Source organism: Micromonospora aridisoli (genome assembly GCF_056150025.1).
This window is the reverse complement of the sequence record NZ_JAXCFK010000012.1, coordinates 57,672-114,965: the sequence shown is the minus strand read 5'-3', so window position 1 is coordinate 114,965 and position 57,294 is coordinate 57,672. Positions and strand designations below refer to the sequence as shown.

Annotated in this window: 53 protein-coding genes, 1 pseudogene and 1 riboswitch (2 of these 55 running past the window's edge); of the genes and pseudogenes, 24 read left to right on the top strand and 30 right to left on the bottom strand. The window is 72.8% G+C overall.

Annotated features, from left to right (window positions below; all coding sequences use genetic code 11):
- The 6 genes from SM447_RS23595 to SM447_RS23570 all read right to left on the bottom strand — a co-directional run.
- Positions 1–742 carry the 5' portion of an urease accessory protein UreD gene (locus SM447_RS23595; RefSeq protein ID WP_474575031.1) on the bottom strand. 41 nt of this gene lie to the left of the window's left edge, so only the first 742 of its 783 coding nucleotides appear in the window; its start codon is at positions 740–742; its stop codon lies beyond the left edge, outside the window.
- Complete coding sequence (gene ureG, locus SM447_RS23590) at positions 742–1,500, bottom strand: urease accessory protein UreG (RefSeq protein ID WP_474575030.1); 759 nt, start codon at positions 1,498–1,500, stop codon at positions 742–744. The genes SM447_RS23595 and ureG overlap by 1 nt, the downstream gene beginning before the upstream one ends.
- Complete coding sequence (locus tag SM447_RS23585; protein ID WP_474575029.1) at positions 1,490–2,230, bottom strand: urease accessory protein UreF; 741 nt, start codon at positions 2,228–2,230, stop codon at positions 1,490–1,492. The genes ureG and SM447_RS23585 overlap by 11 nt, the downstream gene beginning before the upstream one ends.
- Entirely contained in the window at positions 2,230–3,933 is a 1,704-nt protein-coding gene (locus SM447_RS23580; RefSeq protein ID WP_474575028.1) for an urease subunit alpha, read from the bottom strand. Before SM447_RS23580 ends, SM447_RS23585 begins: the two co-directional genes overlap by 1 nt.
- A gap of 64 nt (positions 3,934–3,997) precedes the next feature.
- A complete protein-coding gene (locus tag SM447_RS23575; protein ID WP_474575027.1) occupies positions 3,998–4,321 on the bottom strand; it encodes an urease subunit beta in 324 nt (107 codons plus the stop codon).
- Positions 4,318–4,620 (bottom strand): urease subunit gamma, encoded by a 303-nt coding sequence (locus SM447_RS23570; protein WP_474575026.1) that lies wholly within the window; start codon positions 4,618–4,620, stop codon positions 4,318–4,320. Before SM447_RS23570 ends, SM447_RS23575 begins: the two co-directional genes overlap by 4 nt.
- Positions 4,621–5,009: 389 nt before the next feature.
- A riboswitch (SAM riboswitch) is annotated at positions 5,010–5,122 on the top strand.
- 282 nt (positions 5,123–5,404) lie between these two features.
- Here SM447_RS23570 and SM447_RS23565 point away from each other — a divergent pair.
- Genes SM447_RS23565 through SM447_RS23555 form a run of 3 tightly spaced genes read left to right on the top strand, consistent with a single transcriptional unit; the run spans position 5,405 to position 7,814 of the window.
- The gene (locus tag SM447_RS23565; protein WP_474575025.1) at positions 5,405–6,268 is read left to right on the top strand and encodes an ABC transporter substrate-binding protein; all 864 of its coding nucleotides are present in this window, start codon (positions 5,405–5,407) and stop codon (positions 6,266–6,268) included.
- Between the two features lie 35 nt (positions 6,269–6,303).
- On the top strand, positions 6,304–7,086 hold the full coding sequence (locus SM447_RS23560; RefSeq protein ID WP_474575024.1) for an amino acid ABC transporter permease: 783 nt from the start codon (positions 6,304–6,306) through the stop codon (positions 7,084–7,086).
- Positions 7,083–7,814 carry an amino acid ABC transporter ATP-binding protein gene (locus SM447_RS23555; protein WP_474575023.1) on the top strand — a complete coding sequence of 244 codons (732 nt, stop codon included), beginning with the start codon at positions 7,083–7,085 and terminating at the stop codon, positions 7,812–7,814. The genes SM447_RS23560 and SM447_RS23555 overlap by 4 nt, the downstream gene beginning before the upstream one ends.
- A 12-nt stretch (positions 7,815–7,826) precedes the next feature.
- On the opposite strand, the gene SM447_RS23550 is transcribed toward SM447_RS23555, so the two are convergent.
- The 3 genes from SM447_RS23550 to SM447_RS23540 all read right to left on the bottom strand — a co-directional run bounded on the left by SM447_RS23550 (position 7,827) and on the right by SM447_RS23540 (position 11,484).
- On the bottom strand, positions 7,827–8,762 hold the full coding sequence (locus tag SM447_RS23550) for a DUF559 domain-containing protein (protein WP_474575022.1): 936 nt from the start codon (positions 8,760–8,762) through the stop codon (positions 7,827–7,829).
- 179 nt (positions 8,763–8,941) lie between these two features.
- Complete coding sequence (locus tag SM447_RS23545; RefSeq protein ID WP_474575021.1) at positions 8,942–10,567, bottom strand: ABC transporter permease; 1,626 nt, start codon at positions 10,565–10,567, stop codon at positions 8,942–8,944.
- On the bottom strand, positions 10,564–11,484 hold the full coding sequence (locus SM447_RS23540; protein WP_474575020.1) for an ABC transporter ATP-binding protein: 921 nt from the start codon (positions 11,482–11,484) through the stop codon (positions 10,564–10,566). The genes SM447_RS23545 and SM447_RS23540 overlap by 4 nt, the downstream gene beginning before the upstream one ends.
- Positions 11,485–11,590: 106 nt before the next feature.
- Here SM447_RS23540 and SM447_RS23535 point away from each other — a divergent pair.
- Both SM447_RS23535 and SM447_RS23530 read left to right on the top strand, forming a co-directional pair.
- A pseudogene (locus tag SM447_RS23535) lies at positions 11,591–11,747 on the top strand (helix-turn-helix domain-containing protein); the annotation flags it as partial.
- Between the two features lie 122 nt (positions 11,748–11,869).
- Positions 11,870–12,424, top strand: coding sequence for a helix-turn-helix domain-containing protein (locus tag SM447_RS23530; RefSeq protein WP_474575151.1), 555 nt, complete (start codon positions 11,870–11,872; stop codon positions 12,422–12,424).
- 66 nt (positions 12,425–12,490) lie between these two features.
- On the opposite strand, the gene SM447_RS23525 is transcribed toward SM447_RS23530, so the two are convergent.
- The 3 genes from SM447_RS23525 to SM447_RS23515 form a co-directional block, all read right to left on the bottom strand.
- Positions 12,491–13,819: a metallophosphoesterase gene (locus SM447_RS23525; protein WP_474575019.1), complete on the bottom strand. Its 1,329-nt coding sequence runs from the start codon at positions 13,817–13,819 to the stop codon at positions 12,491–12,493.
- 142 nt (positions 13,820–13,961) lie between these two features.
- A complete protein-coding gene (gene glpK / locus SM447_RS23520) occupies positions 13,962–15,479 on the bottom strand; it encodes a glycerol kinase GlpK (RefSeq protein WP_474575018.1) in 1,518 nt (505 codons plus the stop codon).
- A 115-nt stretch (positions 15,480–15,594) separates the two neighbouring features.
- The gene (locus SM447_RS23515) at positions 15,595–16,491 is read right to left on the bottom strand and encodes an AurF N-oxygenase family protein (protein ID WP_474575017.1); all 897 of its coding nucleotides are present in this window, start codon (positions 16,489–16,491) and stop codon (positions 15,595–15,597) included.
- Between the two features lie 67 nt (positions 16,492–16,558).
- Here SM447_RS23515 and SM447_RS23510 point away from each other — a divergent pair, with 67 nt between their 5' ends.
- The 6 genes from SM447_RS23510 to SM447_RS23485 all read left to right on the top strand — a co-directional run bounded on the left by SM447_RS23510 (position 16,559) and on the right by SM447_RS23485 (position 21,331).
- Positions 16,559–17,272, top strand: a complete 714-nt coding sequence (locus tag SM447_RS23510) for a TetR family transcriptional regulator (RefSeq protein WP_474575016.1) — start codon at positions 16,559–16,561, stop codon at positions 17,270–17,272.
- Entirely contained in the window at positions 17,269–17,559 is a 291-nt protein-coding gene (locus tag SM447_RS23505) for a DUF4873 domain-containing protein (protein ID WP_474575015.1), read from the top strand. Before SM447_RS23510 ends, SM447_RS23505 begins: the two co-directional genes overlap by 4 nt.
- Positions 17,559–19,043: a flavin-containing monooxygenase gene (locus SM447_RS23500; RefSeq protein ID WP_474575014.1), complete on the top strand. Its 1,485-nt coding sequence runs from the start codon at positions 17,559–17,561 to the stop codon at positions 19,041–19,043. The genes SM447_RS23505 and SM447_RS23500 overlap by 1 nt, the downstream gene beginning before the upstream one ends.
- On the top strand, positions 19,033–19,911 hold the full coding sequence (locus SM447_RS23495; protein WP_474575013.1) for an SDR family oxidoreductase: 879 nt from the start codon (positions 19,033–19,035) through the stop codon (positions 19,909–19,911). Before SM447_RS23500 ends, SM447_RS23495 begins: the two co-directional genes overlap by 11 nt.
- Complete coding sequence (locus SM447_RS23490; protein ID WP_474575012.1) at positions 19,908–20,720, top strand: alpha/beta fold hydrolase; 813 nt, start codon at positions 19,908–19,910, stop codon at positions 20,718–20,720. Before SM447_RS23495 ends, SM447_RS23490 begins: the two co-directional genes overlap by 4 nt.
- A gap of 86 nt (positions 20,721–20,806) precedes the next feature.
- Positions 20,807–21,331, top strand: a complete 525-nt coding sequence (locus SM447_RS23485) for an ATP-binding protein (protein WP_474575011.1) — start codon at positions 20,807–20,809, stop codon at positions 21,329–21,331.
- A gap of 79 nt (positions 21,332–21,410) precedes the next feature.
- On the opposite strand, the gene SM447_RS23480 is transcribed toward SM447_RS23485, so the two are convergent.
- Positions 21,411–21,731: a TraR/DksA family transcriptional regulator gene (locus SM447_RS23480; RefSeq protein ID WP_474575010.1), complete on the bottom strand. Its 321-nt coding sequence runs from the start codon at positions 21,729–21,731 to the stop codon at positions 21,411–21,413.
- A 340-nt stretch (positions 21,732–22,071) separates the two neighbouring features.
- Here SM447_RS23480 and SM447_RS23475 point away from each other — a divergent pair, with 340 nt between their 5' ends.
- The 6 genes from SM447_RS23475 to smpB all read left to right on the top strand — a co-directional run bounded on the left by SM447_RS23475 (position 22,072) and on the right by smpB (position 29,688).
- Positions 22,072–23,457 (top strand): flavin monoamine oxidase family protein, encoded by a 1,386-nt coding sequence (locus SM447_RS23475; RefSeq protein ID WP_474575009.1) that lies wholly within the window; start codon positions 22,072–22,074, stop codon positions 23,455–23,457.
- A gap of 96 nt (positions 23,458–23,553) precedes the next feature.
- A complete protein-coding gene (locus SM447_RS23470; RefSeq protein ID WP_474575008.1) occupies positions 23,554–23,997 on the top strand; it encodes an SCP2 sterol-binding domain-containing protein in 444 nt (147 codons plus the stop codon).
- A complete protein-coding gene (locus tag SM447_RS23465) occupies positions 23,994–26,039 on the top strand; it encodes an amylo-alpha-1,6-glucosidase (RefSeq protein ID WP_474575007.1) in 2,046 nt (681 codons plus the stop codon). The genes SM447_RS23470 and SM447_RS23465 overlap by 4 nt, the downstream gene beginning before the upstream one ends.
- Positions 26,040–26,085: 46 nt before the next feature.
- Positions 26,086–26,598 (top strand): NUDIX domain-containing protein, encoded by a 513-nt coding sequence (locus SM447_RS23460; RefSeq protein ID WP_474575006.1) that lies wholly within the window; start codon positions 26,086–26,088, stop codon positions 26,596–26,598.
- A gap of 226 nt (positions 26,599–26,824) precedes the next feature.
- Positions 26,825–29,161, top strand: a complete 2,337-nt coding sequence (locus SM447_RS23455; RefSeq protein WP_474575005.1) for a hypothetical protein — start codon at positions 26,825–26,827, stop codon at positions 29,159–29,161.
- Between the two features lie 32 nt (positions 29,162–29,193).
- Positions 29,194–29,688 carry an SsrA-binding protein SmpB gene (gene smpB, locus SM447_RS23450; RefSeq protein WP_474575004.1) on the top strand — a complete coding sequence of 165 codons (495 nt, stop codon included), beginning with the start codon at positions 29,194–29,196 and terminating at the stop codon, positions 29,686–29,688.
- 18 nt (positions 29,689–29,706) lie between these two features.
- On the opposite strand, the gene SM447_RS23445 is transcribed toward smpB, so the two are convergent.
- The 5 genes from SM447_RS23445 to SM447_RS23425 form a co-directional block, all read right to left on the bottom strand.
- A complete protein-coding gene (locus tag SM447_RS23445; RefSeq protein ID WP_474575003.1) occupies positions 29,707–30,762 on the bottom strand; it encodes a hypothetical protein in 1,056 nt (351 codons plus the stop codon).
- Positions 30,660–31,772 carry a transporter substrate-binding domain-containing protein gene (locus SM447_RS23440; protein ID WP_474575002.1) on the bottom strand — a complete coding sequence of 371 codons (1,113 nt, stop codon included), beginning with the start codon at positions 31,770–31,772 and terminating at the stop codon, positions 30,660–30,662. Before SM447_RS23440 ends, SM447_RS23445 begins: the two co-directional genes overlap by 103 nt.
- Before the next feature lie 180 nt (positions 31,773–31,952).
- Positions 31,953–32,366 carry a type II toxin-antitoxin system Phd/YefM family antitoxin gene (locus tag SM447_RS23435; protein ID WP_474575001.1) on the bottom strand — a complete coding sequence of 138 codons (414 nt, stop codon included), beginning with the start codon at positions 32,364–32,366 and terminating at the stop codon, positions 31,953–31,955.
- Between the two features lie 41 nt (positions 32,367–32,407).
- Complete coding sequence (locus tag SM447_RS23430) at positions 32,408–33,298, bottom strand: MHYT domain-containing protein (protein WP_474575000.1); 891 nt, start codon at positions 33,296–33,298, stop codon at positions 32,408–32,410.
- 169 nt (positions 33,299–33,467) lie between these two features.
- A complete protein-coding gene (locus SM447_RS23425) occupies positions 33,468–36,248 on the bottom strand; it encodes a DEAD/DEAH box helicase (protein WP_474574999.1) in 2,781 nt (926 codons plus the stop codon).
- An 86-nt stretch (positions 36,249–36,334) separates the two neighbouring features.
- On the opposite strand from SM447_RS23425, the gene SM447_RS23420 reads away from it, so the two are divergent.
- Positions 36,335–37,090 carry an HAD family hydrolase gene (locus tag SM447_RS23420; protein ID WP_474574998.1) on the top strand — a complete coding sequence of 252 codons (756 nt, stop codon included), beginning with the start codon at positions 36,335–36,337 and terminating at the stop codon, positions 37,088–37,090.
- A 92-nt stretch (positions 37,091–37,182) separates the two neighbouring features.
- Here the strand turns inward: SM447_RS23420 and SM447_RS23415 are convergent, their stop codons facing one another.
- On the bottom strand, positions 37,183–38,115 hold the full coding sequence (locus SM447_RS23415) for a diacylglycerol kinase (RefSeq protein ID WP_474575150.1): 933 nt from the start codon (positions 38,113–38,115) through the stop codon (positions 37,183–37,185).
- Positions 38,116–38,354: 239 nt separating this feature from the next.
- Here SM447_RS23415 and lanKC point away from each other — a divergent pair, with 239 nt between their 5' ends.
- The 4 genes from lanKC to SM447_RS23395 all read left to right on the top strand — a co-directional run bounded on the left by lanKC (position 38,355) and on the right by SM447_RS23395 (position 44,665).
- Positions 38,355–40,952, top strand: a complete 2,598-nt coding sequence (gene lanKC, locus SM447_RS23410) for a class III lanthionine synthetase LanKC (RefSeq protein WP_474574997.1) — start codon at positions 38,355–38,357, stop codon at positions 40,950–40,952.
- A 6-nt stretch (positions 40,953–40,958) separates the two neighbouring features.
- A complete protein-coding gene (locus tag SM447_RS23405) occupies positions 40,959–41,078 on the top strand; it encodes a SapB/AmfS family lanthipeptide (RefSeq protein ID WP_093405935.1) in 120 nt (39 codons plus the stop codon).
- A gap of 72 nt (positions 41,079–41,150) precedes the next feature.
- Positions 41,151–42,881, top strand: a complete 1,731-nt coding sequence (locus tag SM447_RS23400) for an ABC transporter transmembrane domain-containing protein (RefSeq protein WP_474574996.1) — start codon at positions 41,151–41,153, stop codon at positions 42,879–42,881.
- The gene (locus SM447_RS23395; protein ID WP_474574995.1) at positions 42,878–44,665 is read left to right on the top strand and encodes an ATP-binding cassette domain-containing protein; all 1,788 of its coding nucleotides are present in this window, start codon (positions 42,878–42,880) and stop codon (positions 44,663–44,665) included. The genes SM447_RS23400 and SM447_RS23395 overlap by 4 nt, the downstream gene beginning before the upstream one ends.
- A 25-nt stretch (positions 44,666–44,690) precedes the next feature.
- Here SM447_RS23395 and SM447_RS23390 read toward each other — a convergent pair whose 3' ends face one another.
- The 7 genes from SM447_RS23390 to SM447_RS23360 all read right to left on the bottom strand — a co-directional run bounded on the left by SM447_RS23390 (position 44,691) and on the right by SM447_RS23360 (position 51,694).
- A complete protein-coding gene (locus SM447_RS23390; RefSeq protein ID WP_474574994.1) occupies positions 44,691–45,269 on the bottom strand; it encodes a response regulator transcription factor in 579 nt (192 codons plus the stop codon).
- A gap of 178 nt (positions 45,270–45,447) precedes the next feature.
- Positions 45,448–46,053, bottom strand: coding sequence for a response regulator transcription factor (locus tag SM447_RS23385; RefSeq protein ID WP_474574993.1), 606 nt, complete (start codon positions 46,051–46,053; stop codon positions 45,448–45,450).
- Positions 46,054–47,949: 1,896 nt separating this feature from the next.
- Complete coding sequence (tatC, locus tag SM447_RS23380) at positions 47,950–48,882, bottom strand: twin-arginine translocase subunit TatC (protein ID WP_474574992.1); 933 nt, start codon at positions 48,880–48,882, stop codon at positions 47,950–47,952.
- An 18-nt stretch (positions 48,883–48,900) separates the two neighbouring features.
- A complete protein-coding gene (tatA, locus tag SM447_RS23375; RefSeq protein ID WP_281604096.1) occupies positions 48,901–49,188 on the bottom strand; it encodes a Sec-independent protein translocase subunit TatA in 288 nt (95 codons plus the stop codon).
- 250 nt (positions 49,189–49,438) lie between these two features.
- Positions 49,439–49,687, bottom strand: coding sequence for a hypothetical protein (locus SM447_RS23370; RefSeq protein ID WP_474574991.1), 249 nt, complete (start codon positions 49,685–49,687; stop codon positions 49,439–49,441).
- A 10-nt stretch (positions 49,688–49,697) separates the two neighbouring features.
- Positions 49,698–50,708, bottom strand: a complete 1,011-nt coding sequence (locus tag SM447_RS23365) for a helix-turn-helix transcriptional regulator (protein ID WP_474574990.1) — start codon at positions 50,706–50,708, stop codon at positions 49,698–49,700.
- The gene (locus tag SM447_RS23360) at positions 50,705–51,694 is read right to left on the bottom strand and encodes a helix-turn-helix transcriptional regulator (protein WP_474574989.1); all 990 of its coding nucleotides are present in this window, start codon (positions 51,692–51,694) and stop codon (positions 50,705–50,707) included. The genes SM447_RS23365 and SM447_RS23360 overlap by 4 nt, the downstream gene beginning before the upstream one ends.
- Before the next feature lie 235 nt (positions 51,695–51,929).
- Here SM447_RS23360 and SM447_RS23355 point away from each other — a divergent pair, with 235 nt between their 5' ends.
- Positions 51,930–53,027: a DUF3866 family protein gene (locus SM447_RS23355; protein WP_474574988.1), complete on the top strand. Its 1,098-nt coding sequence runs from the start codon at positions 51,930–51,932 to the stop codon at positions 53,025–53,027.
- 66 nt (positions 53,028–53,093) lie between these two features.
- Here the strand turns inward: SM447_RS23355 and SM447_RS23350 are convergent, their stop codons facing one another.
- Genes SM447_RS23350 through rfbA form a run of 4 tightly spaced genes read right to left on the bottom strand, consistent with a single transcriptional unit; the run spans position 53,094 to position 56,275 of the window.
- Complete coding sequence (locus SM447_RS23350; protein ID WP_474574987.1) at positions 53,094–53,279, bottom strand: hypothetical protein; 186 nt, start codon at positions 53,277–53,279, stop codon at positions 53,094–53,096.
- 54 nt (positions 53,280–53,333) lie between these two features.
- Positions 53,334–54,692: a Pup--protein ligase gene (pafA, locus tag SM447_RS23345; RefSeq protein ID WP_474574986.1), complete on the bottom strand. Its 1,359-nt coding sequence runs from the start codon at positions 54,690–54,692 to the stop codon at positions 53,334–53,336.
- Positions 54,693–54,749: 57 nt separating this feature from the next.
- On the bottom strand, positions 54,750–55,367 hold the full coding sequence (locus SM447_RS23340) for a dTDP-4-dehydrorhamnose 3,5-epimerase family protein (protein WP_474574985.1): 618 nt from the start codon (positions 55,365–55,367) through the stop codon (positions 54,750–54,752).
- On the bottom strand, positions 55,364–56,275 hold the full coding sequence (gene rfbA, locus SM447_RS23335; protein WP_474574984.1) for a glucose-1-phosphate thymidylyltransferase RfbA: 912 nt from the start codon (positions 56,273–56,275) through the stop codon (positions 55,364–55,366). The genes SM447_RS23340 and rfbA overlap by 4 nt, the downstream gene beginning before the upstream one ends.
- A gap of 85 nt (positions 56,276–56,360) precedes the next feature.
- On the opposite strand from rfbA, the gene rfbB reads away from it, so the two are divergent.
- A protein-coding gene (gene rfbB / locus SM447_RS23330; RefSeq protein ID WP_474574983.1) for a dTDP-glucose 4,6-dehydratase crosses the window boundary here: on the top strand, positions 56,361–57,294 show its 5' portion. 65 nt of this gene lie beyond the right edge of the window; 934 of the gene's 999 nt are visible here — the first part of the coding sequence; the start codon lies at positions 56,361–56,363; the stop codon falls past the right edge of the window.

Here is a 57,294-nt window from a genome sequence, read left to right as displayed (position 1 = left end):
ACGCAGCGATGGTATCCAGCGCGGTGTCCGGCTCGAGGTACTCCCGCAGGGTGTGGGCGTCCGGTGCGGTGGCGCTCCACAGGGTCGCCGGACCACCGGCAAGCGGTAGCCGGGCCCGCGTACCGCACACCGCGGGCGGCTCCTCCGGTCGGGCCGGGTCCAGGATCAGCAGTGAGCCGGTGGCGGGCGCGCCGGCCAGCACCGCCGGTCCGGCCCAACCGGCGGCGTTCGGCCCGACCGTCAGGGACTGCCGCAGCAGCGGCCACCCGTCCAGGTCGACCCAGGTGTTGATCTCGACATTGCCGGGCTGCTCGCCGTGTCGGCCGCAGATCAGCTCGTCCCGCCAGTGCAGCGTACCGCCCGCCGCGACGTCCACCCGTGCGTCGGCGACGTGCGCGCACCCGGCCGCCGCGACCAGCTGCTCGGGCAGCCAGTACAGGGCCGCCCGTTCGGCGACGGTGGCCCGGACCAGCATCCGGGACACCGCGCCGGGACGCCCCGGCAGCGCCATCGAGGCGGCCACGGTGTGCACGCGTACCGCCGCACCGGGGCCGACCTCCACGTCCAGCCGCAGGTCGTCGCCGGCCAGCGGCCCGGCCGCCCCGCCGACGACGTACACCGTGACACCACCGCCCGGGGCCGGCACCTGGCGCAGCAGCAGCGGGCTCTCACCGCGCACGTCGGCCAGCACGGTACGGCCGTGCCGGTCGCGCCGGGCCACCAGCCGGGCGGTGGCCCGCATCAGGCCTGCCCCGCCGGGACCGCTCGCCCGGCCGGGATGGACTGCGCGTCCGGGATGAACTGCGCGGCCCGGTGGTGGGCCAGTTCGTGACGGATCCAGCCGGCGACCTGGGTCGCCAGCGGGTCCTCGCTGATCGACTGGAACACCGTGGGCAGTTCGCCCCGACGGGCACGCGCGTCGCGGTCCATCACCGACAGGTCGGCACCGACCATCGGTGCCAGGTCGGTCTTGTTGATGACCAGCAGGTCGGCCGCGGTCACCCCGGGACCGCCTTTGCGGGGCACCTTGTCCCCGCCGGCCACGTCGACCACGAAGATCTGCCGGTCGACCAACCCTCGGCTGAACGTGGCGGTCAGGTTGTCACCGCCGCTCTCCACCAGCACCAGGTCCAGCGGTCCCAACGCGTCGGCCAACTCGTCGACGGCATCCAGGTTGGCGCCGATGTCGTCGCGGATCGCGGTGTGCGGGCAGCACCCCGTCTCCACCGCCCGGATCCGGGAAGGATCGAGCACCCCGGCCCGCTTGAGGAAGTCCGCGTCCTCGGTGGTGTAGATGTCGTTGGTCACCACACCCAGGCGCAGCTCTCCGGCGAAGGCCCGGCACAGCGCGGCGACCAGAGCGGTCTTGCCGGATCCGACCGGCCCGCCGATGCCGACCCGCAACGCCCGGCCGCCGGTGGGCAGCGGGGCGTGCGGGTCGACCCCGGGCTCGGGATGGGTGTGGGGAACGGACTCGTCGTGGTCGATTTCAGGACGCAAAGAGACGCACCTCCCAGGTGGCATGAGCTTCGGCGTGGATGTCGGCGAGCGGAGCGGCGGCGGCGGGCAGCCGCTCCGGTGGTTCCTCGGCGGCCCGCGCCGCCCGCGACGCGGTGGCGTCGCAGGCACCGGCGAGCCGCACCAGCAGAGCCTGCACCTGGTACGGGTCCAGACCGAGCAGGCGTACGGCGGCACTGGCCGAACCGGTCACCGTCGCGTGGACGGCGACCACGGCGACCTGTGCGGGATCGAGCCCGGCGGCGGCACCGACCAGCCCCAGCACGAGCGGCTGGTGTGGACCGTCCGGGGTGGCCGGCAGGTCGTCGAAGTCCGCCTGCGGCCAGATTTCCCGGCCCGCCCGCCGCAGCGCCCGGCCCTGCCGGCGGGAGACCGCCCGCTGGGCCGGCGAGGCGGTCCGGGCGTCCAGCTCGGCGTCGAGCCGGATGAGCGTGGGGCGGCGCTCCGACGGGACACCGGAGGGGATTGGATCCGCCGGGTGGTCGCCTGCCGAGCGTTCCGGCGTGCCGCGCGCCGCCCGACAGGAGGCCGCGGCGAAGGCCGCCGCGACCAACCCGGCGGTGGCGAGTCGTCCGCGCAGGTACTCCCCCAGCGTGGTCAGACCGGTCACCCGCCCGGCCGCGACGGCCGCCTCCAGACCGGCGGAGTGGGCGTGCGCGCCGGCCGGGAACCGCCCGTCGGACAGGAGCAGCAGCATGGTCGGGATGGCCATCAGAACAGGAAGTACCGCTGGGTCATGGGCAGTTCGGCCACCGGATCGGGCTCCACCACCACGCCGTCGATCCGCACGGTGAAGGTGTCCGGCTCGACCTCGATACGCGGCAGCGCCCCGTTCTCGGGCAGGTCGGTCTTGCCCCGGGACCGCACGTCGGTCACCGGCACCACCCGACGACGTACGTCCAGGCGCAGTCCGGCCTCCAGCGCCGCCGGTGCGACGAACGCCAGGCTGGTGGCGGCGGCCGCACCGCCGTACGCGCCGAACATCGGCCGGGGCAGCATCGGCTGCGGGGTGGGAATCGAGGCGTTCGCGTCACCCATCTGGGCGTACGCGATCATGCCGCCCTTGATGACCAGGTGCGGGCGTACGCCGAAGAACGCCGGCTCCCACAGCACCAGGTCGGCGAGCTTGCCCGGCTCCACCGACCCGATCTCGTGGTCGAGACCGTTGGCCATGGCCGCGCAGATGGTGTACTTCGCGACGTACCGACGGGCCCGGTGGTTGTCGGCGGCGCCGTCGCCGGGCAGCGCGCCCACCCTGGCCTTCATCACGTGCGCGCTCTGCCAGGTACGCAGCACGATCTCCCCGATCCGACCCATCGCCTGCGAGTCGGAGCCGATGATGGAGATCGCGCCGAGGTCGTGCAGCAGATCCTCGGCGGCCATGGTGGAGGGCCGGATGCGGCTCTCCGCGAAGGCCAGATCCTCCGGCACCGTCGGGTTGAGGTGGTGGCAGACCATCAGCATGTCGAGGTGCTCGGCCAGGGTGTTGCGGGTGTACGGGCGGGTCGGGTTGGTCGACGAGGGCAGCACGTTCGGCTCGCCGGCGACGGTGATGATGTCCGGCGCGTGCCCGCCCCCGGCCCCCTCGGTGTGGTACGAGTGGATCGCCCGACCGCCGATCGCACGCAGCGTGTCGGCGACGAACCCGGCCTCGTTGAGGGTGTCGGTGTGGATGGAGACCTGCACGCCGGAGGCGTCGGCGACGCGCAGGCAGGCGTCGATCGCCGCCGGGGTGGTGCCCCAGTCCTCGTGCAGCTTGAATCCGCCGGCCCCGGCCCGCAACTGCTCCCACAGCGCTTCCTCGGAGACGGTGTTGCCCTTGCCGAGCAGCAGCACGTTCACCGGGAACGTGTCGAGGGCCTCGTGCATCCGGGCCAGGTGCCACGCGTTCGGGGTGACGGTGGTGGCCCGGGTGCCCTCGGCCGGTCCGGTGCCGCCACCGACCAGGGTGGTGACCCCGCTGGCGAGCGCCTCAGTGACGGTCTGCGGGCAGATGAAGTGCACGTGCGTGTCGACCGCCCCGGCGGTGAGGATCCGACCATTGCCGGCGATCACCTCGGTGGCCGGGCCGATGACCAGGTCCGGATGGACGCCGTCCATCGTGTCCGGGTTGCCGGCCCGGCCCAGCGCGACGATCCGCCCGTCCCGCAGCCCGACATCGGCCTTCACCACCCCCCAGTGATCGAGGACGACCGCACCGGTGATGACGGTGTCCAGGGCGCCCTCGGCGCGGGTGGCCCGCGACTGGCCCATCGACTCCCGGATGACCTTGCCGCCGCCGAAGACCGCCTCGTCCCCACCGGCGCAGTGGTCGTGTTCGACCTCGATGAGCAGGTTCGTGTCGGCCAGCCGGATCCGGTCACCGGTGCTGGGTCCGTACAGAGCGACGTAGCGCTCCCGCTCCACGCTGCTCATGCCGGCACTCCACTTCGTCGCGGGCCGCCCTGCGGCACCCCGCTGGACGTGATGATCCGCTCGCTCATACCTGCCGTCCCCCGTCCAGCGCACCGGCGCATTCGCCCCGCAGGCCCGGCACGATCCGCGCGCCGCCGAGCGGCACCAGGTCGACGCGGCGGCTCACGCCCGGCTCGAAACGCACCGAGGTGCCGGCCGGTACCGCGAGCCGCTGCCCCCAGGCGGCGTCCCGGTCGAAGTCCAGCGCCGGGTTGGCCTCGGCGAAGTGGTAGTGCGAGCCGACCTGCACCGGCCGGTCACCGGTGTTGACCACCAGCAGCGTGGTCACCGGGCGACCGGCATTGATCTCCACCGCGCCGTCGGCCGGCAGGATCTCTCCCGGGATCACGGGATCGGGTGGTGCACCGTCACCAACTTGGTGCCGTCCGGGAACGTCGCCTCCACCTGCACCTCCCTCAACAGCTCGGGGATGCCGTCCTGCACGTCGTCACGGCTGAGCACGGTGCGTCCGGCAGCCATCAGGTCGACGACGGACTTCCCGTCACGCGCCCCTTCGAGCAGAAAAGCGGTGATCACCGCGACGGCTTCCGGATAGTTCAGACGCAGGCCGCGGTCGCGGCGGCGTCGGGCGACGTCGGCCGCCACGTGGACGAGCAGGCGGTCCTGCTCGTGGGGGGTGAGATACACGGGTGCTCCCGGTGGATGTCCGCGCCCCGTCCACCGCCGGCCCGGCGCCTCGACGCGCCGCCGCACGGCTCGGGGTTCGCCCGCCGGCCCGCCCGTCACGCGCGTCGGACCTGGGAGTTCCACCCTCCCGGCCCACGTGACGGAGCACCGGCGGTGTCTTCGGATGCGGACCGCACCGCCCACCGCTGAGCAGACCGTATGGGATCACGCCGTTCGCAGGCAACACCCGCGACGGGGGTACGCACCCAACCCCGCCCGTGTCGATCATGAGGTTAGCGGCAGTTGAAGAGATCAGACCTGCCGCCAGCCTCATGATCGACTTTGCCCGGCGTGAGGGTGGTCATAACGGGTGGACGGTGGGCGGTCACCGGCTGATAGCGTCGGCGGCAGGTCATGAGCGCCAGCGCAAAGCCCCGGCTCGCTGGCCGGCAACCCTCGTCCGCGCAGGGGTGCCCCGGGTGAGGACCGGGCGCCGGAGCGATCTCCGGTGCAAGCGTGGCCTGGGTTCCCAGGTCATCACGACCTTGAGGAGAACCATGTCGTACCGCAGTCGACCCGCTCCCGCCGTGGCCCGTCCGGGCCTGACCCGGCGTCGCCACGTCGACATGATGCGGGTCTGCAGCGCCGCGTGTAGCTGACCGCGTCGCCGCCGGTCACCGACGCCTGACGGTTCGGCTGACCACCCCTTCACCGCTCTGTCACTGATCCATCCCAGCGGTCCGCCCTGCGGCGGACCGTCGGCGCGGCACGTCCGTGCCCGCCGCAGCTCAACCAGGAGACACCTGTGCGATTCCTTCCCGCCCTGACCCGGGCCGCCGCCATCGGCGTCGCCGCCGTCCTCGGCACCGCCTCCCTCACCGCCTGCGGCTCCGACTCCGCCGGCAGTGCCGCCGACAACCCGTACGGTCTGTTGCAGCCGGGCGTGCTGCGGGCCGGCACGCTCACCGACGCCCCGCCGAACGTCTACCTCAAGGACGGCAAGTTCACCGGCTTCGACAACGACCTGCTGGTCGCCGCCGCCGACAAGCTCGGCCTGAAGGTCGAGTTCGTCGGCACCGACTTCTCCGCCCTGCTCGCCCAGGTCGGCAACCGCAAGTTCGACGTCGGCAGCTCCTCGATCACCATCACCGAGGCGCGGAAGAAGACCGTGGACTTCGGCAACGGCTACGACTTCGGCTACTTCGGTCTCGACGTGCCCGCCGGGTCGCCGCTGACCGCCTTCGACCAGCTGCCCGGCAAGCGGGTCGTGGTGGTGCAGGGCACCGTCCAGGACGACTACGCCACCGGCCGGGGCCTGGACCCGGTGCGGGTGCCCGACTACAACGGCGCGATCAACCAGCTCAAGGCCGGTACCGCGGACGCGTGGATCGCGCCCGCCGAGATCGGCGAGAAGACCGCCGCGGACAGCGGCGGCAAGATCACGGTGGCGGCGAAGGAACTCAGCCCGGCCCCCACCGCGTACGCCTTCGCCAAGGGCAACGACGCGCTGCGCGAGGCGCTGAACCGGGCGCTCGACGAGGTCATCGCCGACGGCACCTGGACCCGCCTGCAGGAGCAGTACTACCCGGGCCGGCCGATCCCGGCCGACTTCACCCCGGGCAGCGGCGAGGTGACCGCACCGTCGGCGTCCCCGTCGGCGGCTTCCTGAGGTAGGACGACGAGCGAGCAGGGCGGAGGTTGACCGTGGATCCGTTGCGCACCCTGTGGGAGACGTTCTTCGACTGGGAGTCGATGCGCGAGGCGCTACCCGAGATGCTCACCGTCGGGTTGCCGAACACGCTGATCCTGGCGGTTACCGCCGCCCTGCTCGGCTCCGCGCTGGGCATCGTGCTGGCCGTGGCGGGCATCTCGCGTACCCGCTGGTTGCGCTGGCCGGCGCGGGTCTGGACCGACGTGTTCCGGGGCCTGCCGGCCGCGGCGACGATCCTGCTGATCGGGGTCGGCCTGGCCCCGCTGGGCATGCAGGTGTGGGGACCCAACCCGTACCCGCTCGGGATCCTGGCGCTGTCGCTGATCGCGTCGGCGTACCTCGGGGAGATCTTCCGCTCCGGCATTCAGTCGGTGGAGGCCACCCAGTTGGAGGCGGCCCGCGCGTTGGGGTTCTCCTGGCGCGAGGCGATGCGGAGGGTGATCATCCCGCAGGGCATCCGGCGGATCCTGCCGGCATGGGTGAATCAGCTCATCGCCCTGATCAAGGACTCCAGCCTGGTCTACTTCCTCGGGCTGCTGGCCAGCCAGCGCGAGCTGTTCCGGATCGGGCAGGACTACGCGGCCAACACCGGCAACCAGTCGGCGCTGCTGCTGGCCGGGCTGTTCTACCTCGCGCTGACGGTGCCGCTGACGCACGTCGTCAACTGGATCGACCGACGGCTGCGGCACGGCCGGCCGGCGACCGGGCCGGCCGGCGACGACCCCGACGACCTGGACCTGGCGCTGCCCGGCGCCGCCGGAGGCAACCAACGATGAGTACCTCGGTCAGCCTGAGCCTGCGCGACGTACACCTGGCCTTCGGCCGACACCAGGTGCTGCGCGGAGTGGACCTGGACGTCGCGCGCGGCGGCACAGCCTGCGTGATCGGCCCGTCCGGGTCGGGCAAGTCCACCCTGCTGCGGACCGTGAACCGGCTCCTCGAACCGGACCGTGGTGACGTGCTGCTGGACGGGCGCAGCGTGCTGCGCGACGATCCCGACGCCCTGCGGCAGCGCATCGGCATGGTGTTCCAGCAGTTCAACCTCTTCCCGCACATGAGCGTGCTGCGCAACATCACCCTGCCGCTGCGCCGGATCCGTAAGCTCGGCGAGGACGAGGCGGTGGCGCAGGCCCGGGCCGAACTCGACCGGGTCGGCCTGGCCACCAAGGCCGACGCCCGGCCCGCGCACCTGTCCGGCGGGCAGCAGCAGCGGGTCGCCATCGCCCGGGCGTTGGCCATGCAGCCGCAGGTGATGCTCTTCGACGAGGCCACCTCCGCGCTGGACCCGGAGCTGGTCAAGGGGGTGCTGGCGCTGATGGCGGAGCTGGCCGCCCAGGGCATGACCATGGTGGTCGTCACCCACGAGATGGGCTTCGCCCGCCAGGTCGCCGACACCGTCGCGTTCATGGACGCCGGAGTGGTGCTGGAGGCCGGCGAACCGGCCGCGGTCTTCGAGTCGCCGCAACACCCCCGCCTGCGCCGCTTCCTGTCCCAGGTGCTGTGAAGCTCTCGTCACTCAGGAGCGACGGCCGGCGAGGATCGCGAGGGTTTCCCGACGCACCTCGTCGGGCTCCCGCACGAGGCGTCGCTGGCTGAACCTGACCACCAGGATGCCGACCGTGGCGAGCAACGCGTCGCGCCGCAGGTCGATCTCGCGCTGGCGGGGATCGCCGTGCGAGGTGGCACCGTCCAGCTCGATGTTGACCCGCTCCTGCTCGGCGAACAGGTCCAGGTAGACGGTCCGCTTTCCCACCCGGACCCGCACTTGGCGGCTCAGCACCGGCATGCCCGGACCGGTGAAGACTCGATCATGGCCCCAAATCTCCAGCGGGCTGCGGCAACCGGCGTCGATCCGGTCGATGACTGCGGACAGCGCCGCCCGCCCGGTCAGCTTCGGAGCGAGCGCGGCGCGAAGCCGGTACGCCGTGGTCATCCGGTCATTGACCGCCCGAACAACCGGCCCGATGCGATCCTCCTCGGGCAACAACGGCCATGAACGCACTAGGGCCTCCTCCAGCCGGACGACCGGCACGCCGCGTCGGACCAGGACCTGCGGTGGTTCCGCCGCGAACGCCGTGCGATGCCGCACCACCAGGCTCGCCCGGCTACGCAGCCCGGTACCGGCCGGCACGTCGAGGTACACGGGCTCACCGGCCGGTTGCCGACGAAGACCGTGCACGTCCAGCGCGGTCAGCGCGCTCAACGCCGCCCGACCGTCGGCGTACGCGAGCACCGCCCGCCGGGCGACCTCGGGCGTCAGCCTGGCGAGCGGGCTGGCCGATTCCGGACCGGCGAGCAACGAAGCGTCGACGTAGACCGCCGGCAGCACGCGACGCAACCACCCAGCACGGTACGCGCGACGTAACGCCCAGGGCGGCACCACCTCAAGTGCGCGGGCTCGGGTCACCACACCACCACCGGCCTCGACGAGCGATCGGAGCACGTTGTCCACGGCGACCGAGCCTGCCCCGAAGCGCCCCCGACCCGCTGCCCCCTGTGGACACCGCGCGCCACTGTGCACAACTCCCCGTGCCGGGACCGTATGTGTTATAGGCCCCTTGATCGTCTGCAATCGAGTGACCGGAGCAGCGGCGTGTCGGGTCACTCGATGACAGACGATCAAGGTCCGGCTCAGGTGGGGGTGTCGCGGTGGCGGAAGGTGGTTAGGCCGAGGGCGAGCAGGGCGGCGGCTACGGCGGTGAGGAGCACCAGGGGCAGGACGGTGACGTCGGTGGCGGGTACGGACGGCACGTGGGTGTACGGGGAGAGGTTCAGCGCCGCCTGCGGCAGGTCCAACGCGGCGCCCAACTGGCCGAGCAGCAGGAACACGATCAGGGTCGCCCAGCTCAACGCCACCGACCAGCGCGGCAGCGCCCCGAACAGGGCGGTCACCACTCCGGCGACGACCAGCAGGGCCGGCAGGCGCAGCAGCGCGGCACCGGTCAGCTCGACGGTCCAACCGACCGGGTCACCGGCGGCCAGCCCGTACCCGAGGCCGGTGGTGGCGCCGGCCAGCAGCATCAGCGCCAGCGCGCCGAGCACCGCGCCGGCCACCTGCGTGCCCAACCATCGGTAGCGGCTGACGGCGGTGGCGAGCAGCGGTTCGAGGATGCCGTCCGACTCGTCGCCGCGGATGCGCAGCAGGGCCTGTACGACGTACGCCCCGATGGTCAGCGCGAACAGCCCGAGCATCGCCGCCAGGAAGGCGTCGACCAGTTCGTCCCCGCCACCTAGTTGGGCGATCGCCTCGGCGGCGGCGGGGTTCTCGGCGATCATGGCGTCGACCTCGTTGCCGGCCAGTCCCATGGCGAGGCCGAGCACCGCCACCGCGACCGCCCAGCCGGTCAACGCGCCGCGGTGCAGCCGCCAGGTCAGTCCGGCCGGGCTGAGCAGGCCGGTGGCGGCCCGGGCCGGGCCCCGGCGCGCGGCGAGCAGGCCGGCGCCGAGGTCACGCCGTTCGGCCAGCGCGTACGCCACGACGACGCCGACGATCAGCAGGGCCACCGGCAGCCCGAGCACCCACCACCGCTCGTCGCCGAAGGCGCGGACCTGGGTGCCCCAGCCCAGCGGCGACAACCAGGTCGGCCAGGCGCTGTCCAGTTGCACCCCGTCGGCGGCGCGTTCACCGAGCACGTCACCGGCGGCCCGCAGCAGGAACGCCACCCCGACCGTGGCGGCGGCGAGCGCGTTGGCGCCCCGGGAGGTCACCGACAGCTGGGCGGTGACGGCGGCCACGGCGGTGAAGGCGAGGCCGACCCCGGCGATCGCCGCGGCACCGGCCACCGAACCGGCGGCCGGCAGTCCGGCACCGATGAAGGCGAGCGCGAGCAGCGCTCCGGCCAGCACGTTGGCACCGACCACGACCACCAGCGCGGCGGTGAGCAGCGCGTACCGGCCGACCGCGGCGGCACCGAGCAGTTCGGCGCGTCCGGTCTCCTCGTTCTGCCGGGTGTGCCGGACCACGGCGAAGGTGCTGAGCAGCGCGGCGAGCACGGCCAGGGTGAGGTACGTCTCGGTCACCACCACGGCACCGAGGTCGGTGCTGGCGACCGGCCCGTTGAAGGCGCGGGCGACGACACTGCCGTTGGCCACCTCGGCGTAACCGAGGCGGTTCTGCTCCTCGGGGTAGATGCTGGCCACGCTCTCGGCGAGGGCGTAGCCCATCAGCGGGGTGCCGAGCGTCCAGATGGCCAGCCGGACCCGGTCGCGACGAACGGCGAGCCGGGCGAGCCGGGCGGTGCCGGTGAAGCCGCTCATCGGTCGCCTCCGGCCGCCGCCTGCCGGTCACCGTCGGTGGCGTCGCCGTAGTGCCGCAGGAACAGTTCCTCCAGCGTGGGCGGCGTGCTGGTCAGCGCGCGGACCTCGAAGCGGACCAGGTGGGCCAGGAGCGTGTCGAGGTGCTCGGGCTCGACCTCCAGCCGGACCCGGCCGTCGACGGGACGGACCTCGTGCACGCCCGGCAACTCCGTCAGGCCGGTCACCGGACGTGCGGTCTCGGCGGTGACGGTGGTGCGGGCCAGGTGCCGCAGCTCGGACAGGGTGCCGGACTCGACGATGCGCCCCTCCCGGATGATGCTGACCCGGTCGCAGAGCGCCTCGACCTCGGCCAGTACGTGGCTGGAGAGCAGCACGCTCGCGCCGCCCTCGGTGAGGTGGCGGACCTCCTCCTGGAACACCGCCTCCATCAGCGGGTCCAGTCCGGACGTCGGCTCGTCCAGAACGTACAGCTCGACGTCGGAGGCGAACGCGGCGACGATGGCGACCTTCTGCCGGTTGCCCTTGGAGTAGGTGCGGCACTTCTTGGTCGGGTCCAGGTCGAAACGCCGCAGCAACTCGTCGCGGCGACGCGTGTCCAGCCCGCCGCGCAGCGCGCCGAACAGGTCGATGGCCTCGCCGCCGGAGAGGTTCGGCCAGAGGTTCACGTCGCCCGGCACGTACGCCAGCCGCCGGTGCAGCGCGACCGCGTCGCGCCACGGATCGCCGTCGAGGACACGCACCTGCCCCGAGTCGCGGCGCAGCAGGCCGAGCAGGACCCGGATGGTGGTGGACTTGCCCGAGCCGTTGGGTCCGAGAAATCCGTGCACCTCCCCCGGTTCCACCCTCAGGTCGACCCCGTCGAGCGCGCGTACGCCGCCGAAGGTCTTGACGAGGTTCTCGATGGAGATCACGGACATGGGCGCCTCCCGCCGTACCGGTGTCTGCGGTCCACTCTACTGACCGATGGTAAGGCCCTGGCGCGGGCCGCCCGGTGCACCGGTCAGGAGCCACTACGCTGGGGCCATGACCTGGGAGGAGACCGACGGCACCCGCAGCCGGATCCTGCGCACCGCGTTGGACCTCTTCTCCGAGCAGGGCTACCAACGCACCTCGCTGCGGCAGATCGCCGAGCGGCTCCGGCTGACCAAGGCCGCGATCCTCTACCACTTCCCCAGCAAGGCGCACCTGCTCACCGCGCTGGCCGAGCCCCTGCTGCGCGACCTGGAGGCGCTGCTGGACGACGCCGGGGCGCTGCCCCCACGGCAGGCGAGGTGGACGCTGCTGGAGGGCTGGGTGGACACGATGCTCGCCCACCGCGACCCGCTCGGCATGCTCTTCCACGACCTCGCGCTGGTCGAGCGGGGCAGCACCTACCACCGGCTGATGCGGATCGCGATGCGGGCCAACGAGATCGTCGCCGGCCCGGACGCCGGCCGGCGGGAGCGGGTCCGGGCGGTCCAGGCGATCGCCATGTGCAGCGATCCGGTGGTGTTCCTGGCCGACGTGCCCGCGTCGGTGCTGCGGGTCGACATGCTCGACGGCGCCCACCGGCTGCTGGACGAGGCACCACCCGGCGAGGACGAGATGCGACCCGGCGAGGACGAGACGACGGCGGCCGGCGACGAGCAGGTGCCCGGCACGGGCGACGACGCCCTCGGCCCGGCGCCCGGCCGGGTGGGCCGGCGGCGGCCGGGACGGCCCCGGTCGATGAGCCCGGAACAGGTGCGGGACGCCCGACGGATGCACCTGGCGGGCACGCACTCGGCCGAGGAGATCGCCGCCGAGTTCGGTGTCTCCCGGGCCACCGTGTACCGCCACCTCGAAACCACCGACGATAATGAGACGGTTCTCAGATAGTTTTGAGACCGACCGCTCCCCAGCCGTTGGTGGTCCGCCGCGGGTGCCACGGACCACCAATGGCGTTCACCGCACCAGGCCGATCCCCGTGTACGTGCGGTCGTGCTCGGGGAACTCCTCGTCGGTGTGCGGCGCGTAGATCCAGGTACGCAGCGAGTTCGTCGCCGTGTCGATCTCGACCAACCGCACCGGGTTGGTACGGCGGGAGTGGAACGTCTGGAGGAAGGAGTGGACCCGGTTGCCGTGCACACCGGTGTCGACCCGCGACGCCGCCGTGCCGGTGTGGCCGGAGAAGACGAACCGGACGTTCGGGTAGCGGGCCACGAGGTTGTCGAAGAGGTACTGCGGACTGGTGGAGCCGTAGCCGGCGGACCGGCCGATCGTGGCGTCGCTCTCCAGGTAGTGGTGGGTGACGATCACGACGTTGTGCCGGGGATGGGCGGCCAGGACCGCCTGCGCCCAGGCGACGGCCGCCCGGCGCGGCCACAGTTCCAGCGTCAGCACCAGCCACCGCACCCCACCGGCGGTGTAGGTGGCGTAGGCGTTGTCCACCTTGCCGGCCTCGAACTGGCCGCGTACCGCGCCGAACCGGGCGGCGGTGAAGTACCGGTTGAACACCGTGGTGTCGCGTACCAACTGCCCGGCGGGGCTGCGCAGTTCCCCGTCGGGGCCGGCGGCCTGGGTGTCGTGGTTGCCGACGGCGAGGGTGTACGGCATGCCGGCCGTCTCCAGCGGACGCAACGCGGCACGCGCGCGTTCGTACTGCACGTGGTCGGGGGTGTCGTAGTTGACCACATCGCCGGAGTGCGTGACGAAGCGCAGGTCGAGGGCGCCGCGCTGGGCGACCAGCCAGTCGACGCGCTGGCGCAGCCGGGTGTCGGTGGCGGTGAGCACCTCCTCCTGGGTGTCCGGGACCACGGCGAAGGTGAACCTCGTGTCCACCGCCGTAGGCGGTGGTTGCGTCCGGACGTACGCCAGGTGGGCGTTGCGGTCACACACCCCCGTGTACCGGTCGTTGACCAGCTCGATGCGGACGTCGTGCCGGCCCTCGGGCAACGACGCACCGACCGGATAGCCGCCGTAGTCGGTGGCGCTGGTCACGGTGACCTCACCGATCGGAGCGCCGCCCACGCTCACCCGGAGGACGGGCCAGCCGTCACAGTGGTCACCGATCGCACCCACGACCAGCTGGCCGGCACCCTGCACCGGGATGGTCGCGTAGCTGGCGTTGTGCCACAGCGTGGCGTGGGTGCCCGACGGCGGTACCGGCGTACCGGTCGCCGGTTGGATGGAACCGTTGACCACGGTGAACGGTGACGCCGTCTGCGCCGCGCCGGCCAGCGTACCGGCCGACAGTACGACCACGACCGCCACGATCGCGCGGGTGATCCGCATGGATGCCCCTCCCTGTCCACACCTCCGGCGGCTGCCGGACATCGGGATGCTAAGGCAGACGGACCGGACATCCCGGATTCGCGACATGGACACGCAGTGACGTAATTTTCACGAGAAGTGGTCACATGGCCCGTCGATCGCGTCAGTCGACGTCGACCCAGTCGAGCGTGCGCTGAACCGCCTTCCGCCAGCCGGCGTAGCCGGCCGCACGCTGCTCCGGCGACCAGGACGGCTGCCAACGGCGGCTCTCGTTCCAGTTCTCCCGTAGCTCGTCGGTGTCCCGCCAGAATCCGACGGCCAGCCCGGCCGCGTACGCCGCGCCGAGCGCGGTGGTCTCGGCCACCACCGGCCGGCTGACCGGCACGCCGAGGACGTCGGCCTGCAGTTGCATGCACAGGTCGTTGACGGTGACACCGCCGTCGACCTTGAGACATTCCAACGGTACGCCCGAGTCCTGCGCCATGGCCTCGGCCACGTCCCGGCTCTGGTAGCAGATGGCCTCCAGGGTGGCCCGGGCGATGTGCGCGTCGGTGTTGTAGCGGGAGAGGCCGACGATCGCCCCTCGCGCGTCGGAGCGCCAGTACGGGGCGAACAGCCCGGAGAAGGCCGGTACGAAGTAGACCCCGCCGTTGTCGTCGACCTGACGGGCGAGATCCTCGCTCTGGGCGGCGCTGCTGATGATCTTCAACTGGTCGCGGAGCCACTGCACGGCCGAGCCGGTGACGGCGATGGAGCCCTCGAGGGCGTAGACCGGCGGCTGCCCGGCGAACTGGTAGCACACGGTGGTGAGCAGCCCGGCCTCGGAACGGACGATGTCGGTACCGGTGTTGAGCAGCATGAAGTTGCCCGTACCGTAGGTGTTCTTCGCCTCGCCCGGCGCGAAGCAGACCTGACCGACGGTGGCCGCCTGCTGGTCGCCGAGGTCACCGGTGATCGGTACCGGGCCGGCGAAGGGGCCGTTCGGCAGGGTGCTGCCGTAGGCCCGCGGGTCGGACGACGGGACGATCCGCGGCAGCATGGCGCGCGGTATGTCGAAGAAGGACAGCAGTTCGTCGTCCCAGTCCAGGGTCTCCAGATTCATCAGCATGGTCCGGCTGGCGTTGGTGGGGTCGGTGACGTGCGCGCCGCCGTCGGTGCCGCCGGTCAGGTGCCACAGCAACCAGGTATCGGTGTTTCCGAAGATCGCCTCGCCACGCTCGGCGGCCGCCCGCACGCCGTCCACGTTCTCCAGAATCCACTGGATCTTGCCGCCGGAGAAGTACGTCGCCGGTGGCAGGCCGGCCTTACGCCGGATGACCTCGCCGCGCCCGTCGCGCTCCAGCGCCGAGGCGATGCGGTCGGTCCGGGTGTCCTGCCAGACGATGGCGTTGTAGTACGGCCGGCCGGTGCGCCGGTTCCACACCACCGTCGTCTCCCGCTGGTTGGTGATGCCGAGGGCCGCCAGGTCGGTCGCGGCGAGGCTGTGCGTGTTCAGCGCCGTACGCACGACCGTCTGGGTCCGTTCCCAGATCTCCAGTGGATTGTGCTCGACCCAGCCGGCCCGCGGCAGGATCTGCTGGTGTTCGAGCTGGTGGCGGCCGACCTCGTTGCCACCGTGGTCGAAGATCATGAAGCGGGTGCTGGTGGTGCCCTGGTCCACGGCGCCGACGAAGTCAGCCATGCGGTTCTCCTTGTCGTGGTCCTCGCTGCGGTGCGGCCTCGGGTAGATCCTTCCCGATCTCCGCGCCGCGTACCACGACGCTCGAACGCCCAGGCCCCGCCGGGGCGGGCCACGCCTAGACCAGGCCGGAGCGGGTCCAGAGCGCACGGCCCGGTCCGGCGACCAGACCGAGGTCGGACAGGTGGGCGTGCACCCGCCGGGCGGACCAACGCAGCGTCTCCCGCCAGCGCGGGTTGGCCCGGGCGGTGTCCCGCCCGACGCGCGGGTCGATCCCGACGGCGGCGTACGCGCCCGGGTGGACCAGCCGGTTGGCGATGGTGTACGCGGCCCGGCCGATGACCAGGCGGGCGGATGCCCGGGCGAGCGGGCCGGCGGCGGCGACCTGCCGGGCCAGTTCCTCCCGCGCGAAGCGGACGTGCCGGGCCTCCTCCACCACGTGGACGCGACAGACCATGCGGATCAGCGGCTGCAACGATTCGTCGGCCATGATCTCGCGCTGGAAGGAGTCCAGGACCTCCTCGGCGATGAGGATGGCGGCGTACATCTGCGGGCCGGTGGCAGTGGCCTTGAGGAACCGGCCGAGAAGCTGGTCGGCCGGGCGGGCCGGGTAGACCGGACAGCCCGTCGCCTCGATGAGCCGGCCGAACATGATGGAGTGTCGGCACTCGTCGGCGACCTCGGTGAGCGCGTACTGGGCGTGCCGGCTGGTCGGATCCGCGTCGTAGTAGTGCCGGATCAGCATCTGCATGAGGATCGTCTCGAACCAGAGGCCGGCGCTGGCCGCACTGGCCACCTCGTGCTTGGTCAGCTCGACGCGCTGCTCCTCCGTCAGCGCGTCCCAGAGCGCGGTGCCGTAGAGGCTGCTGCGGCGCGGCGGCAGCCAGTAGGCGTCCGGCCGGTGCGGCGCCTGCCAGTCGATGTCCACCGTGGGGTCGTAGCTGGTCCGCACCGAGGCGTTCAGCAGCCGCTCGGCGACCACCTCGCGGGACGTTCCTTTCGACGTCGACTCCATGGCCCTCTCCCTCCCGGACCCGACTACAGGATTGACGTAACTTCGAGTAACTGTTACGAGTAGTAGCATGCAATCGCCATCCACCGATGTCAACGGAACGGATTCGGCGGACGGTGCCACGCCAGCGCGGACCGGGCGCCGGGACCGCTGGGCCGGTCACCGCGAGCAGCGCCGCGCCGCGCTGATCGCCGCGGCGGTGCGGGCGTTGCTGCGGTACGGCCCGGACGTCGACATGGACCAGGTGGCCGCCACCGCCGGGGTCAGCAAGCCGGTGCTGTACCGCTACTTCGCGGACAAGTCGCAGCTGTGGCTGGCCGTCGGCGAACACGTGGCGGCCCGGGTCGTCGAGGCCGTCGCCCCGGCCGTCGAGCGGGTACGCGAGGAACGGGACCTGGTCGAGGCGACCATCGACGCGTACCTCGGCGTCATCGAGTCGCAGCCCCAGCTCTACCGGTTCCTCGTGCACCAGTCCGGCGTACCGGGCATCCAGCAGCTGGTCGCCGGGGCCGGCCGACAGGTGGCCGCCGGGCTGGCCCGGGTGATCGGCGACCGGCTGCGGTCGTTGGGCCTCGACGCCGGGCCGGCGGAACCCTGGGCGTACGGGTTGGTCGGTTTCGTGCAGGCCGTCGGCGACTGGTGGACCGTGCACGGCCAGCCGATCAGTCGGGCCGCCCTCACCGAGTATCTGACCACGCTGCTGTGGAGCGGCATCGAGGGCGTACGGCGCAGCGCCGACCTGCCCCGCGAGCTGACCCGCGCCCACGAACGGATCGAGCCGTGAGCTACCACGGGCCCGCCCGCGTCGGCGACACCCCGGTGACGGTGCACCTCAGCGGCCGGTGGGAGCCGGTCGACGGCCGCTACCACTGGGCCGGCCGGATCGAGCCGGAACCGCAGGTCGCCTCGCTGCTGCGGGCCGGCCACAGGGACGTGCGGATCCGGGTCGCCGACCGGTGCGTGCCGGCCCGCCTGACCGAACTCGACCCGTGGGGCGGCGTACGGATCACCGGCGTCGGTGGCCCACCCTGGCCGCCCGAGAGCGAACCGACGAACGGACCGGAGGACTGATGGACGTCGAGATCGCCATCATCGGAGCCGGCTTCGGCGGACTGGGCGCCGCCGCCCAGTTGCAGCGGGCCGGCTTCACCGACTTCCTCGTCTTCGACCGCGGTGACGAGGTCGGGGGCACCTGGCGGGACAACACCTACCCCGGTTGCGCCTGTGACGTGCCGTCGCACCTGTACTCGTTCTCGTTCGCGCCGAACCCGCACTGGTCGCACACCTACTCGGGGCAGCCGGAGATCCAGGACTACCTGCGCGACTGCGCCGACCGCTTCGGCGTACGCCCGAAGCTGCGGTTGCGGCACGAGCTGCACCGGGCCGACTGGGACGCCCGACGCGGACGCTGGCTGCTGGACACCTCCGGCGGGGCCTACACGGCACGGGTGCTGATCTGCGCCACCGGGCCGCTCAGCGAGCCCGCCGTGCCGGACCTCCCCGGCCTCGACACCTTCGACGGCACCGTCTTCCACTCGGCCCGGTGGCGGCACGACCACGACCTCACCGACCGCCGGGTGGCGGTGATCGGCACCGGCGCATCGGCGGTCCAGTTCGTACCCCGCATCCAGCCGGCGGTGCGGCAGCTGACGCTGTTCCAGCGCACCCCGGCCTGGGTCATGCCCCACCCGTCGCGTCGCATCACCCGGCTGGAGCAGGCCGCGTACCGTCGCCTGCCGGGCCTGCAACGCGCCGCGCGCGCCGGGATCTACCTGGCCCGCGACGCGATGGCCGTCGGCTTCCTGCACCCGACGGTCAACCGCGTCGCCGCCCGGCTGTCGCTGCGGATGCTGCGTCGTCAGGTCGCCGATCCCCACCTACGGGCCACCCTCACCCCGCACTACGCCATGGGCTGCAAGCGGGTGCTCGTCTCCGACGCCTACTGGCCGGCCCTGACCCGGGAGAACGTCGAGGTCGTCAGCGCCGGCATCAGCCGGGTCACCGCCGACGGGCTGGTCACCGCCGACGGCACGCACCGGCCGGCCGACACCATCATCCTCGGCACCGGCTTCCGGGTCACCGACCCACCCGTGGTCGCCCGCATCCACGGCCGGGACGGACACCGCCTCGCCGACGCCTGGGCCACCGGCATGCGGGCCTACCGGGGCACCACCGTGACCGGCTTCCCCAACCTGTTCTTCCTGCTCGGACCGAACACCGGACTCGGGCACACCTCCGTGGTGCTGATGATCGAGGCGCAGCTGCGCCTGGTCGTCGGCGCGCTGCGCCATCTGCGGGCCACCGGCACGGCCGCGGTCGAACCCACCGCCGAGGCGCAGCGGCGGTGGACCGACTGGGTCGATCGGCGGATGCGCGGTACCGTCTGGCAGACCGGCTGTGCCAGCTGGTACCTCGACGGGAACGGGCGCAACACCACCATCTGGCCGGGGTACGTGACCGGATACCGGTGGCGGCTGCGCCGCTTCCGTCCCGCCGACCACCACGCCGTCGCCGTCGGCGGCGACCGGGATCTGGAGCGCACCGATGCGATATGACCTTCGTGGCCGAACCGTCCTCATCACCGGCGCGGCACGCGGCATCGGCGCCGAGTTGGCGCGGGCCGTCACGGCCCGCGGTGCCCGGGTCGCGCTGGTCGGCCTGGAACCGCTCCTGCTGCGCCAGGTCGCCGCCGAGGTGGACGGGCACTGGTACGAGAGCGACGTCACCGACCAGACGGGGCTCGACGATGCGGTCGCCTCCACCGTGGAGCGCTTCGGTGGAATCGACGTGGTGGTCGCCAACGCCGGCATCGCCAACCTCGGCACCGTGTCGTCCGGTCCGGTGGACGCGCTGGCACGCACCATCGAGGTGAACCTGACCGGCGTGGTCCGTACGGTCAGCGCGGCGCTGCCGCACGTGCTCGCCGCCCGGGGGCACGTGTTGCTCGTCTCGTCGGCGGCGGCCTTCGCCGCCATGCCCGGGATGGCCGCGTACTGCGCGTCGAAGGCGGGTGTCGAACAGTTCGGCAACGTGCTGCGGCTGGAGAACCGCCGCCGTGGACTGACCGTGGGCACCGCACACCCGATCTGGATCGACACCGATCTGGTGCGCGACATCCGCGACGACCTCGCGTCGTTCCGGGCCGCGCAGCGCCGGCTGCCCTGGCCGCTGAACACCGTGGTCAGCGTCGAGCGGTGTGCCGAGGCGCTGCTGCGCGGCATCGAACACCGGCGGCGCAAGGTGTACGTGCCACGGTCCATCGCGCTGGTCCAGGCGCTGCGCCCGCTGGTGCTCAGCGGCTTCGCCGACCGGCTCGTCGACCGGTTCGGCGGCCCGGAACTGGCCGAGCAGATGGAGGCGGAGGTACGCGGACTCGGGCGGTCCTTCGGTCGGACCTCGGTGGAGGGAGGCGGCGGCTCGTGACCATCCACTTCCGTCGGGCAGGTACGGGCGAGCCACTGCTGCTCGTGCACGGCATCGGGCACCGGCACCAGGCGTGGGAGCCGGTGTTCGACCGGCTCGCCGGGTACCACGACGTGATCGCCATCGACCTGCCGGGCTTCGGCGCCTCGCCGGTGCCGCCAGGGGGCGTACCCACCAGCATGGCCGCCACCGTCGCGGGCATACTGCCGGCGCTGAAGGACTGGGGGATGCGCCGACCGCATGTCGCGGGCTACAGCCTCGGCGGGGCGATCAGCCTGGAACTCGCGGCGGCCGGAGTGGCCGCCTCCGCCACCGCGCTCTCCCCCGCCGGATTCTTCACCGAGGCCGAGCGCCGCCGGGCTCTGCGCATCCTCACCTGGCTACGCCTGAACACCTACCTGCCCACGCCGGTGATCCGGGCCGCCATGCGCTCGCCGCGGCTGCGCGCCCTGTGTCTCGGGCCGCTGGTGGCCCGCCCCTCGGCGCTGGACGCCGACCGGGCCCTGGCCGACGCTCTCGCTCTACGCCGTTGCGCGGGGTTCGGGGTCGTCGCCCGTGCCGCCCGGGGTTACCACGTCGACTGCGCCACGCTGGGCACCTGCGACGTACCCATCACGATCGGCTGGGGCGATCGGGACCGCATCTTCGGCGTCCACCAGGCCGAGCGCGCCCGTGCCACCCTCCCGGGTGCCCGGGTGGAGACCCTGCGCGGCTGCGGGCACGTGCCGATGAGCGACGACCCCGACGCGGTGGCCACCCTGATCCTGCAGACCACCGGGGCGTTGCCCCGCTCCGAGTCGTCCACCTGAGGCCGAAGCGGCCGCCGGAACGACGCCCGGGATGGTTGCCCCTCGGCAAAGGTCGCGGATATCGCTGGACGACGTACCCTGCCTGCATGAACAACCTCGGCCCGCCGGACGCCCGGGATTCCCGCGACCCGTCCCCCGGCGGCGACGGCGAGGGGACCTCGCTGCTGTCCGAGTCGTTCACCGCCCAGACCGTGACGGCGCTGCGGCACCTGCTCGCCGCTCAGGTGGCCGCCGCGGGTCTGACCGGCGACGTGGCCGAGGATCTCGTCCTGGCCGTGCACGAACTGGTCACCAACGCCGTACTGCACGGCGGGGGTCAGGGTCGGCTCGACCTGTTCCGCCGGGCCGACCTGCTCATCTGCGAGGTCACCGACCACGGCCAGCCGCACGGTGGGGACCTGGCGGTGAACCTGCCCGCGACGAACACCCCGGGTGGGCGGGGGCTCTGGCTCGCCCATCACCTGACCGGGGCGTTGACGCTGACCCGCCGGCCGGACGGCATGACCGCCACCGTCACCGCCAGCCTGCTCACCGATGCGCCCGGGCCCCCCGAGCCGCCGAGATCTCCCGAACCGCCCGGCATGGCCACGGACCGGTCGCCGCAGCCGTGAGGCCGGCGACCGGTCCGTCCGGTCAGGGACCCGCTTCAGCGGCGCGTACGCACCGCTTCCGACCTTTCGGCTCGTCGGTTCAGCGGTTCTGCTTCTGCTGACACGGCACGCAGAACCGGGCGTGCGGCAGGATCTCCAGGCGTTCCCGGGGGATCTCCGTCCCGCAGCTCTCGCAGCTGCCGTAGCCGCCGGCGGTGAGCCGCCGCAGCGCCCCGGAGATCTGTTCCAGGCTCAGCCGGGTGGCGGCGATCAGCGCGGCGTTGGTGTGCGCCTCCGCCGGATCGCCGGTGTCGGCCGTCAACTCGGTCAGCCGGGCAGTCTGGGTCGCGAACTCGTGGTTCAGCGTCGCCTCGAGTTCGGTGAGCCACTGCTGGTCGTAGGTGCCGGTCCGGTCACTCATGTCGGTTCCTCTCCGAAAAAGAAAAAGGGCCGAAGCTGTGCGCTTCGCCCTCGGCCGTCCCTTTGTCTGTGGACGGTCTCCGGAGGGCTCCGGCCGGCGGGACGCGGCTGGCCGTGACCGGCCCGCGCCGGGATCCGACGCGACAGGGTCACCGCGGCACGGTGCGCGCGCAGCACAGCCGGCGTCGCCGCCGGGGCGGCGGCGACGCGGTTGAGCAGCGCGGCGGGTTGCATCGAAACACCATAGGCGGCGCCGGGCCGGAAACCAATGCCGATCTCCGTGGCACGGGCAACCCGCCACGACGGGGCGTCGACCGGGTCCGTGGCGGGTAGACCGCGGCATGACCGACGACGTCCTCGTGGTCGGGGCCGGGTTCTCCGGCCTCGCCGCCGCCCTCAGCCTCGCCCGGGCCGGCGTCCGGGTACGGGTGCTGGAGGCCCGTGACCGGGTCGGTGGGCGGGCGTTGACGCGGTGGCTCGACGACGGCACACAGCTCGATCTCGGCGCGCAGTGGATCGGCCCCGGCCAGGACCGCGTCCACGCCCTGGTGCGCAGGTACGCGCTGGAGACGTTCCCGTCCGCGGCGGTCGGCGCGCCGGTGGTGATGTGGGACGGCGTCCGGCGGGACGCAGCGCCGGAGATCACCGAGCGCGTCGTCGATCTGCTGGACGGGTACGCCGAGCGGCTGGATCCGGCCGCGCCGTGGGCGGCGCCCGAGGCGGCCCGGTGGGACGCCACGACCTTCGGCGACTGGTTGGCGGTCGTCGCACCGGACCCGGTGACGGCCCGCTACATCGACCGGTTGCTCGCCGGCGGCCTGCTGGCCACCTCCGCGAACCAGGTGTCGGTGCTCCAGATGGCGAGCTATCTGTGCAGCGGCGGCGGGGCCGGATCGCTACTGGGCATGGCCGGCGGCGCCCAGCAGGACCGGATCGTGGGCGGGCCGGCGGCGCTGGCCGACGCGATGGCCGCCGGGCTGGGCCGGGGTGTGGTGCGGCTGTCCACGCCGGTGGTCACGATCGAACAGCACGGCGGTTCGGTGATGGTCGGCGCCGAGGCCGAGCGCTTCGAGGCCGCCGCCGTGGTGGTCGCGGTGCCGCCCACGCTCGCCGGCCGGATCCGGTACGCCCCGGCGCTGCCGGCGCTGCGCGACGGGTTGACCCAGCGGATGCCGATGGGCTCCGCGCTCAAGGTGCACGCGATCTACCCGGAGCCGTTCTGGCGGGCCGACGGCTGGTCCGGGGTGGCGACCTGCTCCGACGGCCCGATCGCGGAGACCGTCGACAACGGGACCCCGACCTCGTCTCGCGGAGTGCTGACCATGTTCTGCTACGGGACGGCGGCCAACACACTGCGGACGATGGCGCCGGCGGCCCGCGCGGAGGCGCTGCTCGACGCGTTGGCCGCGATCGCCGGCCCGGTCGCCCGGCGGGCCGAGGAGGTCATCGAGTACGACTGGTCGGCCGACCCGTGGACCCGGGGCTGCTTCGGCGGGGCGCTCACCCCGGGATGCTGGCGGGAGTACGGGCCGTCGCTGCGCTCCCCGGTGGGACGCATCCACTGGGCGGGCACGGAGACCGCGACCCGCTGGACCGGCTATCTCGACGGGGCGATCGAGGCCGGCGAGCGCGCCGCCGCCGAGGTGCTGTCACGGACGCCGACCCTCGCTCGAAAGGGGTCTACCAGCACAGACCGTCACCGGAGCGGATCAAAGCCGCTAAGGTGACGATGGCGGAGGGGTTCGATCGGCACTCCGCTGCCGGCTCGGGCCACCCCGGCGCCAGTCCACGCCGGCCGGGCACGGCCCGGAGGAGGTGCTGGGATGTCGGAGGCCGTACGCGACTTCTTCGACGGTCTCGCCAAGGGTGGGGGGCGGATGCTGCGCCAGGTCTCCGGCACCGTCCGCTTCGACCTCAGGTATCCGGACCGGGTCGACCACTGGCTGGTAAGCATCGACCAGGGTCGGATCGCGGTGTCACCGGGCGGCGCACGGGCCGCCGACACCGTGATCTACACCGACGAGGAGCTGTTCCTGCGGATGGCCCACGGCCTGGTCAAGCCTCTGCCGGCGTGGCTGCGCAACGACTTCACCGCCGACGGCGAGTTCCGTTTCGTGATCATCCTCGAACGGTTGTTCGCGCCGCCGCCGGATGCCCACCACCCCCGGGACGTGGCCGCGCGCCGGCATCCCCGGGCGCTGGCCGAGCACCGCCGACCCTCGCCGGTTGAGGCGGAGCGCCCCGGCGGTGACGGGGAGCCGCGGTGAGGAAGCTGGTCCGCATCCTCGACGGCAACATCTTCGCGCTGAGCGAGGACAACGGCGACATGGCGTTCAGCCCCACCAACCCGGCCGGCTTCTTCGCCTTCGACACCCGATTCCTGTCCACCTGGCAGCTCAGCCTCGACGGGGAGCGGTTGCACGCGTTGGCCGTGCACGAACCGAGCTACTACGAGATCCGGTTCTACCTCGTCCCCGGCCATCCCACCCACTACGTCGACGCGAAGGTCTCGGTGATCCGGGACCGGTGGATCTCCGACAGCGCCTTCACCGAACGCCTGACCGTGCTCAACCACACCGGCGATCCCGTCGACTACGTGCTGCGCATCGACGTCGACAGCGACTTCGCCCCGGTCTACAGCGTGGTCTGGCCGCACGGGTCGGCGTTGCGCGGCTACCGGGAGGTGTCGGCGAACGGTCTGCGACTGGGTTACCGGCGGGACAAGTTCCACCGGGTCGCCGATGTGTCCACCAGCGAGCCGGCCGAATTCGACGAGCACGGCCTGACCTTCCGGATCCGGGTCGACCGGCAGGGCAGGTGGAGCACGACGTTACGGGTGAAGGGGCGGGTGCTGCGTCCGGACGGGGAGGACATCCGGGAACGGCTGCGGCATCCGCAGGGCAAGCTCGGCACGCCGTTGCGGCACGACCTGAGCCAGTGGCTCGCCGACGCACCGCGTCTGTACTGCGACTGGGAGGCACTGTGCAAGACCTACGAGCGCGGCCTGGTCGACCTCGCCGGCCTGCGCTTCTCCCCGCTGGCGCTGCCCCACGAGACCATGCTCGCCGCCGGGCTGCCCTGGTCGGCCACCATCATCGGCCGCGACAACCTCCTCACCTGCTACCAGACGCTGCCGTTCGTCCCCCGGATGGCGGCGACCACGCTGCGCCTGCTCGCCCTGGACCAGGGCACGGTGCTCGACGACTTCCGGGACGAGGAGCCCGGCAAGATGCTCAACGAGTTCCGGTACGGGGAGATGGCCGCCTTCGAACATCGACCCCAGTCGCCGTACTACGGTGGCGCGGACGTGACGCCGCTGTTCATCGTGCTGCTCGACGAGTACGAGCGCTGGACCGGCGACGCCACGCTGGTGCGGGACCTGGAGGACGCCGCCCGCGCGGCGTTGCACTGGATCGACGAGTACGGCGACCTGCGCGGCGACGGCTACCTCTGGTACCAACCGCGCAACGACGAGAGCGGGGCGCAGAACCACTGCTGGAAGGACTCCCCGGCGGCGATCTGCTACCGGGACGGCCGGTTGCCCGGACTGCCCCGCGCCACCTGCGAACTGCAGGGCTACGTGTACGACGCCAAACTGCGCGGGGCGCGGCTGGCCCGCGAGTTCTGGGGCGATCCCGCGTACGCCGACCGTCTGGAGCGGCAGGCCGAGGAGCTCAAGCGACGGTTCAACCGGGACTTCTGGATCGACGGCGTTGAGTACTTCGCGCTGGCGCTCGGCCCCGACGGCGACCAGGTGGATGCGCTGGCGTCGAACATGGGTCACCTGTTGTGGAGTGGCATCGTGGATTCCTCCCGGGCCGCCTCGGTCGTCGGACACCTGCTCGGGCCACGACTCTTCTCCGGCTGGGGGGTGCGCACGCTGGCCACCGGGCAGACCAGCTACAACCCGCTCGGTTACCACGTCGGAACGGTGTGGCCGTTCGACAATTCCCTGATCGCCTCCGGGCTGCGCCGATACGGCTTCATCAAGGAGGCCGGGATCATCGCCGAGGCCGTCGTCGAGGCGTCTCAGCATTTCGCCGGGCGGATGCCGGAAGCCTTCGCCGGCTACGACCGCGAGCTGACCCGCTATCCGGTGCCGTATCCGGCGGCGAACAGCCCACAGGCGTCGGCGACCGGTGCGACGTTCCTGCTGCTGCGAACCCTGCTCGGTCTGGAGCCGTTTGGTGAGCACCTGGTGGTGCAGCCGGCGATCCCGCCGCGTTTCGGCCGGATCGAACTGCTCAACATTCCGGGGCGCTGGGGTCGCAAGGACGCGATCGGCAACGCCCGCACCGCCGTGCCCTGACCGGCACCGGCGATGCCCGATCGCCGGCCGGGTAACGTGCTGCGGCATGACCGGCGTGGCTCACTCGCACTGTTCGTATTGCGGCGCGGCCTATCCGCCGCAGGCCGGCTGGCCCCGGCTCTGCGTGACCTGTGGTCAGCAGGTCTGGCGCAACCCGCTCCCGGTGGCGGTGGCCCTGCAACCGGTGCGGACCGCCACCGGCCTCGGCGTGGTCGTCGTCCGGCGGGACATCGAACCGGCGCGCGGGCTGCTCGCCCTGCCCGGCGGCTTCATCGAGTACGGCGAGCAGTGGCAGGACGCGCTGGTCCGCGAGCTACGTGAGGAGACCGGCCTGCTCGCCGAGGCGGCCGGCGCCACCCTGGTCGCGGTGCACAGCGCGGCGGCCGGTGGCACCATGTTGATCTTCGGAGAGTTGCCTTCCCGTCCGGCCGAGGAACTGCCGCCGTCGGCGCCGACCGAAGAGGCCACCGAGTGGCTGGTGCTGACGGAGCCGACCGAGCTCGCCTTCTCCACCCACACTCAGGTGCTGGCCGACTTCTTCGCCCGCCGGCCTGCCTGAACCGACGGCCTGCCTGAGCCGATGGCCTGCCTGAACCGATGGGCTGCCTGAACCGATGGGCGGCCTGAACCGACGGCCTGTCTCACCGGGCGACCCGCCTACGCCCGTCGGCCGCCGGGCGTAGGCGTGTCGGGAGGCTGCGCGGGTAGACAGCGCCGCCGCTCCGGGACGCCGGGGTGGCGGGCCTGCGGGGTGCCAGGCCCGTGGACAGGGGTCCGGGGGGCCGATGACCAGCGAACCGGGGACGTCGGGCGATGTCGTGGAACTGCGGGTGCACGGGGTGTCGGGCGCCGACGCCGAACAGATCCTCGACCGCCCGCACAGCCACCAGGTCGCCGGGGACCGCAGCGGGGGGTTCTACCGGCCCCGACCGGGCTACCCGGACACCAGGGGGCCGGCCGGGGTGGTTCTGGAGGCGTACCGGTGGAGCGACCTGCCCTCGGGCACCACCGTCAGGACCCTGTCGCTGGTCTTCCTGTTGCCCTTCATGCTGTGCAACGTCGCGATCTGGATGCGCCCGGTCCGGCGGGACGGCTCCGGGGCGGGCGTCAAGGCGGTGTGTCGGCTGCTCGCCCTCACGCTGACGATGCTGTACGTGCTGGCGGCGATGGGGGTGGCGCTCGACCTGATCGCCTGGCGGTGCGTGCCCAACCCGTACTGCCTGGCCGGGCGGCCGTGGCTGTCCTGGATCGGGGGCCGGCCCACCGGGTTGGCCCTGGCCTTCTTCGCGCTGCTGCCGGCCGGTGCGCTCGGGCTGGTCTGGTGGCTCGCTGCCCGGCCCGGCCGCAGTTTCGACGTCTTCCGCACCCCGACCACCGGCTTCGGGCCGCACCAGCTGAGCGCGGTCGCCCGGTGGGACAGCGCGCCGACCGTGGGCCGGCTGCGCTCGCTGCACGTCGCCACCGGTTTCACGACCCTCAGCGTCGGCCTGGTCGTCGCCCGGGTCGGTTCGGGCCCGTCGGCGTCCAGCGTGGCCCTGGCCGTCGTCACCGGGGTGGTGCTGCTGGCCTGCGTTCTGCTGCTCTGCTCGCATCCACTGATCGACAACCCGTCGACCGGCTCCGTCGCGGACCGGTTCGTGCGCGGACTGCGTACCGTCGCCTGCGCCCTGACCGCTGTGGTACTGGTCGCGATGGCGGTCGATCCGACGCCGTGGCGCGTCCGCGAGGGGTTGCCGGGGTACGCGACCAGCGTGGGACTGCTCGTCCTGTCGCAGGCCGTGCTGCTGTTCGTGCTCGGCACGGTCACGCTGGTCAACCGCCGGAGACGTCGTACCGCAGTCGGTGCCGCCGGGCACGGCGCTCACCGCCCGGCGCCCGAGGTCGGGACCGAGCCCGACGAGATGCGGAGCGGGCTCGGCCGCGACGGCCTCGCCGCCGGGCCGTTGCAGGGGCTGGGTGCTCCCGTGATCGCCGCTGCCGCCACCGGCCTGGCCGTGGCGATCTCCGCTGATCTCGTCTACCGGGTCGCCGACCTGCTCAACCGCCGTGCGGCAGCAGCAGGCGAATGGGAGATCGGTCCACCGCTGGGCTACAAGTGGGCCATCTTCGTGTTCCTGGTGGCCGCCGCCACGACCCTGGTGGCGGCCCTGGTCATCGTCCTGGCCAGCCGGGCCGGACGAACGCGTACCGCCGGAGCCACCGTCGCGCACGACTATCCCGACGCGCCGCCGGCCGCCGCACACCGGCTGCACCAGGTGCAGCGGACGATCGCCCGGGCCCGGTTCACCGAACGGGTGGAGATGCTCGCCGTCGTCTACGCCTGTGTTGTCGGCGCCGGCATGCCCAGCAGTCTGCTCGGCATGCTGGGCCTGGCACCGGGAGCGGCGGTGCAGCGGTTGACCGGCATTCCGGAGGCGGCGACCAACTTCGGCATCCAGGTGGGCAGTTTCCTCATCGCGGTGGTGGTGCTCGCGCTGCTCGTCGGCGGCATCTTCGCCTACCGGACGGCGGAGTTCCGCAGGTACGTCGGCGTGCTGTGGGACCTGGGCACCTTCTGGCCGAGGGTGGCTCATCCCTTCGCGCCGCCCTGCTACGCCGAACGCGCGGTTCCGGAACTGACCCGCCGGATCGTGCACCTCACCAGCGAGGGGCACGGGGTGCTGCTCGCCGGGCACAGTCACGGCTCGGTGCTGCTCGCCGCCACGATCCTGCAACTGCCACGCCAGGTGTGCGGCCGGTTGGCGCTGCTGACCTACGGCTCACCGCTGCGCCGGCTCTACGCGCGGCTCTTCCCGGCCTACGTCAACGACGAGGTGCTGCGCGAGGTCGGCGAGCGGGTCAACTGGCGGTGGGTGAACCTGTGGCGGGACACCGACCCGATCGGTGGCTGGGTCTTCTCGCCGCACCGACCCGGCCGGCAGCCGAGCGTGCCGGGCGCCGCCGGCACGGTGGACCGCCGGCTACGCGACCCGGTCGACGTCGTCCCCCCGCCGGGCGACAGCGTCCCGCCCCCGATCATCGGGCACTGGCCCGGCGAGTCCGACCCACGCTTCGAGAGCGCGGTGGAGGAGTTGGCCGACCGGTTACGGGCCCGCCTGCGGGAGCGCGAGGAACCGGCCTGAACCACCAGGGCCGGCGGGCTATCCTTCCCCGAATGGGCACCTCCCGCAGCGCCGAACGGACCCTGATCGCGTCGAACCGCAGGGCCCGCCACGACTACACGGTCCTCAAGACGTACGAGGCCGGCATCGTGCTCGCCGGCACCGAGGTCAAGTCGCTGCGAGCGGGGCGCGTCTCACTGGTCGACGCCTTCGCCCAGGAGCGCGACGGGGAGATCATGCTGTACGGCCTGCACATCGCCGAGTACGGCTACGGCACCTGGACCAACCACGCGCCCCGGCGGACCCGGAAGCTGCTGCTGCACCGGGTGGAGATCGCCCGCATCCTGGACCGGACCCGCGAGGGCGGGACGACCCTCGTGCCGTTGTCGATGTACTTCTCCGGTGGCTGGGCGAAGGTCGAGCTGGCCCTGGCCAAGGGCCGCCGGTCGTACGACAAGCGGCAGGTCCTCGCCGAGCGCGACGCGGACCGGGAGATCGCCCGGGAGCTGGGCCGCCGGCTCAAGGGGCGCCGGCCGGCGCGCGGCTGAGCCGGACGGCGGCGTCGGTCACGACCGACCCGGCACCAGGCCGGCGCACCGGGGATCGGGCGATCCGACGGGGCGGCGCGGCATCATCCAGTCCAGCGCGGTGTCCTCCACCGGCCAACCGGCCACGTCCACTCGGCTGGCCGGCATCCGCCCGGCGTCCGGACACAGCACCTGACCGCGCACCGCGTCGTTGGGCAGGAACCGGATCTCACCCCGATGATCCAGCACGATCGTCATCCGGTCGGTCACCGTCACGGCCTCGCCGAGGACCACCTCCCGGGTGACCGGCTCGCCGACCTCGACCGCAACCGCCGGCAGCAACGGCACCCGTAGGAACACCACCCCCGTCACGAGCGGAATCAGCGCACCGACGGCGTAGGTGAGGACACGCGTCAGGGCCGCGGCGATGCGGACGGGCACCGGCCCGGTCAACACCAGAGCGCCGGCCGGCGGCAGCGCCAGCAGAGCCGCCGTGGCCCACTCACCATGGGCGGCGGCCATCCAGATGGCCGGGGCGAGCCAGGCGTAACAGGCCGCCGCGACGGCCACGGGCAGGACCACCCCGGTGGCGATCAGCAGCCGCGGCCGGTCCGGGAAACGGCACCTCGTACGCAGCGCGACCAGCCACATCAGCAGCATCACCAGCGCCGGAAGGAAACGCAGCTGCCAGGTGAGCGCCGCCAGCGCCGCCGTGGCCGCCAGCACCCAGTCCGGGGTACGCGCGGTGGCGTACGCCAGCAGTGACCGCTCCGCGTCGAACTGGTCGGGGGCACTGACCCGCAGCAGTTGGCCGAGCACGGCCGGCACCAGCACCACCAGGGGCACCGCCCATACCAGGGCGATGAGCAGGGCGCTGAGCAGGCCGAGCGGACTGACGTACTGCACAAGCAGCAGCATGGTGGACATGTCCTGCCGACTGAGCCGCCACAACCGCAGCACCAGCAGCAGCACTGGGAAGGTCGGCAGCAGGGTCAGCAGCCACTGCTGCGTCTGACGCGCGCCCGAGCGACGACGGTCGGCTGCGCCGACCGCGGCCGGTGCGGGTACGGCAGCGCGAACCTCTCCCACGGCCACCGCCGCACCTCCACCCTGTCCTCCGGCGCGGGCTCCGGCTGCCGGTCCACCGCGACCTGCTGCGGGTCGTTGTACTTCTGCTCGGATCGGAGGTACCGGTCGAACGCCGCCCGCCAGCGGTCGCCGTCCGGCCCGGTCGCGGACTCCTGGAGCGAGAGGTTGACCAGGTCACGCAGCGCGGGTTTGGTGCCGGTGTTGATGCCCCACAGCTCCGAGCCGTCGGCGCCGATGTCCCAGTGCCGCAGTGGTTGAACCCGCTCCAGCTTGTTCTTCGGCGGTAGCTCACCAGCCGGACGGGGGCCTACGAAGCCGGCCAGGATCGCCGCGTCGGTGGTGACCGCGTCGACCGTGCCGTCGTACAGCTCCTGGATGCACTCGCTGACCCGGTTGCGGCCGCGCGCCTGGGCACCGAGTTCCGTCAGGCTCCGTTCCGAGGTCGACGTGGAGATGGTGCAGACCTTCCGGCCGGCGAGATCCCGCAGGCTGGTCACCGGTCGGTCGTCGGAGGCGAGGGTGACCACCGACTGCTCGGTCTCCAGGTAGGGCGCGGAGAAGACCACGCCCTGCTGGCGGCGCTGCTCGGTGATGCTGTACGAGGCCACCACGAGGTCGACGGTGACGAATCGGTTGTCCGTGGTGCGGGCCTGCCGGCGGGCCCGGTCCTCGCTCTCGATCGGCAGGAACTCCACCCGCGGTGCGTCGAAGCCGAGATCGTCGGCGATCATGTAGGCGATCTCGATGTCGAAGCCTTCGAAGGCTCCGTTCTCCAGCTGCTGCGACACTCCCGGCTGATCGTCCTTCACGCCGATGAGCAGGGTCTGCTTGCCGGTCAGCCCGGCGCGTTCCCGTAACTGTTCGCGGCTGGGCGGCCCGACGGCGGCGATCACCCGGACCACCGCGACGACAAGCACCACCAGCAGCAGGAGCAGCGCCGCGAGGCGCAACCGCCGGGCTCGCTCCGGGATCGTCCGCGCGCCGGCCGGACCCCCGGCCTCCTTGAGCTCGCTCATCGTCACCCCCGTCGAACCCCACGCCGCGAGTGGTCCATTGTGGCCGAAAGACGCCGCCCAGTGACCCACAGTTACTCAAGCGTGACCAGAAGCCGGGGGTGGCTCGGCTGCAACGCGCTGCCGGCGTCGGAAAGCCGTCACCGAGCACCCGCACGGTCGGCGTCGCGGCGGAGAGCCGGATCAGCCTGCGAGCAGGTGGGCGTGGGCCGCCCGCAACCGGGTGAGTGCGGCATCGGTGCCCGGCGGGAACCGACGGTCCAACTCGGCCCAGACCTCGGCGAGCGCGCCGGCCACGGCACGCAATTCGGCGGCGTGGCGGCGGCCGCTCTGCTGCCGTTGGGCGTCCAGACGCCGGGACCAGCCGGCGGTCACCTCGGCCAGACGCTCGGCATCGGCACGGACCTGGGCGGCGGTGCGAGCGGCCGCCGCGGGCACGATCGCGGCGACCGGACGCGGATCACCGTCGCGGGTGACCACAGTGACCGTGTCGGTCAGTTCCGCCATCGCGACGAGTTGGCTGAGTCGGGTGCGCGCCTCGCGCAGGGGCAGCGAGCGCGCCGGGGCGTTTCGCGGAGTGAGGGCGGGGACAGCCATGAATACATGGTCGGTCCCGGGTACGACACTTTCCGCGACCGTCAGCGCGACGGATGGTCCCGGCGGGACGGGAACTGGGCGCCGGGGCGGGCCAGGGTCGACCGGGCGCGCAGCCCCACCGGATCCGGTGCCGTGGGGTCGCCCGGCCCGGCGGCGACCTGTTGCTCCGGCCGGCGGCCGTCGAGGTACGCGGCGGCGGCCCGGTCCTCGTCGGTGGGCGCGGCGAGCAACGCGTACACCAGACCGACCACGCCGAAGATCACCAGCAGCACGATCGGGATCAGCAGGGTGCCGACACCGGCCCCGGAGAGGTCACCCCGTTCCTCGTGCAGGTGCACCGACAACGCGCTCATGCCGGTGAAGTGCATGCCGTTGACGGCCACCCCCATCACCAGCGCCGAGGCGAAGATCGCCGCCCCCCGGCGGACGGTCACCGCGAGCCAGAGCGCGACGGAGGCGGCGACCACGGCGATCAGCACCGACAGCCCCACCCGGAGGTTGTCGTAGAGCAGCCGGCCGTCCAACCGCATCGCGGCCATGCCCGTGTAGTGCATCGCCGCCACCCCGCAGCCGGTGAAGAGCCCACCGGCGAGGATCCGCACCGCCGAGAGCCGTCCGGTGCCCACGATCGCCAGCCCGATACCGACCGCCGCCACCGCGATCAGCGCGCTGCCGACCGTGATCGGCACGTCGTAGCGGATCCGGGACCCGGTCACGGCGAAGCCCAGCATCGCCATGAAGTGCATCGTCCAGATCGCGGTGCCGCCGAGTGCCCAGGCGGAGAGACTCCCCCACCAGAGCTTCTGACCCGTGCTCGACGCGGAACGGATCCGCCCGGCACAGACCAGCCCGAGGATCGAACCGAGCACCGACAGCGCGTAGCTCATCGTCGGTGTGATCCAGCCGTACTCAAAGTGATTGATGTCCGCCACGAGGGCTCCCCCCAGAGCTGCTACCGGCGCGTAGCTCACGCGCCGATGACATGATCCGGGAGCCTCTCACCAGGCACAACACGGCTCCCCGGGTACTTCGGGGCGTGCCGTGGCGGTGACGCAGGGATGCGTCGGTTCGGGCGGTCGACCGGCCGTCGCCGTCGCCGGTTCAGGCCGGTGAGTGGTAGGCCAGCACACCCCGGTTGACGGCGCTGATCGCCTGCCGGGCGGTGGCCCGCAGCTCGGTCGAGGCACCACCGGAATCGGCCACCTGGCCGAGCAGGTCCACCACCTGGCGGGCCCACCGGACGAAGTCGCCGGCCGGCATCTCGCCGTCGAGCTCATGCCCACTCGCCAGCACCTTCGCCAGTGCCTCGCCCCGGGCCCAGCGGTAGATCGGCCAGGCGAACCCGAGGTCGGGCTCCCGGGTCACGGCCAGCCCGCGCGACGCCTCCTCGGCCTCGATCTCGCTCCAGAGCTTCAGGGTCGTGTCGACGGCCTCGGCGACCGCGCCGCGGGGCAGCGAGGCCCGCTCGTCGACGTCGCGGCGGGCCTCGAAGACCACCACGGAGACCGCGGCGGCCAGTTCGGCCGGCGACAGCCCGTCCCAGACCCCGCGCCGCAGGCACTCCGCCACGAGCAGATCCGCCTCCGTCCAGATCCGCCCGAGCATCCGGCCGGCGTCGGTGACGGCGCCGTCGGCGGTGAGGTAGCCGCGGCCGGTGAGCAGCGCGACGATGCGGTCGAACGTCCGTGCCAGGGAGCCCGTCCGCCCGGCGACCCGCTGGCGCAGCTCCTCGGTGTCCCGCTCCAGCCGTCGGCGGCGCTCCGCCCAGCGGGCGTGCTCCTCCCGCTCCGGGCAGGCGTGGCACGGGTGCCGGCGCAGCTCGGAGCGGAGCTGGCTGACCTGGTCGTCCTCCCCCGACTGCCGGCCGCGGGCACCCCGGCGGGAGTGCCGGTCCAGGCCGGTGCCGCTGACCTGGGCCGCCAGGTCACGCCGGGCGGCCGGGTTCCGGTGGTTGAAGTGCTTGGGCACCCGGATACGGGCCAGCACCTCGGCCGGCGTGGTGAAGTCGCCGGGACTGATCCGGCCGGCCCAGCGGTCCTGGGTGAGCACCAGCGGGCGCGGCTCGCTGAAGCCTCCGGCCGCCGGGTCGAGCACCACGGCCAGGCCGGCCCGGCGCCCGGACGGCACCCGGATCACGTCGCCGACCCGCAGGCGCTCCAGGGCGGCCACCGCCGCCGCCCGACGCTGGCTCTGTCCCTGCCGGGCGATGGCCCGTTCCCGGTCGGCGATGGCCACCCGCAGCGCGAAGTACTCGTCGAAGTCACCGTGGTGGCACTCCGCCTCGGCGCCGTACGCCTCGATGGTCTCGGTGTTGCGCTGCACCTGCCGGGCCAGGCCGACCACCGACCGGTCCGCCTGGAACTGCGCGAACGACGACTCCAGCAGCGCCCGCGCCGGCTCCGCGCCGACGCTGCCGACCAGGTTCACCGCCATGTTGTACGAGGGCCGGAAGCTGGACCGCAGCGGGTAGGTCCGGGTGGAGGCCAGACCCGCCACGTGTCGCGGGTCCGTCTCCGGGGACCACACCACCACGGCGTGCCCCTCCACGTCGATGCCCCGGCGACCGGCGCGCCCGGTGAGCTGGGTGTACTCCCCCGGCGTCAGGTCGACGTGCGCCTCGCCGTTGTACTTCACGAGGCGCTCCAGCACCACGCAGCGGGCCGGCATGTTGATGCCCAGGGCGAGGGTCTCGGTGGCGAAGACCGCCTTGACCAGCCCCCGGACGAACAGCTCCTCCACGACCTCCTTGAACGCCGGGAGCATCCCGGCGTGGTGGGCGGCCAACCCGCGTTCCAACCCGTCGAGCCACTCCCAGTAGCCCAGCACCGACAGGTCCTCGCCGGGGATCGCCGTCACCCGGGACTCCACCACGCGGCGGATCTCCGCCCGTTCCTCGGGTGAGGTGAGCCGCAGCCCGGCGGCGAGGCACTGCTGCACCGCCGCGTCGCAGCCGGCCCGGCTGAAGATGAACAGGATCGCCGGCAGCAGCCCCTCGCGGTCCAGCCGGTCGACGATGTCCGGGCGCATCGGCCCACGCCAGCGCGGTCCGCGCCGCCCGGCGCCGAAGCCGGCGGAGCGCCCCTCGCCGAGGTCGAGCCGGCGCATCGTGTCGCGGGTGTAGCGCAGCAGTTCCGGGTGCACGTCGTGCTTGCGCGCGGCGGCGGCGTCGTGGAACAGGTCGAACATCCGCTTGCCGACCAGCATGTGCTGCCACAACGGCACCGGCCGGTGCTCGCTGACCACCACGGTGGTCTCACCGCGCACCGTGATCAACCAGTCGGCGAACTCCTCGGCGTTGGACACCGTCGCCGACAGCGACACCAGGGTGACCGAGGCGGGCAGGTGGATGATGACCTCCTCCCACACCCCGCCCCGGAACCGGTCGGCCAGGTAGTGGACCTCGTCCATCACCACGTACGCCAGGCCGTCGAGGGTGGTCGAGCCGGCGTAGAGCATGTTGCGCAGCACCTCGGTGGTCATCACCACCACCGGCGCGTCGCCGTTGATGGCGTTGTCACCGGTGAGCAGCCCCACCTGCTCGGCACCGTACCGTTCGACCAGGTCGTGGTACTTCTGGTTCGACAGCGCCTTGATCGGCGTGGTGTAGAAGCACTTGCGGCGGGCGCCGTCGGCTGGCGCCGGCTGACCGGGGGTGCCCCGCAGCGCGAGGTGTACGGCGAACTCACCGACCACCGTCTTGCCGGCCCCGGTCGGCGCGCAGACCAGCACCCCGCTGCCCCGCTCCAGGGCCTGGCACGCCTCCCGCTGGAAGTCGTCGAGGTCGAAGCCCAGGTCAGAGGTGAACTCTTCCAGCGCCGGGAACTGTGAGGCCTGCGCGGCCCGGCGGCGCGCCGCGGCGTACCGCTCGGCGGGGCTCGACATGTCCCCAAGATTAGTGCGTGCCCACGACGAGCACCCGGCAAGGCCGAGCGCCGGGGCGGTCGGAGCGGGTCGGTAGGGTGCACGACGTGCCGGATCATGCCGAACCGACCAACTCCGTACCCGACGCCGACGGCCGGGGCCCGTCCCGCCGGCCCGTGCGGGCGGTGCTGTTCGACTTCCACGGCACCCTGGCCCAGGTGGAGGAGCCCAGCCAGTGGGTGTTGGCCGCCGCGTCGGCGTGTGGCGTACACCTGGACCGGGCCCGCGCCACCGCCCTGGCCGACCGGCTGCTCACCGCCGGCCGCGCCGGAGGGCCGCTACCGGCCCGGGTCCCGCCCCACCTGGCCGAGTTGTGGGCCGACCGGGACCTGTACGAGCATGCCCACCGGGGCGCGTACACCGGGCTCGCCGGCACGGTCGACGCCGGCATCGACGGGTTCGCCGAGGCGCTCTACGAGCGGGTCCTGGTCCCGGAGGGGTGGGTGCCGTACCCGGACACCGCGCCGACCCTCGCCGCGCTGCGTGCCGCGGACGTACGGGTAGCCGTGGTGAGCAACATCGGCTTCGACATCCGGCCGTTCTTCGACGCCTGGGGGCTGGCCGACCTGGTCGACGCCCACGTGCTGTCATACGAGGTGGGCCGCTGCAAGCCCGACCCGGCGATCTTCTGGCGGGCCTGCGGCATGCTCGGCGTCGACCCGGAGGAGTCGCTCATGGTCGGCGACACCCCCGCCGACGCCGGGGCCGTCGCGGCCGGCTGCGCCGCGCTGGTCCTCCCCGCCGCCGCCCCCGGTCGCCCCAACGCCCTCGGCTCCGTGCTCAGCCTCCTGCACACCCCGTGACTTCCGAAATCTTGCACTTGTGGTCGCCGGTATGACGGTTTTGGGCGGCTTTTTGCCGACCAGAAGCGCAAGATCGGTGCGGTGGAGGGTGGTCAGCGCAGGAGACGCACCGCGTGGGGGACGGCGGTCACCGTGACCGGGAGGGTGAGGGAGCGCTCGCCGTCGGCGTAGGTGGTGATGCCCGGCGCGGCGAGGGTGACGGTGCGCGCGCGGTAGGTGTGCACCAGCGGATGGGCGACGTGGGTGCCGGCGTAGATGCGCGGCTTGACCCGGATCAACGTACGCCGGTCGAACCGGCCGCCGACCACCACGTCGAGCAGTCCGTCGGTGGGGTCCGCGTCGGGACAGATCCGCATCCCGCCGCCGTAGCTGGCGCTGTTGCCGACCGCCACCAGCACCGCGTCGACCTCGATCCGCTCACCGTCGAGGGTGAGGGTGTACCGGCGCGGACGCAGCCGGGCCAGTTCCACCAGGATGGCCAGGTCGTAGCGGCGGGGACCGCGCGGCCAGCGCATCCGGTTGGCCCGCTCGTTGACGATCGCGTCGAAGCCCGCCGCCAGGACCGCGCCGTACCAGCGGATCGTGCCGTCCGCTCCGGTCATCCGGGCCAGGTCGACCGGTCGGCTGCGTCCGGCGCGCACCGCGTCGGCGATGACGTCGACCGCCGTCCGGGGATCGGCCGGGAAGCCGGTCTCCACCGCGAAGTCGTTGCCGGTGCCCGCGGGGACCGGCCCGAACGGCACCGAGGTGCCGGCGACGGCCTGCATGGCCCGGTGCACCGTGCCGTCGCCACCCACCGCGACCAGCGCGCCGGCCCCCTCGGCCACGGCGGCACGGCACGCCGCCTCCGCCTCCGCCGCGCTACCGGCCCGCAACAGCCGCACCGGCCGGCCGGCCGCGGAGAGCCGGTCCAGCAGGTCCGGCAACAGCCCTCGGTGCCGGCCACGCCCGGCGGTCGGGTTGGCCAGCACGGCGACGGGCCCGTCGGGCACCGAAGGGTGATCGTCTGCGGTCACGGCGAGCACCGTACCTGCTGACGCGGGCGCAACCGTGCCGGCCCGGCACCTCTCGGGCGGCGGCAACCGGTCGGCCGGTCCGGAACGGGACAGTCCCGCCGTCTGCGCCGCAACTGTCATTTGTCATGACCGATCGTGCGGCACACATCAATCTCCATGACGGAACGCACTGGAGACGCCATAGGCCGAACGGACAGACTCGAATCCGTCAACAGGACCACAGCCGGCAGGCGGAGGGGAGGAGTCACGTGGACGAGCGCTACGACAGCTACTGCGCTGCCGACCCGCTGTTCTACGACTCCCTCGGCAGTGCCGTCGCGCAGCCCACCTTCGCGGCGGCGCAACGGCCGCTGCCGCAGGGCTGGCGTCGGGAGCCGCTCGACGACTGGCTCATCCACGCGCCGGCCGGCGAACGGCTGCCACAGCAGGGCTGGAAGGTGCACGTGTCGGCGACCATCGCCAACGCCGACCGGGTGCTCGACGCCGTCTGGGACTACTGCGTCCCCCGCGGCCTGTCCTTCAAGTTCCTCCGCGGCCCGCGCACCCTGCTGCTGCGCAACTCCAAGTACGCCGCCCGCGCGGCCAGCGGCAAGTTCGTGACGATCTACCCCCGCGACGACGCCGAGCTGGAGCTGGTCTGCAAGGAGCTCGACGAGCTGCTGGCCGGCGAGGCCGGCCCGTACATCCTCAGCGACCTGCGCTACGCCGCCGGTCCGGTGTACGTCCGCTACGGCGGCTTCGCCGCCCGGTACTGCCACTCCCCCGACGGCCAGGTGGTCCCGGCCGTCGAAGACGGCACCGGCACCCTGGTGCCGGACCGCCGCGACCCGGTCTTCCACGTGCCGTCCTGGGTGACGCTCCCCGATTTCCTGGCGCCGCACCTGGCCGCCCGCAACGCGACCAGCACCGACGAGGTGCCCTACCGGATCGACAAGGTCATCCACTTCTCCAACGGCGGTGGGCTGTACGTCGGACGCGACCTGCGCACCGACACCCAGCTGGTGCTGAAGGAGGCCCGACCCCACGCCGGCCTGGACGCCGACGGCACCGACGCCGTCACCCGGCTCGCCCGGGAGGCCGCCGTGCTGCGCCAGCTCGCCGACCTGCCGCAGGTGCCCCGGGTGCACGACGAGTTCACCCTCGGTGACCACCGGTTCCTCGCCTTGGAGTTCATCGAGGGCCGGCCACTGAACAAGGTCCTGGTCGACCGCTACCCGCTCATCGACGCCGACGCCACCGACTCCGACCGCGCGGCGTACGCGAGCTGGGCGCTGGACGTCCACCGCCAGGTCGACGAGATCGTCCGGGAGATCCACGCTCGCGGGCTGGTCTACGGCGACCTGCATCTGTTCAACATCATGATCCGTCCCGACGACCGGGTCGCGCTCGTCGACTTCGAGGTCGCCGCACCGGTCGACGGGCACCGCCGGCCCGGCCTGCGCAACCAGGGCTTCGCCGCGCCCCGGGGACGAACCGGCGTGGCGGTCGACCACTACGCCCTGGCCTGCCTGCGGCTGGCCCTGTTCCTGCCGCTGACCCAGCTCGTCCGACTCGTCCCGGCCAAGGCGGCACACCTCGCCGACGTGATCGCCGACGCCTTCCCGGTGCCGAGGGACTTCCTCGACGCCGCCGTCGCGGAGATCACCGGGTCGGACACGCCATCGGGCGAGGGCGCACCGACCGCGACCGACGCGCCGGCCGTCGACCGGAACCGGCTCACCCGGGCCGTACTCGCCAGCGCCACACCCGCCCGCGACGACCGGCTCTTCCCCGGCGACATCGAACAGTTCCGCAGCGGCGGGCTCAACCTCGCCCACGGCGCGGCCGGCGTGCTGTACGCGCTGCACCGCGCCGGCGCGGGCCGGTGGCCGGAGCACGAGCAGTGGCTGGTCCGCCAGGCCACCTCGCCCCCGTCGGGCACCCGGTGCGGCTTCTACGACGGCCTGCACGGCGTCGCGTACGCCCTGGAACTGCTCGGTCGCCGGCAGGACGCCCTCGATGTGCTCGACATCTGCCTACGCGAGTCGACAACCGGGCTGGACCACAGCCTGGCCGGCGGGCTGGCCGGAATCGCGCTCAACCTGGCCGAGCTCGGCGGGCGTACCGGGGAACCGGCACTACGCGAGGCGGCCTGGCGGATCACCGATCAGCTGGTGGAGCGGCTCGCCGACGACCCCGACGGCAACGTCAGCGGCGGACGGCACCCGCACGCCGGGCTGTTGCGCGGTCGCACCGGGCCCGCGCTGCTGCTGGTGCGGCTGTACGAGCTGACCGGCGACCGGACCCTGCTCGACCACGCCGCCACCGCCCTGCGGCAGGACCTGCGCCGCTGCGTGGTACGCCCGGACGGCGCGCTGGAGGTCAACGAGGGCTGGCGGACCATGCCCTACCTGGGGCAGGGCAGCGTCGGCATCGGGCTCGTCCTCGACCAGTACCTGCGGCACCGCGCCGACGAGCAGTTCGCCGAGGCGAGCGTCGGGGTGCGTCGCGCCGCCCGGTCACCGTTCTACGCGCAGGCCGGCCTCTTCGCGGGACGGGCCGGCATCATCGCCTACCTCGCCGCGCAGCCCGACGACCCGGAACTGCGCCGCGAACTGGACGGGCAGATCCGGCGACTGGACTGGCACGCACTGCCGTACCGGGACGGCACCGCCTTCCCCGGCGAGCAACTGCTGCGGCTGTCCATGGACCTCGCCACCGGCACCGCGGGCGTGCTCCTGGCGCTGGCCACCGCCCGGCCCGACGACCCGGTGACCCTGCCCTTCCTGGCGCCCCTCACCGGCGCACCGGACTCCCCCGCGACGGCGGGGGGGACAACCCCGACCCGAACGCTCGGAAGGAGGTGACACGACATGGCGCTCCTCGACCTTCAGGGACTGGAGGCGGCTCCGGCCGACCGGACCGGCGGCGGTAGCCGGGCGAGCCTGCTGCTCTGCGGCGACAGCTCGCTGTCCGTCACGACCTGCAACTGATCGGACGCACCACGCGAGGCCCTGGACGGTGACCTGACCGTCCAGGGCCACGCCGTACGACCGGGAGGACCGATGCCAACGCTGGCCGGCGAGGACCGCCTGCTGTTGCGGGTGGTCCGCGACGGTGGCGGCTGGACCGCCCTGCTGCTGGTGGTGGCGCTGGCCGGTGCCGCCGCCGAGCTGGCGCTGCCCGCGGTGCTGGGTCTGGCGGTGGACGCCGCGATCGGCGGTGACGGTTCTGCCCGATGGCCCGTCGTCGCCTGCGCCCTGGTCGCGGCCCTGCTGGTCACCGACATCCTCGGCGACCTCGCCGGCGGGTACGGGGCCACGCGCGCCACCGCCCGTCTCCGCCGACGGCTGCTGCGGCACCTGTTCGCCCTGGACGTGCGGGCGGTCCGCCGCTACCCGGTCGGTGACCTGGTCGGTCGACTGGCCGGGCAGGCCGCCGACGCCGGGCAGGCCGGCAACGCCGTGGCGCTGGGCGTGATCGCCGTGCTGCCTCCGCTGGGCAGCGTCGTGGCGCTGACGCTGCTGGAACCCGTACTCGGGCTGACCCTCCTCGCCGGGCTGGTCCTGCTGACCGTGCTCATGGCCACCTTCGTCACCGACGCCTCGGCGGCCGTCACCGGCTACCAACGGGTGCTCGGCACGATCGCCGGTCGGCTGCAGGAGGCGCTCGACGGTGCCCGCACCATCGCGGCGGCCGGCACCGCCGACACGGAACGCGATCGGGTGCTGGCGGCGTTGCCGCAGCTACGCGGCCACGGCCGCCTCGGCTGGCGGTTGCTGGCCCGGGCGAACGCCCGCGTCGCGGCCGTGGCACCGCTGTTGCAGATCGCGGTCGTCGCCGTCGGCGGGTACGCGCTGACCGCCGGCTGGCTCACCCCCGGGCAGCTGGTCGCCGCGGTGCAGTACGCCGCGCTCGGCGCCGGGCTGGGCGCGGTACTCGCCACCCTCAACCGGCTGGTCCGCAGCCGGGCGGCGGCGCGCAGGATCGCCGAACCGCTGTCACGTCCGGTCCGCCCCGACGGCGACGAGCCGCTCCCACCCGGAGACGGGACCCTGCGGCTACGTGGGATCGGTGTCCGTGCCGACGACGGCCGGCCGGTCCTGGACGGAATCGATCTGGAACTCCCGGCCGGCAGCATGGTGGCAGTCGTCGGACGCTCCGGTGCCGGCAAGTCCGCCCTCGCGGCCGTGGCCGGTCGGCTCCATGACCCGGACACCGGCGAGGTGCTGCTGGACGGGGTGCCGCTGACCCGCCTCGACCGGGTCGCGCTGTGTCGGGCCGTGGGCCACGCCTTCGCACGTCCGGTGCTCGTCGGCGAGACGGTGCACGAAGCGATCGGCCTCGGCCTGCCCGAACGGTCGGCCCGGCCGCCGGCCGCCGGTGCGCCGGCCACCGCCGCCGTGCTGGCGGCAGCCCGGGCCGCGCAGATCGACGAGGTCGTCGCCCGGCTGCCGGACGGCTTCCGCACCCCGACAGCGGACGCGCCGCTCTCCGGCGGGGAGGCACAACGACTCGGGCTGGCCCGCGCGCTCCACGCCGAGCGGCTGCTCATCCTCGACGACGCGACGTCCAGCCTGGACACCGCCACCGAACACCGGATCACCCGCGCCGTCACCGGCGGGACCACGGGGCGTACCCGACTGGTGGTCACCCACCGGTTGACCACTGCGGCAGCGGCCGACCTGGTGGCCTGGCTCGACGGCGGTCGGCTGCGGGCCCTGGCACCGCACCGGCGGCTCTGGGAGGACCCGGACTACCGGGCGGTGTTCGCGTACTACGGTGTCCCGCGGTGAACGGCGTCGGACGGACGACGTGGCGGGCGCTGCGGGCCCGCCGCCGGGACGTCGGCAGGCTCGCCGCCTGGTCGCTGGTCGAGGCGTTGCCGGCGTTGCTCGCCGGGCTGCTCGTCGCCCGCGCCGTCGACCAGGGCTTCCTGGCCGGCCGGTTCGCCATCGGCCTGGCCTGGCTGGGCGGGCTCGCCCTGGCCATCCTCGTCGGCGCAGCGGCCACCGGACAGGTGTATCGGAGCCTGGGTGCCGTGGTGGAACCGTTCCGCGACGACCTGGCCCGCCGGGTGGTCGACGGCGCCCTGCACGACGCAACCCGGGCCGACGGCCGTCCGGACAGCGCTCCGGTGGCCCGCCTGACCCACCACATGGAGATCGTCCGCGACACCTTCGGCGGCCTGATCATGGTGGTTCGCGGTTTCCTGTTCACCGCCGGCGCGGCCCTGCTCGGCCTGCTGGCGCTGGATCCGATGGTGGCGGCGCTGGTGGCGGCTCCGCTGCTCGCGGGGGTGGCCGTCTTCGCCGCCGCACTTCCGGCGATGCTGTCGCATCAGCGGGCCTACGTGCGGGCCGGTGAGGCCCTCGGCCGGTCCGCCGCGACCGCGCTCGGCGGGCACCGCGACGTGCTCTCCTGCGGCGCCGAGGAGCGCGCGGTGGCCGAGATCGACCGGCGGGTCCGGGAGCAGGCCGACGCCGAGCGCACGCTGGCCCGGATGTCCGCGCTCCGCAGCCTCAGCCTCGGACTGGGCGGATGGCTGCCGGTGGTGGTCCTGCTCCTCGCCGCGCCGTGGCTGGTGCGGCGCGGACTGAGCACCGGTGCGGTGCTCGGCGCCCTGGTCTACGTGACCACCAGCCTGCAACCCGCGCTGCACGCCGTGGTGCAGGGTCTCGGCGGCGGGGGACTGCGCTACGCCGTCACCCTGGAGCGGATCCTGCTCACCTGTCGGCCTTCCCGGCCCGACGGCTCTCCCGGTGAACGCAGCACCGACCTGCTCCCGCCGACCTGGGATGTGGACGGCGACGGCCCGCCGGCGGTCCGGTTGGTCGGCCTGACCTTCCGGTACGGACCGCGAGCCCGGCCGATCCTGGACGACTTCTCGATGACGCTTCCCGAGGGCGAACACCTCGCCGTGGTGGGACCCAGCGGCACCGGCAAGTCCACCCTGGCGGCGCTCGTCGCCGGGCTGGCCGTGCCCGAACGCGGCACGGTTCACCTCGCCGGTCGGCCGGTGTCCGCCGTGCACCCCGCCGACCTGGCCGCCCTGCGGGTGCTGGTTCCGCAGGAGGCGTACGTGTTCAGCGGAACCCTGGCCGACAACCTCCGCTACCTGTCCCCGGACGCCGACGACGCGACCGTCGAGGCCACCCTGGAGGCCCTCGGTGCAGGCAGCCTCTCCCGCCGGCTGGGTGGCCTCACCGCCACGGTCGATCCCGCCACTCTCTCCGCCGGTGAACGCCAGCTGATCGCCGCGGTGCGCGCCTACCTGGCCAGCGCCCCGCTGGTCATCCTGGACGAGGCCACATGTCACCTGGACCCGACGCTGGAGGCGACCGTCGAATCGGCCTTCGCCCGACGACCGGGGACCCTGGTGGTCATCGCTCACCGGATCAGCTCGGCCCTCCGCGCCCACCGGGTGCTGGTGTTCGACGAGGACGGGCCGCAGGTGGGCACCCACCAGGAGCTGCTCGCCTGCTCACCCGCCTACCGGGAACTCGTCGGACACTGGGACGGTGACGCGACGCCACCGCCCGAAGGCGTCGCCGTGGCGGCGCCGTCGCGTCCCGGCTGACTCCCGCGCGTCACGGCGTACGCGGTCAGATCCATCCGGCGTCACGGGCCACCCGCACGGCCTCCACTCTGGTCCGCGCGCCCGCCTTCCGGATGATGCGGCCGAGATGGTTGCGGACCGTGCCGGGAGCGAGCCCGAGCGACCCGGCCACCTCCATCACCGGCGCGCCACCCGCGGTCAGGTCGAGGATCTGCGTCTCACGCGGGGTGAGCGGGCTGTCCCGGTGCAGCGCCGCCATCACCAACTCCGCGTCGACCACCGGCTCCCCACGAGCCAGCCGGCGGATCCCGTCGACCACCCGCTGTGGTGGAACGTCGTTGCCCAGGATGCCGACGGTCCGGGACGGGGTGAGCATCGTGTGCAGACTGCCGGCCCGGCGCGGCTCGGCGAGCACCAGCAGCGGGCAGGTGCCCGCCACCGGCAGGTCCTCCACCAGGTCGAGGTCGACCACCGCCACGTCCGGGCAGCGCGTGAGGATCGTCCACTTGGCGGCGTCGCCACGATCCACCTCTGCGACCACACTGATGTCGTCCTCCGCGGCGAGCACGAGGGACAGGGCACCACGTACCAGGGCACCGTCGAGAGCGAGCAGGGTACGGATCACCGTTGGCTCCCCGAACATCGTCGCTAGATCACGGAACGTCAACATTCAAACACGGCCTGGCCGGTTCCGCCCGTCGACGGCCAGCCGACGGGAACGTCACCAACGGTCCCGGCCGGAAAACGCTTCCAGGCCGGTCAGCGGCCGGGTGGGTTCGCCGGGCGGCGAACCCACCCGGCGGTCACATCCAGCCGTCGCGCCGCGCGAGCCAGACCGCCTCCATCCGGTTGCGGGCACCGGTCTTGCGCATGACCGCTGACAGGTGGTTGCGTACCGTGCCGTGCGCCAGGAACAGCCGGCGGGCGATCTCCTTGAGCGGCAGCCCTTCCGCCGCCATCCGCAGCACCTCGACCTCCCGCCTGGTCAACGGCCCCGAGTCGGGCCGCAGCGCCGTCGCGGCGGCGACCACGTCGATGACCCGATCCCCCGCCGCCAGCGCCCGTACGGCCCGGACCAGCTCGTGTAACGGCTCGTCCTTGCCGACCAGCCCTCTCGCTCCCGCCGCCAGGGTTTCCTCCACCAGGCAGCGGCCCCACCGGTCGCTCATCGCGAGGACCGCCGTCGCGGACGCCGCCTCGGCGATCTCGGTGATCACCCCCACCGGATCGGGGGCGGTCGACGTCAGATCGACCAACACCACGTCCGGCCGGTGCCGCCGCACCATCCCGGGCAACTCGCCGATGCCCGTCGCCTCGGCGACGACCTCGATGTCCTCCTCACCGGCCAGTGCCGCGCACAGCGCACTGCGCAGCAGACCCATACTCTCGCCAACCACAACGCGGATCACCACGTAGCTCCGATCTCGGGTACGCGCCGCAGCCACCCTGGCCCCTCGACAGGACCGCACGGGCTGACGCGCGCGAACGGACTGGTCCCGGCCCGGACACGTCTGCTGCGACGGTCACGGGCGCCCGTACGACCACGCCGGGCGGTCAGCCGGGAATCCCGGTGCCGCGCGGGCGGGTCAGGGGCGGACTCAGCCGGGTCGGGCGGCCACCCCGGGGAACCGGCCCCCGTTCCCTCGATGCGGAAGGACGTCAGCGCGAGTGCTGCCGGTGGCCGGCGCCGGGCACCCGTCGAGGGTCAATGCACGCACCTTGCCGGTGCCGCCGTCGGCGCTGGTGACACCGTCTCCACCGGGCATCGGAGGGCGGGGCGGGAAGCCGGTCGGCCCCGGGGTCGATCCGGGACCCGCATCCGGCCCGCCGGCCGCGGGCCGGTGCCCCCCGGGCCCCGGCCCGGCCTCGGCCCCCGCAAGCCCAAGGAGCCCGTGGGGTGCAGCGGACGGTGGGTTCGGCGGCGAGTCTTCACCCGGTGAGGTCGCCTCCGGAACGCCCGACGGGGCACCGGTCGTCGGCGCCTGAGGCATCGGCACCCAGGGCGTCGGTGCCGACGGTATCGGGAGTGTCGGCGTCCCCGGTATCGGCACCACCACGGCAGACGACGCCCCACCAGGGCATCCCGGCACACCGGGCAGCGCGGGGGCGACCACGTCCACCACCCGCACGACGGGCGTCATCACCGTCGCCGACCCGGACGTCACCACGGCGACGACAGTGGACAGCACCGGCCGCACGACGGCCTGCGGGCGGAGGTTTGCGACTGCTGTCCCGGGCCGGGACACCAGCCCTGTCGCCACGCCGGCCACGTCCGTCAAGTCGGCCGCCGTCCTGGTCAGGTCCGTTGCCGTCCCGGTCAGGCCCGTCAGGCCCGTCAGGCCCGTCGCCGCTCCGGTCAGGTCCGCCGTCCTGGTCAGGCCCGTTAAGCCCGTCGCCGTCCTGGACAGGCCCGTCAAGCCCGTCGCCGTCCTGGTCACGTCCGGCTGAGCCGACACGTCGGCTGGTTGGTGGGGGGCCGGTCGGTGTTCGCCGATGACCGGTACGGCCGAGCGGTCCGGCAACTCCACCGGCGCGCGGCGGCCCGCTCCGGGACGATCCGGTGGACGGTAACTCGGCGTTCCGTCGGCCGCCGGCACTCGATCGGGAGGCGTGGCCACCGGCGGCCCTGCGGAACGCTCCCGACCCGGGCGGTCGCTCCGCGACCGACCTTCTTCTCCACCACGCTCGCCGCCTAGCTTGCCGGTCGCCGAGCCGCGCGACGGTTCCCGGCCCTGGCCCGGCGACCGGGCCTGATCGCGACCCGGAACCTGGGCACGGTTCCCGGCCTGCTCGTGCTTCCCCGCCTGGGCGCGGGGCCGGGCCTCCGGCTGTTCGACAAGTTCACTGATCAGGTCGTCGAGAGACGACGTGAGGCGAGGCGCCGCCGGCTCGCGCTGATCCGCGCTCACCGATGGCGTGTGGCGGGTGTCCGCGCTGGCCGGGCCGCTCGAAAGGGCTCCGAGGAGGAACCCAGCGCCCACCGCGATGGCACCCAGGAACAGATAGCGGGTGACGGTGTTCCCCCACCACCGTGCCGATGCGTCGGACTCCCGTCTGACGGTGGGTGGACGGCGGAACGTCGGACGACGCACAGGGAGGGGGCCTCTCTCTCACCAGGGACGTCGACACATCGTATTCAGTCGTTCACTCGATCGCAGGTTGCGAGAGCGCGTTGACGGATTGCCGACTGTGCGGCTGACGACAGCCCCACCGTCCGGTAAGCGAGGCGGTCGAGGTCCCGGAAAGCGACAAGCCTTCCCCATGGAGGAAGGCTTGTCGCTGCACCGGCGGAAGCGTCGTCGCGGTCAGGTTATGTCGTCGTACCGGCGGTTGATCGGCGCTGGCGCGTCGATCGGGGCCGGCGCGTCGACCGGGGTGACCGCATCGACCGGTTGGCCCGCCTCGACCGGGTCCCGGTCGAATTCGAGCGGGGACACCTCGTCGTCGTCGATGCCGGCGTAGATCTCCTTGCCCCGCCCTCGCCGCTTGTCGTTGAGGAACGCGACGCCGACCGCGGCGAAGTAGAGCGCACACAGGCACAACGCCAGCGCGGTCATGCCGAACGGATCCGGCGTCGGGGTCACCACCGCGGAGAAGGCGAAGAAGGTGAAGACCGCGACCCGCCACCAGCTCAGCAACCGCTTCGCGCTGGCGATGCCGACGAAGTTGAGCATCAGCACGATCAACGGAAACTCGAACGCCACCCCGAAGATGAGGATCATGTTGGTGACGAAGGAGATGTAACGGGTCACCTCAAGCGAGGTGTCGATCCCGGTGACTCCCGCTTCCAACAGGAAGGTCAGGCCCTTGTCGACGACGAAGAACGCCAGCGCCGCACCAGCCATGAACAGGGGTGCGGCAATCGCCACGAAGATGTAGGCGTACTTGCGCTCGTGCCGGTGCAGACCCGGCGCGATGAAGGCCCAGAGCTGATAAAGCCACACCGGTGAGGCGACGATCAGCCCGATCCAGAGCGCGAGTTTGAGTTTGAGCAGGAATGCGTCCGCCGGCCCGAGCTGGATGAACCGCTGGTCCGGCATGAGCCGGTAGTAAGGACCGGCGAGCAGGTCGAAGACCATGTCCGCCAGGACGAAACCGACCACGAAGCCGATGAGGATGGCCAGCGAGGCACGGAACAGTCGGTTGCGTAGTTCGCGGACGTGCTCGATGAGGGTCATCGAGCCGTCGGCGGCCCGCTCGAAGTTGCTCGGTCCGCGCTTGCGGAGTCCGAAGGCCACGGTTACCGGACCCGGGGATCAGTTCTCGCGGACGCGCTGCACCGGGTCGACCGGCGGCTGCACGGTGCCCTGGTAGGGCTGCTGCTGCGGGCCCGGCTGCTGCGGCGGGTACGGCTGGTAGCCGGCCTGCGCGTCGGCCTTGCTGGCGAGGTCGCGGTCGTCGTCGGCCAGGCTCTTCGTCTCGGCCTTGATGATCCGCAGCGAGCGGCCGAGGGACCGGGCGGCGTCCGGGAGCCGCTTCGCGCCGAAGAGCAGGATCAGCACGACCACGAGTACGGCGATGTGCCAGGGCTTGAGGGCATGCATGGAGGGCTCCAGTCGCACTGTGTCGATGAGGGTGGTTCCGCAGCCCATCGTACGTCCGGCAAGGGCCGTTGCCACCCGCCGGGGCGGTGGTGGTTCGTCCCGGCGGGTGAAGTCTCGGCCAACCGCGAGTGTCCCGTCAACCGGGCGGCTGGATCATTCTGCGCGAAGTCACGCCGCAGCGTGCAGGAGAGCGCACCGTGCGGGCAGGAATGTGCACGGCGCGAGGCTGGCCGGCGACCGACCGTGCGACTCAGTCGCCGCGCCGGGACCTGATCAGGACGAGCCGCTGCTGGGTCGTTTCCAGCCGGCTCTGCAACCCCTCCGCCCGCTGCTGGAGGCTCTCCGCCTCCTCACGCAGCGCCGCGGCCTCATCGGCGCGGCGCTGCAACGCCACCGCCGCCCGGCGCAGCCGGGGCAGCCGTGCCAGCACGGGTCGGACGGCCAGCGCGAGCAGAACCAACGGCACCAGCACCAGCGCGAGCACGATCCACTTCAGCACGGACGCCAGCCTACTGCCTGTCGCCGGCCGTCGCCGGGTCCGCGTCGGCCGGCACCGGCTGCGCGTACGCCTCCAGGGCCGCCACCGCCGACTCGTGCACCTGCCCGGCCAGCTCGGCCGGGGAGACGACCTCGACGTCCGGACCGAGGCCGAGCACGAACCGGCGGGCCCAGCCGAGGTCGGTGACGCGCAGCGACACCACCCACCGCTCGCCGTCGGACTCCACCCGCTCACACGGGTAGTACTCGGTGATCCACCGCTCCCCCCGGCCGATCCGCAACGTGATCAGCGGCAGATCGGGCGAGGGCCGGAACGCCCCCTCGCTCAGGTCGTGCGGTTGGGCCTGCGGCGGCACGACGGCGGGCTCGGACAGCTCGGTCACCGCGTCGATCCGGTCGGCCCGGAACAGCCGCATCGCCTCGGCGCGCCGGCACCACGCCTCCACGTACGTCCGGCCACCGACCATCAGCACCCGCAGCGGGTCGATGACCCGTTCGGTGGTCTCGTCCCGGGCGGGCGTGTAGTAGGTGATGCGCAGCGCACGACCGCTCTCCACCGCGGCGCGCAACTGCTCCACCCGCCCGGCGTCACCGGGCAACCGCACCTCCACCGGGGCGGCGACCAGGTCACCGGCCGCGTCCTCGATCTTCGCGAGGGCCCGCTCGACCGCCTCCCGGTTGCCCACCCCCGGCGTCTCGGCGAGCATCCGCAACGCCACCACCAACGCCAGCGCCTCGTCCGGGGTGAGCCGCAGCGGCCGGTCGATGCCCGCGTCGTAGGTGATGGTCACCCGGTCACCGTCGAAGGCCATGTCGATCAGGTCACCCGGGCCGTACCCGGGCAGCCCGCAGACCCACAGCAGCTCCAGGTCCTCCCGCAGCTGCCGCTCGGTGACACCCAGGTCACCGGCCGCCTCGGCGATCTCGATCCCCGGCCGGGCGAGCAGGTACGGCACCAGGTTCAGCAGCCGGGCCAGCCGGTCCGCCGAGGCCCGGGACCCCGCTCGCGCCACTCCGCTCATGGGGTCACCGCCAGTGTCTCGTGCCGGGCGGCGATCTCCTTGAGTCGTTGGATGACGGCCTCCCGGACCTCGGGCGGGTCGATCACCCGCACGTCGGGCCCGTAGCCGACGAGGTGCCCCGCCAGGGAGCAGGCGTCGCCGTACGGCAGGACCAGCCGGTCCACGTCCCGGCCGGCGGTGACCTCCACGGCCCAGCGGCGCAGCCCGGCGGCTCGGCCGGGGGCGACCAGCACGGTCGCGCGACCGGGTCGTTCCACCGGACCGGACCAGCGGGCCACGTGACTGATCAGGTCGACGTCGGTCGGCGGCTGGTAGGCGCCCGGCCCGCCGGTGGCGCGCACCGGACCCACCACCCGCGACAGGCGGAAGCAGCGGGTGGCGTCGCGGTCCAGGTCGTGGCCGACCACGTACCACCGGCCCCGCCAGCAGACCACGCCCCACGGTTGCAGCCGGCGCCGGGCGGGCGCGTCGCGGTCCGGCACCCGGTAGTCGAAGCGGACCTCCCGCCGGTCCCGGGCGGCCGCGGTCAGCGGAGCGAACGCCGGGTCGACCGTGACCATCGGCTCCAGTCCGAGGGTGGCCTGCTGATCCACGTCCACGCCGGCGGCGCGCAACTTGGCCAGCCCCGACGTGGCGGCGGCCGCCAGGCCGGCGTGCTGCCACAGTCGGGCGGCGATGCCGACCGCGGCGGCCTCGTCCGGCTTGAGGGGAATGTCGGGCAGCGCGTACTCGCGGCGCGCGATCCGGTACCCGGGCTCCGCGTCGAAGGCGCTCGCCGTCCCGGTCTCCAGTGGTACGCCCAACTCCCGCAGTTCGGCCTTGTCCCGCTCGAACTTGCGCTGGAAGGCCTCGTGCTCACGGGCGTCGTCCGGATCGTGCTCGTATCCGGGTACGGTCGCGGCGATCTGCGCGGCGGTCAGGAACCGCCGCGTGGACAGCAGGCAGATCACCAGGTTGACCAGCCGTTCGGTGCGACTACGCGACACCCGGTAGACGCTAGCAGCCCACCCGTCCCCCGCACGCACCCCGCGCCACGCACCGCCGCTCCCAGTTCCACCCCTCCCGCGATCTTGCACTTTCGGTCGCCGGTAAGCGGCTTTTGTTGAGCTATGCGGGGACAGAAAGTGCATGATCGCCGAGGCGAGAGGGGGCGGGGGTGCGTGGCGCGGGGCGGGTGGGGGCGGCCGGGTGGGGCGGTGGGGTGGGGGTTAGCGTGCGGGGGTGGTGCGGTGGCGGGTGGGCGCGGTGACGGCGGTGCGGCGGCGGTGGGCCGGGGCGGTGGAGGTGGACGTCGCCCTGGACGACGGCGGGGCGATGCGGGCGCTGGCCTATCCGGCGCTGGTCGGCGAACCCGAGCCGGGCGACCGGGTGCTGCTCAACGCCGGGGCCCTGCTGATGGGCCTCGGCACCGGTGGTTACGCCCTGGTCGTGGCGCTGCCGGACCGGCTGCCGCCGGACCCGCCGCAGGCCCTCGACACCCGCGACGCCGGCCACCTGGTCAAGGCGCGGTACACCCCGTTGCAGCCGATCCTGCTCGGCGTCGACGAGGAGGCCTCACCGCACCGGGCGGTGCTGGCCACCGCCGACGACCTCGCCGGCCTGCCGGTGGTCACCGCCGACCTGCACTCCGCGCTGCCGGCGATCCTGGCCGGGGTACGCGCCGACGCCCCCCGGGCGCGGGTGGCGTACCTGCTCACCGACGGCGGGGCGCTGCCCGCCTGGTTCTCCCGCACCCTCGCCGGGCTACGCGACGAACTGGTCGGCACGATCAGCGTCGGGCAGGCGTTCGGCGGCGACCTGGAGGCCTCGACGCTGCACAGCGGGCTGCTCGCCGCCCGGCACGTACTCGACGCCGACGTGGCGGTGGTGGCACAGGGCCCGGGCAACCTGGGCACCGGCACCCGCTGGGGGTTCTCCGGTGTGGCCGTTGGAGAGGCGGTAAACGCCGTCGCCACCCTGGGCGGTCGCCCGGTCGGTTCGCTGCGGATCTCCGCCGCCGACCCGCGTCCACGACACCGGGGCGTGTCGCACCACAGCCTCACCGCGTACGGCCGGGTGGCGCTGGCCCGCGCGGAGCTGGTGGTGCCGACGGGCCTGGAGCCGGCGCTGGCCGCCGAGGTCGACGCCGCTCTGACCCCGCTCACCGAACGGCACACCGTGATCCGGGTGGACACCGACGGGCTGGACGCGGCGCTACGCCGCAGCCCGGTGCCGCTGTCGACGATGGGGCGCGGGCTGGACGCCGACCACGCCTACTTCCTGGCGGCCGCCGCGGCCGGCCGGCACGCCGCCCGGCTGCTCGGCACCGACGAGTCCTGAACCGACAGCGTTGACAAGGGGCCCCTGCTCTACCGCAGGCGTTAACAAGGGGCCCTTCCTTTCACCTCACGCGAAGATGACGAGGGCGGCCCAGCCGCCCACGATCAGCGCCAGCGCGAGGGCCAGCACCCAGGTGGGCACCGTGTACTCGCCGCGGCGGTTACGTTCGATCTCGGCGCGGACCTTGTCGCGGCGGCGTTCGAGCCAGCCCTGCCGCTGCGCGCCCGGGGTGGGAGGTTCGGAAGGAATCATGACCGGACCAGCGTACCCGGGGCCGGCCGAACGGCACGGCCCCGGTCGGGCCCGTCACATGCTGGCGATCAGCCGCTCCACCCGCTCGTCGTACGCCCGGAACGGGTCCTTGCAGAGCACGGTCCGCTGCGCCTGATCGTTGAGCTTCAGGTGCACCCAGTCGACGGTGAAGTCCCGCCGCTTCTCCTGGGCGTGCCGGATGAACTCGCCACGCAGCCGCGCCCGGGTGGTCTGCGGCGGCGTCTCCTTCGCCTCGAAGATCTCCGGGTCGGTGGCCACCCGGTCCACCTCGCCCCGCCGCTCCAGCAGCGCGTAGAGGCCCCGGCCCCGCCGCAGGTCGTGGTACGCCAGATCCATCTGCGCCACCCGGGGGTGCGACAGCGGCAGGTCGTGCTTGCGCTGGTACCGCTCGATGAGACGCAGCTTGGTCACCCAGTCGATCTCCCGGGAGACCGGTTCCAGGTCGCCGGTCTCCACCGCCCGCAGCACCCGGCCCCACAGCTCGACCACCCGCTTGGCGGTCTGGTCGCCGCCGCGACGCTCGACGAACTCGGTCGCCTTGGCCAGGTATTCCTGCTGGATCTCCAGCGCGCTGATCTCCTTGCCCGAGGCCAGCCGCACCTTGCGCCGACCGGTGATGTCGTGCGACACCTCCCGGATCGCCCGGATCGGGTTCTCCAGGGTGAGGTCGCGCATCACCACCCCGGCCTCGATCATCCGCAGCACGATGTCGGCGGTGCCGACCTTCAGCAGCGTGGTGACCTCGTTCATGTTCGAGTCGCCGACGATGACGTGCAGCCGGCGGTACCGTTCCGCGTCGGCGTGCGGCTCGTCCCGGGTGTTGATGATCGGGCGGCTGCGGGTGGTCGCCGAGGAGACCCCCTCCCAGATGTGCTCGGCCCGCTGGGACAGGCAGTAGACCGCGCCGCGCGGTGTCTGCAGCACCTTGCCCGCACCGCAGATCAACTGCCGGGTGACCAGGAACGGGATCAGCACGTCGGCGAGCCGGCCGAACTCACCGTGCCGGGACACCAGGTAGTTCTCGTGGCAGCCGTACGAGTTGCCGGCCGAGTCGGTGTTGTTCTTGAACAGGTAGATCTCACCGGCGATGCCCTCGTCGTGCAGCCGCTTCTCCGCGTCGATGAGCAGCCCTTCCAGGATCCGCTCGCCGGCCCGGTCGTGGGCGACCAGGTCGACCACCGAGTCGCACTCGGGGGTGGCGTACTCGGGGTGTGAGCCGACGTCCAGGTAGAGCCGCGCGCCGTTGCGCAGGAAGACGTTGCTCGACCGGCCCCACGACACGACCCGGCGGAAGAGATACCGGGCGACCTCGTCAGGGGACAGCCGGCGCTGTCCGCGGTAGGTGCAGGTGACGCCGTACTCGGTCTCCAGACCGAAGATTCGCCGTTCCATGATGAGACATTAGCCGTACGGAGGCCCTGTTCGTCACTGTCGCGGTACGTGCCGGCCTCACCCGTCGGCGGAACCCGCCACGGCACCGAGACCCGCCACGTACCGGCGGCACGTGTCGTACACCGGCAGCAGACCGGCCTCCCGGGTCTCCGCCAGGCTCGGCGCGGCGTCGTCCCGGGCGGACAACAGCGGCGTGCCGGCCGGCCAGTCGATGCCCAACTCCTCGTCCAACGGGTGCACCGCGTGCTCCGCCGCAGGGTTGTACGTGGTCGAGCAGAGGTAGGTCAGGGTGGCGTCGTCGGTCAACGCGCAGAACCCGTGCCCGAGCCCTTCGGCCAGGTACACCGCGCGCCGGTCCACCTCGTCCAGGCGTACCCCCTCCCAGCGGCCGAAGGTGGGCGAGCCGACCCGCAGGTCGACGACCACGTCGAGCACCGCCCCCCGGACGCAGGTGACGTACTTGGCCTGTCCCGGTGGCACGTCAGCGAAGTGGATCCCGCGCACCACGTCGCGGGCGGAGACCGACAGGTTGCCCTGCGCGAGCCGCAGCGGATGCCCGACCGCCTCGCCCAGCCGGTCGAAGCGGTACCACTCCAGGAACACCCCCCGCGGGTCGCCGTGCTGCTGTGGGGTGATCTCCCAGGCGCCCTCGACGCTCAGCGGCCGCAGCTTCACCGGGCGCCCCCCGCCCCGTCGAACCCGCCGCCCGGCTCCTGTCGCCCGGCCACGAGCAGGTCGAGCAGGTAGTCGCCGTATCCGCTCTTGGTCAACGGCTCGGCCAGGGCACGCAGCTGCGCGTCGTCGATCAGCCCGGCCCGCCAGGCGGCCTCCTCGACGCAGCCGATCTTCATGCCCTGCCGTTCCTCGATCACCCGGACGAACTCGGCGGCCTGCATCAGCGAGGTGAAGGTGCCGGTGTCCAGCCAGGCGGTCCCCCGGTCCAGCACGGTGACCGACAGTTCACCCCACTGCAGGTACGCCTCGTTCACCGCGGTGATCTCCAGCTCGCCCCGGGCGCTGGGTTTGAGCCCCCGGGCGATCTCCACCACCCGGTTGTCGTAGAAGTACAGCCCCGGCACCGCGTACCGGGACGTCGGCCGCTGCGGCTTCTCCTCGATCGACAGCACCCGGCCGTCGGGGTCGAAGTGCACCACGCCGTAGTCCTGCGGGTTGGCCACCGGGTAGGCGAAGATCCGGCCACCCTGCGGATCACCCGTGGCCGCCAACTGCCGCCCCAGGCCCACCCCGTGGAAGATGTTGTCGCCGAGGATCAGCGCCACCGCCTCGTCGCCGATGAAGTCCGCGCCGAGCACGAACGCCTGCGCGATGCCCTCCGGCCGGGGCTGGGCGACGTACTCCAGCCGGAGCCCGAACTGGCCACCGTCGCCGAGCAGCCGCTGGAACTGGCCCTGCTCCTCCGGCGTGGTGATCACCAGGATCTCGCGTATCCCGGCCATCACCAGGGTGGAGAGGGGGTAGTAGATCATCGGCTTGTCGAAGACCGGCATCAGCTGTTTCGACACCGCCCGGGTGATCGGCCAGAGCCGGGATCCGGTGCCACCGGCGAGCAGGATTCCACGCACCCGGGGAGCCTACCGGCAACCGGACCGCCGGCGAACGCCTCGCCTGCACTGCGGAAGTGGCCGTTTCGCGTAGACTTCCGGACCCGTGAGGATCCTGGTCACCGGCGGAGCCGGGTTCATCGGTTCGGAATACGTCCGGACGCTGCTCGGCGTCCCCGGCGGCAGTGCGGCGGGCGTACCGGCCTTGAAGCCGGACGTGGTCACCGTGCTCGACGCGCTCACCTACTCCGGCAACCTGGCCAACCTCGCCCCGGTGGCCGACGACCCCCGATTCCGATTCGTACGGGGTGACATCCGTCACCCCGACGTGGTGGACCAGGCCGTCGCGGGGCATGACGTGGTGGTGCACTTCGCCGCCGAGTCCCACGTCGACCGCTCGATCGCCGGTGCCGCGCCCTTCGTCACCACCAACGTGCTCGGCACCCAGAACCTCCTCGACGCCGCCCTGCGCCACGGCGTCGGCCGGTTCGTGCACGTCTCCACCGACGAGGTCTACGGCTCGATCGCCGAGGGTTCCTGGACCGAGGACTGGCCGCTGGCGCCCAACTCCCCCTACTCGGCGTCGAAGGCCGGCTCCGACCTGCTCGCGCTGGCCTACCACCGGACACACGGCCTCGACGTGGTGGTGACCCGCTGCTCCAACAACTACGGGCCCTACCAGTACCCGGAGAAGGTCGTCCCGCTCTTCGTCACCAACCTCCTCGACGGCGGCACCGTGCCGCTCTACGGCGACGGCGGCAATGTCCGCGACTGGCTGCACGTGCACGACCACTGCCGCGGCATCGCGCTCGTCCAGCACAGGGGCCGCGCCGGCGAGGTCTACCACATCGGTGGCGGCACCGAACTGACCAACAAGGAACTCACCGCCCGGCTGCTGGAGGCGTGCGACGCCGGCTGGGACCGCGTCGTGCCCGTCGCCGACCGCAAGGGACACGACCGCCGTTACTCCCTCGACATCACCAAAATCAACAACGAGCTGGGGTACGCCCCCAGCATCGACCTCGACACCGGACTCGCCG

Bases quoted from the DNA above. Each gene is read 5' to 3' on its own strand.
- SM447_RS23365 (WP_474574990.1), bottom strand. From the start codon at position 50,708: ATGAGCGGAGTGGCGCGAGCGGGGTCCCGGGCCTCGGCGGACCGGCTG.
- SM447_RS23585 (WP_474575029.1), bottom strand. From the start codon at position 2,230: ATGGCCATCCCGACCATGCTGCTGCTCCTGTCCGACGGGCGGTTCCCG.
- SM447_RS23435 (WP_474575001.1), bottom strand. From the start codon at position 32,366: ATGGCTGTCCCCGCCCTCACTCCGCGAAACGCCCCGGCGCGCTCGCTG.
- SM447_RS23460 (WP_474575006.1), top strand. From the start codon at position 26,086: ATGACCGGCGTGGCTCACTCGCACTGTTCGTATTGCGGCGCGGCCTAT.
- SM447_RS23440 (WP_474575002.1), bottom strand. From the start codon at position 31,772: ATGAGCGAGCTCAAGGAGGCCGGGGGTCCGGCCGGCGCGCGGACGATC.
- SM447_RS23405 (WP_093405935.1), top strand. From the start codon at position 40,959: ATGGCGCTCCTCGACCTTCAGGGACTGGAGGCGGCTCCGGCCGACCGG.
- SM447_RS23470 (WP_474575008.1), top strand. From the start codon at position 23,554: ATGTCGGAGGCCGTACGCGACTTCTTCGACGGTCTCGCCAAGGGTGGG.
- SM447_RS23545 (WP_474575021.1), bottom strand. From the start codon at position 10,567: ATGAGCGGCTTCACCGGCACCGCCCGGCTCGCCCGGCTCGCCGTTCGT.
- smpB (WP_474575004.1), top strand. From the start codon at position 29,194: ATGGGCACCTCCCGCAGCGCCGAACGGACCCTGATCGCGTCGAACCGC.
- tatA (WP_281604096.1), bottom strand. From the start codon at position 49,188: ATGCATGCCCTCAAGCCCTGGCACATCGCCGTACTCGTGGTCGTGCTG.
- SM447_RS23350 (WP_474574987.1), bottom strand. From the start codon at position 53,279: ATGATTCCTTCCGAACCTCCCACCCCGGGCGCGCAGCGGCAGGGCTGG.
- SM447_RS23455 (WP_474575005.1), top strand. From the start codon at position 26,825: ATGACCAGCGAACCGGGGACGTCGGGCGATGTCGTGGAACTGCGGGTG.
- SM447_RS23515 (WP_474575017.1), bottom strand. From the start codon at position 16,491: ATGGAGTCGACGTCGAAAGGAACGTCCCGCGAGGTGGTCGCCGAGCGG.
- SM447_RS23485 (WP_474575011.1), top strand. From the start codon at position 20,807: ATGAACAACCTCGGCCCGCCGGACGCCCGGGATTCCCGCGACCCGTCC.
- SM447_RS23540 (WP_474575020.1), bottom strand. From the start codon at position 11,484: ATGTCCGTGATCTCCATCGAGAACCTCGTCAAGACCTTCGGCGGCGTA.
- SM447_RS23480 (WP_474575010.1), bottom strand. From the start codon at position 21,731: ATGAGTGACCGGACCGGCACCTACGACCAGCAGTGGCTCACCGAACTC.
- SM447_RS23580 (WP_474575028.1), bottom strand. From the start codon at position 3,933: ATGAGCAGCGTGGAGCGGGAGCGCTACGTCGCTCTGTACGGACCCAGC.
- SM447_RS23530 (WP_474575151.1), top strand. From the start codon at position 11,870: ATGCTCGCCCACCGCGACCCGCTCGGCATGCTCTTCCACGACCTCGCG.
- SM447_RS23495 (WP_474575013.1), top strand. From the start codon at position 19,033: ATGCGATATGACCTTCGTGGCCGAACCGTCCTCATCACCGGCGCGGCA.
- SM447_RS23475 (WP_474575009.1), top strand. From the start codon at position 22,072: ATGACCGACGACGTCCTCGTGGTCGGGGCCGGGTTCTCCGGCCTCGCC.
- SM447_RS23555 (WP_474575023.1), top strand. From the start codon at position 7,083: ATGAGTACCTCGGTCAGCCTGAGCCTGCGCGACGTACACCTGGCCTTC.
- SM447_RS23425 (WP_474574999.1), bottom strand. From the start codon at position 36,248: ATGTCGAGCCCCGCCGAGCGGTACGCCGCGGCGCGCCGCCGGGCCGCG.
- SM447_RS23510 (WP_474575016.1), top strand. From the start codon at position 16,559: ATGCAATCGCCATCCACCGATGTCAACGGAACGGATTCGGCGGACGGT.
- SM447_RS23500 (WP_474575014.1), top strand. From the start codon at position 17,559: ATGGACGTCGAGATCGCCATCATCGGAGCCGGCTTCGGCGGACTGGGC.
- SM447_RS23400 (WP_474574996.1), top strand. From the start codon at position 41,151: ATGCCAACGCTGGCCGGCGAGGACCGCCTGCTGTTGCGGGTGGTCCGC.
- pafA (WP_474574986.1), bottom strand. From the start codon at position 54,692: ATGGAACGGCGAATCTTCGGTCTGGAGACCGAGTACGGCGTCACCTGC.
- SM447_RS23525 (WP_474575019.1), bottom strand. From the start codon at position 13,819: ATGCGGATCACCCGCGCGATCGTGGCGGTCGTGGTCGTACTGTCGGCC.
- glpK (WP_474575018.1), bottom strand. From the start codon at position 15,479: ATGGCTGACTTCGTCGGCGCCGTGGACCAGGGCACCACCAGCACCCGC.